This window comes from Pigmentiphaga daeguensis (assembly GCF_039523035.1).
Lineage (GTDB): Bacteria > Pseudomonadota > Gammaproteobacteria > Burkholderiales > Burkholderiaceae_B > Pigmentiphaga > Pigmentiphaga daeguensis.
Genome location: NZ_BAAAEN010000003.1, coordinates 337,628 through 382,923 on the forward strand (window position 1 = coordinate 337,628; position 45,296 = coordinate 382,923).

Here is a 45,296-nt window from a genome sequence, read left to right on the forward strand (position 1 = left end):
CGGTCTCGCGGGTCAGCTCGGACAGGCTCACCGGCCCGTCGTGCTGGCACAGGCGCTCGAACACCTGGAAGGCTTTGATGACTGTCTTATCCATTCGCGGTCTAGATTTTCGTGGGTACCGGCCTTGCGCGGCTGATCATAGCAAAGACACTCCGCTCGACCGCCGGCAGTGCGACAGGAAGTTGGCCACGGCGGCCGATGCTCCGCTACGCGGATGGACGACGTCGATACGCGTTTCCAGCAGCCGGCTGTTCCCCGCGATCGGCACCCGGACCACGCCGCGATGCCCGCTCGCCGCCGCCGACCCCGGAATCAGCGCGACGCCCAGGCGTCCGGCGACCAGCGCCATGATCGTGTAGATGTGCGCCGCCTCCTGGACGATGTTGGGCTGGAAGCCCGCTTCGATGCAGGCCCCGACGATCCGTTGATGGAAAGCGGGGACCCGGTCGGCGGAATAGGAGACGAACCGCTCGCGCGCCAGCGCCGATAACGGAATCGAACGCCGCGACGCGAGGGGATGGTCATCGGGCAGCACGGCGCACAGCCGGTCGACCAGGACGGTTTCGCCGTCCACCCCCGCGGCCAGCTCCACCGGCGGACTCAGCAGGCCGACGTCGGCGCGGCCGCTCGATACCAGGCCGGCCACGTCCACCGACACCCCCTCGACCAGGCGCAACCGGACGTCCGGATACTCCTCGGAAAAGCGGCCCAGCACCTCGGGCAGGAAACTCACCATCGCCGAGGTGATGAAGGCGACCCGTACCTCGCCCAGTTCGCCGCGGGCCGTCGCCTGGGTCAACTCGACGGACCGCCGCGCCTGGGCCAGCAGCAACGTTGCCTCCTTGAGCAGGACCGCTCCCGCCTCCGTCAAGCTGATCCCGACGGGAGAACGCTCGAACAACCGCACGTCCAGCTGGGCCTCCAGCTTGTGCATCGCCACGCTCAGAGGCGGCTGCGACATGTGGAGCATGTCGGCGGCACGCCGGAAGCTTCCGGACTCCGCCACCGCCACGAACTGGCGTAGCACCCGCAGATCGGGCAAGGCCGAGGGTATATCCATCGTGTATCACCATGCAGCTCAAAGATATTGGACGCATTACCCCCGGCATCTTACAGTCAACCCCACGTCACCGCCGTGCAACGAACCCGCCTGGAGAATTCATGGGCTCCCGATCTCTGCCCCCGGCATGGGGCCTGCTCTTGCTGAGCGCCCTTCCCTGCGCCGCCTCCGCGCAGACCTATCCCGACCGGCCCATCCGCCTGGTCGTCGCCACGCCTCCCGGCTCGACGCCGGACATCGGCGCGCGCCTGCTGGGACATTTCCTGGCGGAAGACCTCAAGCAGCCCGTGGTGGTCGAGAACAAACCCGGCGTGAACGGCATCCTGGCCGCGCGGGAAGTACTCAAGGCGCAGGCCGACGGCTACACCTTCCTGATCGCCCCGCAAAGCACCATGTCGGTCAGCCCGCACGTCTATCCCAGGCAGGCCGGCGCGTTTCCGACGTCGTTCGTCGCGGTGGGCCAGATCTATAGAACCGACTTCAGCCTGATCGTCAGCAACGCCTCGGGCCTGCGTTCGGTCAGCGACGTCATCGCCGCGGCCAGAAAGGCGCCCGGCAAGCTGACGGCGGCCTACGCCGCTCCCGGCAGCGCCTCCCATGTGTCGGCCGAACGCTTCAAGCAAGCCGCCGGCGTCGACATCTATACGGTCTCCTTCAACGGCAGCCCCGCCGCCGCACTGGCGGTAGCCTCCGGCGACGCGGACATGCTGTTCGAAACCATTCCATCCACCGAGTCGGTGGTTGCCACGGGCAGGGCGCGCCGAATCGCCATGACGGGACCCGCCAGGTTCGAACTCGCGCCGAACGTCCCCACGGTGGCCGAGTCCGGCCTTCCTGGATTCGTGGTGACGACCTGGGCCGGCCTCTTCGCCGCCAGGGACCTGCCCGCGGACAGGCTGGACCGGATCGCCGCGGCGGTGGCCAAGGCGCTGAAGAACCCCGAACTGGTGCGGAAGATCGCCGCCGCCGGCTTTTTGCCCGGCGAGGCATCGCCCGTGGAGTTCCAGAAATTGTGGATGGCCGAATCGGCCATGTGGAAAAAGACGGTGGATCACGCACCGGCATTGCAATTGGAGCGTTGAGCATGGATCTTGGAATCGCGGACAAAGTCGCTTTGGTCCTGGGTGGCGGAGGCGGCCTGGGAGGCGCCATCGCGCAGGCCTTGAGCCGCGAAGGCTGCCGCGTGGCGGTGGCCGATCTCAATCTGGAGGCGGCGCAGGCGGTGGCATCCGGCATCGCCGAACGAGGTGGAGAAGCCGTCGCGCTGCAATGGGATCTCGGCCGGCTCGACCAGCACGACGAGAAGCTCGCGAGGCTGGAATCGGCCCTCGGTCCCGTCGACATCCTGGTCAACAACTCCGGAGGGCCGAAGCCCTCCTCGACCCTGGAGGTTCCCGACGACGACTGGCGCCGCCATTTCGACGCCATGGTGCTGGCGCTGATGTCGCTGTCCCGGCGCATCGTGCCGGGCATGCGCGAACGCGGATGGGGCCGGGTCATTACCTCCACGTCGTCGGGCGTGGTCGCTCCCATCGCCAATCTGGCCGTCTCGAACGCGCTGCGCCTGAGCCTGGTCGGCTGGTCCAAGTCGCTGGCCAACGAAGTCGCTCGCGACGGCGTGACGGTCAACGTAACCGTCCCCGGACGCATCGCCACTTCTCGCGTGGCCGCCCTCGACCAGGCCCGGGCCGCCGCCTCGGGCCTCTCGACGGACCAGGTGTCGGCGGCCAGCCTCGCCAGCATCCCCGCCGGCCGCTATGGCGACCCTGGCGAATACGCGGACGCGGTCGCCTTCCTGGCCAGCGCGCGGGCCAGCTACATCACCGGCAGCGTCCTGCGCGTGGACGGCGGCCTGATTCCCAGCATCTAGACCAAGGAGCAGATTCATGACCATGATGAAAGAGCAACGCCGCACCCTGCGCGAGCGCTATGCCAAGGTCGACACGGCCAACGTGGCGGACGTGCTCGACGAACTGGGCCTGTTCGATCAGGGCCTGGCGCCGGAATTCCGCCAACTGAGCGGCACCGGCAAGCTGGCCGGCTGGGCCTTCACCATCCGCGGCCAGATGGTGCCCGGCCCCCAGGGGGGCGACGCGCAGAAAATGCGGGCGTGCCAGGAAATCTCGGACGACGAGGTCAGCGTCTGGAGCGGAGACGGCCGCGGCATCTGCTATTTCGGCGAACTCATCGCCATAGGCATGAAGGAACGCGGCTGCGTCGGCGCCCTGATCGACGGCGGCATCCGGGACCTGCACTGGCTCAACGCCATGCAATTCCCCATCTTCGCCACCTACCGCACGCCGGTCCAGTCCATCGGCCGCTGGCGCGTCACAGGCTGGCAGGAGAAGGTCTACCTGGCCGGGGCCACGGGCAACCTGGTCGCCGTGTCCCCCGGCGACTTCATCCTGGCCGATGCCGACGGCGCCATCGTCATCCCCGCGGCCCACGCCGAGAAGGTGCTGGTCGAGGCCGAGCGCCTGACCGAACAGGAGGCCCGCATCCGGCAGGAACTCGCCAACGGCCTGTCGCTGTCCGCCGCCCTGGAGAAGTATGGACACGTCTAGCGCGGACGAGGGCCGCATCCTGCCGGCGGACCGGCAAGCGCCCTTCGCGTTCCGGGTAAAGAAGATCTCCGCCTACGCCTGCCTCGCCCCCACGCCCGCCGTCGTCTCGTCTTTCGGCGCTCGCCGGGAGCGAGGCGCCCTGCTGGTCGCGCTCGAAGACGAGACCGGCCACGTCGGGTGGGGAGAAATCTGGTGCGGGATGCCGGCGGCCGGCGCCCTGCACCGCCTCGCGCTGCTGCGCGAATTCGTCGCCCCCTTTCTGGCGGGGCAGCTCGTGCGCGACATTCCGGCCTGCGTGCGGACACTGGCGACGCGGCTGGCACCCGTGGAAATCCTGGCGGGCGAACGCGGTCCCGTCTCGCAAGTCCTGGCCGGACTGGACAGCGCGCTCTGGGACTTGCGCGCAAGGGTGGCAGGCCTTCCGCTCCATGCGCTGCTGGGGACCGGCAGCCCCACCCTGCGCTGCTACGCCAGCGGCATCGCGCCCGACGCCTCCGAGGCGGTCCTGGACCGCCTGAGGTCCCAGGGGCACCGCGCCTTCAAGTTCAAGGCGGGTTTCGACGATGCCCGTACCCTGCCCCTGCTGGCGGACCAGCGTCGCCGGCTCATGCCGTCCGAGCGCATGATGATCGACGCGAACTGCGGCTGGACCCCGCGGTCCGCCCTCGCCGCCGTGCGCGAACTCCGGGAGGTCGAACTGGAATGGATAGAAGAGCCGATCCGGCCAGACTGCGCCGACGACGACTGGATGCGGCTGCGCGAGGTTGCCGCGACAGCGCTGGCGGGCGGCGAGAACCTGTTCAGCGCAGCGGAGTTCTCGCGCGCGTCCGCCTGGCTCGGCGTGGTCCAGCCCGACGTGGCGAAGTGGGGCGGCGTCTCGCAGGCATTACGCCTCGGGCGGGAGGTGGAACGCCGCGGCGGCCTGTTCTGCCCTCATTCGTTCGGGACCCACATCGCCGCGATGACATCCGCCCACGTATTGGCCGCCGTGGGCGGACGGGGCTACCTGGAACTCGATGTGAACGACAACCCCTTGCGAGCCAGCGCCAGCTACGCGGGCTGGATCGCCCGGGGATCGATCACGCTGCCGGACGCGCCCGGCATAGGCGTCGGCCTGGACGTCGCCGGCATTTCCGCCCATGTCCGGGACAGCTTCAGCATCGCGGCGGCGGGTGTAGCGTTCACCTGAAGCGGTATCGGCCGATCAGGCCGCCTGCACCCGTTGCAGGAACCCCCGTATCAGCGCGACCACTTCGTCCAGATGCGTTTCCAGCAACCAATGGCCGCCGTCCAGCAGGTGGAGTTCGGCATCCGGCAAGTCGCGCAGATAGGCACGGGCGGAGGCTTCAGGCATGTAGTGGTCCTGCGGCCCCCAGACAATCAATGTGGGCGGCTGGTGGTCCGCCAGGTATTGCCGGGCGCCGAACCGATCCCAAATTGGCTGCATTGACGGAGTTGGACTATCTATTGGCGGTCGATGACTTCAGTCGCATCGGCGCGCTGCGCCTGCACGGCCCGGACGGGGCCTGGCATCGAACAGTGCCCGAAGGCCGACGCACTACCCCACCGTTGATCGAGCTCGAACACATCTATCAAGCCAGCCGCGCTGTCGAGCGCGGGCAGGAGACGGCCGAAGACTTGCGATCGTGACGGCGCCGATGGCCGTATTCCATACCAGTCAGCCGCATCGTTGTTGCAGGCTTCGCGTGAGGAAGATCGCAGCTACACGGAAATCGCGGATGCCATCCGTTCCCACGGTCATGAACCTGCCCGGGATTTGCGCCAGCTATGGCGTCGCCTTGTATTCAACTTGTTGATTACGAACGTAGACGACCACTTGCAGAACCATGGTTTCCTTCATGTAGCGCATGGACTGTGGCGTCTTGCGCCCGCCTTCGACGTCAACCCTTTTCCGGACAAGGAACGGGAATCCAAGACCTGGCTGTCTGAAACAGATGGATGCTACGGCTGCGCTGCTGGGGCATTGAAAAGGGAGATTCCTATGTCCTCGGTGCCGCATTGCAATTGCAGGACGATCCGATCCGCATCGACGTGCCCCGTGATCGGAAGGGCAGTGACGGCCTGAAAGACTGGAGCGGGTGAAGGGAACATCATCGCGTTCCCAACTCGTTGATTGATAACGAGTTTTCCGCACTCGGCGAACCGAGATGGACATAATTATGGACTGAAAAACCACGCTTGGTCAACGCGCGCTCCGAGCAAGTCCAGTGCGAGCCATGGACAGCCAGCAGTAGACAATGTACCCGAGCGCTCAACGTCACGAGGCCGGTTCATCTCCCTTTGGCAGGAACTCCTCGCGGGCGCGCTGCAGAAACCGCTTCATGGGCTCAGAGCGTTCGGCGCTGCGGCGCAGCAGGTAGGTGGACAGCATGGGCGGCGTGCCGGCCAAGGGGCGAACGGTTATGTCGGGGCGGTTCAGGGTCTGCACCTGCGAGGCAATGGCGAAACCTAGGCCATAACCGGCACCGACCAGAGTCAGCATCACGCCTAGGCTCGTCACCTGATCTACCAGCTTGAGCGGCTTGGACGCACCTTGAAGCACCGCCTGGATCTGGTGGTGGCAGCCCGATCCCGCGTCCGGATGGCACAGTACCAACGGAAACTTCAAGGCTTCATCCAATGGCACTTCCGCGTGCGCCAACAAGGGGTGGCGCACGGGCACGATCACCGACAGAGGATCGGTCCACACGGGCTCGGCGACAAGGCCTTCGCTCACCGCGTCCGACAGCGCAAAGCCGATGTCCAGCAGATCGTTGTGCGGGCCCTTGAGCTGCTGCGCGAAAGGCAGCTCGAAGACGCGAATCTCCAGTTCGGGCTCTTCCTCGCGGCTGCGCGCCAGCAAGGTGGCAATGTGGGGCTGCGCCAAGCTGTCGCAGATGGCGATGCGCAGATAACCCTGATAGCCCTGCGCCGCCGCCTTTGCGGCACTCACCGCCTGCTCCACGGTGGCCAGCACACGCCGGCACTCACCGAGGAACACTTGACCGGCCCAGGTCAGTCGCGTCTGGTGCGCGCTGCGGTCGAACAACTGCACGCCGAGCGTGGCTTCGAGATTGCGCATTGCGCGCGACACAGGCGATTGTTCTACGCCAAGGCGCTCGGCCGCTCGCGCGAAATGCAGTTCTTCCGCGACCGCAACGAAATAGCGCAGTAGTCTGAGTTCCAATGCGGCCTCCTGTTTGCCTCGTTCCTGGCCTGCGTCCACCTCATGCGGATTGCGCCTCGCTTTCTCCTTCGATGATTGGCAAGAGGTTCCGGCGTCGCATGCTTGCCTATTCGGATAGGCAGATCGCATCCGAAAATTACGGAGGTTGAGGCGGAACGCTACCTGGCCGAAGACCTGAGAACCTCAATCGCCGCGACGCTGCACTACCGCCTGATCCACAGGTTCAGTTCAATCAATTGCCGGGTTGCAGCTCCACACGCACCTCGCGCGATTTGCCGGCCCGTTCCACTGACAAGACCACCACATCGCCGACCTTCCTGTCGTCTAGCCGCGCGAGCAGCTTGGCCACATCGTCCGTCGCCTTGCCATCAACATCGATGATGCGGTCGCCCGGCACGATGCCTTGCGGCGTGACTTCGACACCCACGAGGCCGGCCTTGTGCGCTGCCGAACCAGGGGTAACACGCAACACGAACACGCCCTTGCTTCCAGTCAGCGCCAGCAGGCGCTGATTGAGCTGTTCGTCCACCTCAATGCCCAGCGCCGGACGGATGTACTTACCGGACTTGATGAGTTGCGGCACTACCCGCATGACGGTGTCCACCGGCACGGCAAAACCGATCCCGGCCGAGGCGCCGGAGGGACTGTAGATCGCCGTGTTGATGCCGATAAGCCGCCCTGCCGAATCGAGCAGGGGGCCGCCCGAGTTGCCGGGGTTAATGGCGGCGTCGGTCTGGACCAGGTGATCAATTGTCGGGCCGCCCGCTTCTCCCGGTAACGAGCGGTCGAGCGCGGAGACGATGCCGGTGGTGAGCGTCCAGTCCAGGCCAAAGGGGTTGCCGATAGCAAACACCTTCTGTCCCACCTTGAGGTCGGTGCTGGTGCCGACAGGCACGGCAGGCGGGCGTTTGAAGCCGACGCCGATCTTGAGTACGGCGATGTCGTGCGCTGGGCTCGCCCCCACCAGCGCGGCCTGGTAGTCGCGGCCGTCGGCAAGCTTGACGGTGGCTTCGGACGCGCCCTGGATGACGTGGAAGTTGGTGACGACATGGCCGGCGTCGTCCCAAATGAAGCCCGATCCCGTGCCACGGGGCACGGAGAAGACATTGCGCGTCCAGACGTCGCGCACCAGCTGCGCGGTGGTTATGTAGACCACCGAGGCGCGTGATTTTTCGAACAGTTCGATGGTGGCCTTTTCGTCCGCCGCCAAGTCGCCGCGCGCCGTCACGGTGCGCTCTGCCGCCTCGCGCGGACTGAACCATGCCTCGATGGCGGGCAGGAACTGCCACAGCAGCATGAGCGCAGCAATGCAGGCGGTGATGAAGAGCCAGCGCCGGATGAAGGGATCCGGTGCGGGGCGTGGATACGGGTTAGGGTAGGCCATGAGAAGTCTCCTGTTGATAGGCAATCAGCGCCATAGCCCGCTCGGGCGCCAGCGCGGCGGGCGCGGCGTCACAGCGGATTCCGGCAAGAAATGGGGCGCGTGAAACGGCAAGGCTGTTGCTGGTCCAGGCGCCAACGTCAGCAGGCGTGAGATACGATCTTGCGTTGCCGGATGGGTGCGCAACCAGGAAGGCTCGGGATTGCCCCATCCCGGCCACAGCCAGGCACGCCAGGAGCGGCTGACCCGCTCGATCTTCGCCAGCGCGGACGCCAGCCCTTGCGGGTCGCCGGTCAGTTCCGCCGCGAGGCGGTCGGCGTCGAACTCACGCACGCGAGACAAACCGAGCTGTGCGAGCAGGGCCAGCTGGGGCGAGGCGGCCAGCAGAAGCAGTCCAGGCCAATTGACCGCCACCGCGCCGGCCAGCAGTGCGGGCAAGCTGAACACAATAGCGATCTGTCCGACCATCGCCAGCAGGCTCGTGAGGCGACTGACGGAATCCGCCAGCCCCATGACACGCAGATCCTCATTGGCGATGTGCGCGACCTCGTGCGCGAGCACGCCCGCCAGTTCGCGCGGACTCAGGTTGCGCAGCAGGCCATCGGTGAGGGCGATCGATGCATGCTGCTTCGAGCCGATAGCGAAGGCGTTGACGACGGCACTGGGCACGTAGTGCGGCACCGGCGTGGCGGACAAACCGGCACGGGCGGACAGTTCGCGCAACATGGCCCAAATCTCGGGGGCTTCGTGCGGGTGCAGTGCCCGCGCGCGATACAGGCGCAGGGTCAGCGCCGACGCGGCTGCCGGCTCCAGCAGCAGCGCGCCTGCAACTGCAGACAGCGCGAGCCAAGAGCCGCCTTCGCCGAACAGCAGGCTCCCCGTAGCGGACGCGATCCCGACCAGGGTCAGGGCCAGCAGCCCGGTCTGCAAGCGGTTGAGCCAGCGATGTTGCAACCACGCAGCGCGCAGGTCACTAGGATGATGACGATTCATGCCCAGATGTCTCGGCGACGCGGTCGTCGCGATCGCGCAGCAGCCAGTAAGTGGTACCAAGCGCCAGTGTGGCGCCTGCCAGCGCGGCGATTTTGGCGGGACTCGTGTCGGGGTCAAGGACCACGAACTTGCGTGCCAGCGCGATCAGGCCGATGAGGATCACGGTCTTGACCTGGATGATGCTGTCCCGACGCAGCGCCACGCGCACGATGGAATGCTTGAACTCCATCGCAATCAAAAGCGTCATGATCATGCCGAACACGCTCTGGAACACCTTGTGGTCCAGGGGATTGAAGGCATCGAGGACCAGCAGCGTGAAGACGATAGAGATGAGCTGGAGAAGCGACACCACGATGATGACGGCAATCACCGCCGACAGCACGAGCGCGATGACCCGCTCAAAGCGCTCGTAAAAACTCATGATGGCCCATTGGTCACGCAAGACCTGAAGTGGGTTGAGGCGTGTTGATTTCATGAAGATGGACTCCCTGCGAAATTGCCGCTGTCGGGACGATGGCGCATTGCACTGATGTTTCGTTCGACTATCTCGGCCGGCATGTCCAGCGCCGACATTACCTGTTCCGTCAGCCCAAGGGCTGCGGCAAAGGACTGCTGATAACCCAGCAAGGTGGGTACTCTGAACGCAGCCGTCACCACGGCCGCCACACTGCACCCCACTAGCAATATCAGCGTGACGCTCAGCAGGCTCTGCATCGATCAGCGCCCAACCTGCGCCTTTGCCCAGCGCACGATGTCCTGCGCGCCCATGGCGCCCGCCTGACGCCCGATCTCCCGCCCACCTTGGAACAGGGCCAGCGTCGGAATGCTGCGGATACCGAACTGCGCGGCCAGGTGCGGCTCAGCCTCGGTGTTCACCTTCGCCAGCCTGATCCTGGGTTCGAGCTGGCGCGCCGCTTGCTGAAACTGCGGTGCCATCATCTTGCAAGGCCCGCACCACGGCGCCCAGAAATCGACAAGCAAAGGAAGATCGCTGCGCTCCACGTGGCGCCCGAATGTCGCCGTGGTCAACTCGATGGGCTCGCCCATGAACAAGGGCTGCTGGCAGCGGCCACAGTTAGGTTGATCCGCGAGCTTGGCGGCCGGCACACGGTTGATGGACTGGCAATGCGGGCAGACGATGTGAAGGTGTTCGCTCATGGTGTGGCCCCTTGGGATGTAGAGAGTGAGGTTTCGGACTGGGGGGGCGCCGACTCGCGGGATTCGGACTTCAGCCCCTGGGTCAGCTGACGGATGCCGTTTTCGTCCAGGGTTTCCCGCGCCAGCAGTTCGCGCGCGCAGCGCTCCAGCACCGCGCGGTTGGTATCGAGAATCCGGTAGGCGCGCTCGAACACGCCCATCACGATGTCGCGGATCGCCTGATCGATGCGCGCCTGGGTGGATTCCGCCACCCGGCAACCACCTTGAGCCAGCTCGGGGACGTCGAGAAAACGCGGCCGCTGCGCCTCAAACGCGATGTAGCCGAGCCCCTCGTCCATGCCAAAGCGGGTGATCATGTCGCGCGCGATGTCGGTGGCCCGCGCCAGATCGTCTGCGGCACCGGTCGACAGTTCGCCAAACACCAACTTCTCTGCGGCGCGCCCGCCCAACAGTACGGCGATCTTGTGCTCCAGATCGGCGCGCGTCATCAGGAACCGGTCCTCGGTGGGGCGTTGCAGCGTGTAGCCCAGTGCGCCGATGCCGCGCGGAATGATCGATATCTTGTGTACCGGGTCTGTGCCTGGTAGCGCCAGCGCCACCAAGGCATGGCCCATCTCGTGATAGGCCACCGTCTCGCGCTCCTTCGGGTTGAGGACACGGTTGCGCTTCTCCAAGCCGGCGACGATGCGCTCGATCGCTGCAGTGAAGTCCTGCAGCTCGACCGCACGGGCCTTGCGCCGGGTGGCAGCCAGCGCCGCTTCGTTAACCAGGTTGGCTAGGTCGGCACCAGAAAAGCCGGTCGTCAACGCCGCGACTTGTTCGAGATCGACATCACTGGCCAGGGTAACCTTCTTGACGTGCACCTTCAGGATATCGAGACGGCCTTTCTTATCGGGGCGGTCCACCAGCACCTGGCGGTCGAAGCGACCGGCGCGCAAAAGCGCCTGATCGAGAATTTCAGGCCGGTTGGTGGCGGCGAGAATGATGAGCCCCACTGAACTGTCGAAACCATCCATCTCGGTCAGGAGCTGGTTGAGCGTTTGCTCGCGCTCGTCGTGGCCGCTGATGGGGCCTCCGACGCCGCGCGCACGGCCCAGCGCGTCGAGTTCGTCGATGAAGATGATGGCCGGCGCCTGCGCGCGGGCCTGCTCGAACAGGTCGCGCACGCGCGCCGCCCCCACGCCGACGAACATCTCGACGAACTCCGAGCCGGAGATGGAAAAGAATGGCACCCCGGCTTCGCCCGCGACGGCTTTGGCGAGCAAGGTCTTGCCGGTGCCGGGTGGCCCTACCAGCAGCACACCTTTCGGGATGCGCGCCCCGAGACGACCGTAGTCATGCGGGTTCTTCAGAAAGTCGACGATCTCGACCAGTTCGGCCTTGGCTTCGTCGACGCCCGCGACATCGGCGAAGGTGACGCCCATGTTCTTCTCCATGAACACCTTGGCGCGACTCTTGCCGATGCTCAGGAAACCACCCATGCCCTGCTTCTCGGCGAAGCGGCGGAACAGGAAGAACCAGACGCCGAAGAAGGCCACGGCCGGCAGAATCCAGGAGAGCACATCACGCAGCCAGGTGCTTTCCACCACTCGCGCGTAGGACACATCGTATTTCGACAGCTGCTCGGCCAGGTCGGGTTCGACGCGGGTGGCCACGATGGTGGTCTTGCCCCGGCTGTCCGGCGATTTCAGGCGCCCGGTGACCGTGCGGTCCGACACCAGCACTTCGGCGACGCGCCCCTCGGCCAGCGCCTTCTCGAATTCGCTGTAGGGCACGGGCTCGACGGTCTTGGCCGCCTGCCAGTAGTTCTGCAGCGTCAGCAGCAACAGGCCGGCGACGATCCAGTAGCCAATGTTCCATTGATCTTTCTTTTCCATGGGCAATGTTCCTCGCAAGTCGTGTCGCTAGAGAATGGGGGTGAACAGACGGGCCACCCCGTCGCGCAAGCGGATGGCCAGCGGGCGGGCGCGCAACGCCATCGCCGATATCTCGTCCGCCGCATCACGGGCGGCATCAAAAAGGGATGACAGCCGCGTAGACAACGCGGTGTCGTACACCTCCACATTGAACTCGAAGTTCAGGCGCAAACTGCGCGCATCCCAATTGGCCGAACCCAGGCAGCACCACGCTCCGTCTACCAGCATCAGCTTGCTGTGGTCGAACGGGCCAGGCCGTTCGAAGATGCGCACACCGTGCTCCAGCGCCTGCCAGTAGTGGGCGCGCGCGGCCCATTGCACCGTGGGATGGTCACCGTTCGCAGGCGTCAGCACGTCGACACGCACGCCGCGCAACGCAGCCGTGCTTAGCGCCGCGATCATCGGCTGATCGGGGACGAAGTAAGGTGTCCAGATGCGCACCGAATGCTTCGCCGCGCTCAAAGCGCCCATGAAGGTCCAGCGCATCCGGTCCAGGGCCTCATCGGGACCGGCCTCGATGCCGCGCGCCCAAGAGGTTCCTTGCTCATCAGCCATTGCGGGAGATTCGCGCCAGAAACCCTTGCTGAGCCGCTCGCCCGTGGTATCGCACCAATCATCGGTGAAGCTCCGCATCAGATGCTCTACCACCGGCCCGCGCAGACGAAAGTGTAAATCGTGACAGGCCTGGCCCGGCGCATCGGGCCGCCAATACGGGCTGAAGATGTTCATGCCGCCGGTAAAACCCGTCTTGCCATCGATCACCAGCAGCTTGCGGTGATTGCGCAGATGCGCGCCATGCAGGCGCGCGGGAATCAACGTCGGGTTGAACGTCGCCGCCGGCACGCCGGCGCGCTGCAAGGCGCGGTAGGCGCTGCGGGGCGTCCAGCGGGCATACACGTCGTCGATCAGCACCCGCACTTGCACGCCGCGCGCATGAGCCCGGCTCAGCGCATCGACGAACTGCGCCCCGATGCCTTGGCCGTCGAAGATGTACGAAGCCAGCGCGACGCTGTGCCGCGCCGATTCGATGGCAGCGAGCATGGCCGGGTAGGCCTGCTCGCCATCGATGAGCGGCTCGATGCGGTTGCCGCTGGTCAGCGACTGGCCGGTGGCGCGTCCCACCAGGTGCGCCAGGCCGGCAAGCGGCGGCGATACGGGCTCGGGCACCGTGGGCGAGAGGTCCTGCCGAACAGCAGGATCTGCCCCCGGGAAGAGCCGCCGCGCCCGCCGCTGGTAACGGTTGATGCCGAACAGCCCATACAGCAGCGAACCGCCCAGCGGCAACAGCGCGATCAGCAGCACCCACAGCGTGGCCGATCGAGGGTCACGCTTGTAGATGACCGCGTGCCCCGCTGTGGGGATATCGACCGCGAGCGACACGAGGGTGGCTGCCCATGTCAGCCCGTTGGGGTCGGACACGACAGCCCCCATCGCTCAAGATTCGCCGCCCGCTGACTTCTTCTTGCGCGCAGGCTTGCTCTCGTCGCTCGGCGGCGCCTCGGCCACGTTCGCGGCAACGGGCTTCTCATGCTCGGCCGGCTTCGCGGGCGGCTCCTTGCGCTCGAAGACCACCCGTTCGGCCTTGTCATCCCAACGGGCGCTGGCGTGATCGGCCTTGCCGATGCCACCACCGAGCATCTCGCGTGCCAGCGCGGTTTCCAGCTCGCTGCGGATCAGCCGCTTGAGCTCGCGCGCGCCGAACTCGGGTTTGTAGCCTTCCTCCGCGAAGTGATCGATCAAGGTCTGATCGAAGGTCAGCGTCACGCCCTGGCTGGCGGCGTTGCGGGCCACACGATCGAGTTGCAGGCCGACGATATGGCGGATCTCCTCCCTGCCCAGCGCATGGAAGACGATGATCTCGTCGATGCGGTTGAGGAACTCGGGGCGGAAGTGTCCGCGCAGCACGTCCATCACCTCGGACTTGGTCTTCTCGTATTCCTCGCCGGCGGCGCCACGGGCCTTCAGCCGACGCTGGATGATGTCCGAGCCCAAGTTCGAGGTGGCGATGATGATGGTATTGGTGAAATCCACCACCCGGCCCTTGCCGTCGGTGAGCCGCCCGTCGTCGAACACCTGCAGCAGGATGTTGTAGACGTCGGGGTGAGCCTTCTCGATCTCGTCCAGCAGCAACACGCTGTAGGGTTTGCGCCGCACCTTCTCGGTGAGCTGGCCACCCTCGTCGTAGCCGACGTAACCCGGAGGCGCCCCCACCAGGCGTGCCACGGTATGGCGTTCCCCGTACTCGGACATGTCGATGCGCAGCAGCGCACCTTCATCGCCATAGATGGACTCGGCCAGCGCCTTGGCGAGCTCGGTCTTGCCCACGCCGGTCGGCCCGAGGAACAGAAAAGTCGCCACCGGCTTGCTGCCTTCGCGCAGGCCCGCGCGCGACAACCGCACGGCATCGGCCACCGCGCGCACCGCTTCGTCCTGGCCCACGAGGCGCTCGTGCAGCCGCTGCTCCAGATGCAGCAGCTTCTCGCGTTCTTCCACCGTCAGCTCGTTGACCGGAATGCCGGTCAGGCGCGAGACGATCTGCGCGACATGCTCGGCTTTGACTTCGGCACTGCCCGAGGCGCGCTCGCGTTCCCATTCCTCGACAAGCTTCTTGAGTTCGGCCTCTTTGGCCTCGATGTGCTTGCCCAGCTCGGCGGCCTTGTCGTATTGCTTGCGCGAGGCCACATAGTCCTGCTCACGCCGCAGCTGGTGCAGTTCGGACTCCAGCTCCTGCACCGCCACCGGGCGGGCCGTGGCCGACAGCTTCACGCGTGCGGCAGCCTGGTCGAGCAGGTCGATGGCCTTGTCCGGCAAAAAGCGCGCGGTGATGTAGCGGTCCGACAACTCGGCGGCGGCGATGATCGCATCCTCGGTGATGCTGACCTTGTGGTGCGCCTCGAAGGTGTCGCGCAGGCCGCGCAGGATCATCATGGTCTGCGCCACGGTCGGCTCGGGCACCATCACCGGCTGGAAGCGACGCTCCAGCGCGGCGTCCTTCTCGATGTACTTCTGATACTCGTTGAGCGTGGTGGCGCCGATCAGGTTCAGTTCGCCGCGCGCCATCATCGGCTTGAACACGTTGGCCACGTCCAGCCCGCCTTCGCCGCCACCCTGGCCGGCACCGACGATGGTGTGCACCTCGTCGATGAAGAGAATCAGCTCCCCCTGGTGCTCGGTCACTTCCTTGAGCACCTTCTGCACGCGCTCCTCGAACTCGCCGCGGTACTTGGCGCCGGCCACCATGGCATTGATGTTGAGTTCCACCAGGCGCTTGTCGCGCAGCGTCTCGGGCACTTCGCCGGCGACCATGCGCTGCGCCAGCCCTTCGACGATGGCGGTCTTGCCGACGCCGGGCTCGCCGATCAGCACCGGGTTGTTCTTCTTGCGCCGGGCCAGCACTTCGATGGTCGTCTCGATCTCCTGCGCGCGGCCGATGACCGGATCGAGCTTGCCCTCGCGCGCCATCTTGGTGAGGTCGCGCGAATACTTGTCGAGTTCCGGCGTGTTGGTCGGCGTCTCGGCGCGGCCATCCTCGGCCCCTTTGCCGACCACCTTGCCTACCTGCTGGCGCAGCGCTTGCGGCGTGAGGCCGTAACGGCGCAGCAGGTTGGCCGCCAAACCTTCGCCTTCCTCGGCGAGCCCGATCAGGAAATGCTCCGGCCCGACATAAGAGTGGCCGAGCTCGTTGGAGGCCACGAAAGCACGGCTGAGCGCGTCCTTGACCCGGGGCGACACGCCGATCTCGCCCTCGAACGGCTTATCGCCGCGCTTGGCTTCGGATTCGATCTGGCGCTTGAGGTCATCGACCTTGATCTTGAACTGCCCCAGGATGGTCTTGACCACGTCGCTGTCGGATAGCGCCAGCAGCAGGTGTTCGGTATCGACTTCGGCGCGCCCGAACTCTGCAGCGTGTCGGGCGGCCTCCTGCAATAGGGCCTCGGACTGTTCGCTGATACGGCTGGCGAGCCCACTGCCGCGACGGCGCGCGGTGCCCGTACCGGCCGGGGCGGGTTCGCCGAACGAGGCATCGACGACCTCGTCGGTATCGGCCGCCATGGGCGGTGCGTCGTCACCGATGCGGAAGAAGTCGCTGCCAAGGAAGTCTTCGAACAGCCCGCTGCGCGAGCCGAACAAGGCTTCCAGCGGTGAGACGGTGCGCTTTTGCTGGCGCACCAGTTGGCGATAGTGATCGTCACACAACAGCATGGTGCTGTGGCGACCATTGAGATTGGCTTCCACCCGCACCGTGGCGGGCTGGCCGCAGACTTGGCATTGTTTTCTGGCCATGCTGATGCTCCTGTAAAGATTGATCTGACGAGGCACCGCCGATCACGGTGCCTCATCTCTTTGTGGTTTTTGAGAAAAACGCGCTGCCCCGCGTCAGCCGTTGATCGGGATCGAGCGCCCCTGCTTGGGCGTACTGGCCTCGCGCTTGTCCATCGTGATCGTGAGCACGCCGTTCTTGAATGCGGCCTTGATCGATTCCTGGTTGGCGTTGTCAGGCAGGTTCAGGACACGCTGGAAACTGCCGTAGGAGCGTTCGACGCGATGGAAGCCACCCTCCTTCTTTTCCTGCTCCTGGCGCTTCTCGCCCCGTACCATCAGCACGTCGTTGTCGAGCGTGATCTGGATGTCTTTTTCCTCGACGCCGGGAACCTCCAAAGAAATCTTGTACTGCTTGTCGGTTTCCTGGATGTCAAGTGCCGGCTTCAGCAGGCCCGGCCAGTCCGACGGCCATCGCGGCATGGCCAGCGCAGGAAAGCCGAAGCCTCGAAATGCATCGTCAAAGAGGCGGTCGATCTCGCGATGCAATTGCAGGATGGGACTGACGGGCCCACCCGCCACCGGCAGGTCATTGCGCTGCACCGGCAGCGAGGCAGTGCTCTGTTGTTCTTCCTGCTCCTTCTTGAACCAGTTCCAGGGAGCCAATTTCTTGAAATCAATGTCCATGTCACACCTCCAGAAGAAAAATTGAAGACTCTCGCTCACTCCGTTTGCCTGCGGCGACGGACAGCGCGCCCAGACGACACGGAGTGTTCCGCTGACTTTGGCTGCTCATCTGTGCGTATCACCTCCTTCTTTCTGCCTGCTTGGATCTGATCATTGATCCATCGATCGATTTCACTTTGACGAAACCGCCACGTCCCGCCGACCTTGAAGGCCGGAATCTCCCCGTGCGAGGCGAGCCGGTAAAGCGTCCGCTTGCCGACTTTCAAGTAGGCAGTCAACTCGTCGAGTGTGAAGATCGCCTGCTGGCGCGCTGTCATACCACCCCCACAAGTTCCGTCGTCACGCGGCCTCGCCTGAGGAAATTCTTGCAAGACTTTGCAAGATATTGCGCCTAACATGCCGAAAGTCAAGAGTCACAATCCAGCGACCTGCTGGCCGATTGATGTGACTCAATCGTAAGCAGCCAGGAAACAAATGTTGGCTGCCACCGCGATGGTGCTCCCCAAGTCATCAATCTGCAGCCATGTGAAAGGGGAATGCCCAGGCACAGCATGCGCAGGCTCTCGAAATCCAGACGCAAGCCGCACTCGACGACATGTTGCTGCAATCTCTTGAGGGCTGGCGCGCCGAAGTCCTGGGCGACCACCAGCTCACGGTGGAATCCTGCGACAACCGCGAACAGGACGTGCGCAATGGCTTGCAGGCGCGCATCGATGCCGAAGACAAGCGTCTCTCACGCCTGACCGAACGCATCATCAACGCCATGCGCGGTTTTAAGGAGGCCTTCAAGGCAGAGACCGCCGAGATCGACATCAGCCTGGCCGCGCTGCCCGAGTTCGAGCGCTTGATGAAGGATTTGCAGCACGACGACCTGCCGCGCTTCGAAGCGCGTTTCAAGGAACTGCTCAACGTCAATACCATCAACGAGATCGCCAATTTCAACGCCCAGCTCGCGCGCGAGCGTGAAACGATCAAGGAGCGGGTCGATGTCATCAACCAATCCTTGCAGGTGATCGACTACAACCCCGGACGCTACATCCGGTTGCTGGCGCAACCCAGCCCCGATGCGGAGATCCGCGACTTCCTGCAGGATCTGCGTGCCTGCACCGAAGGAGCGCTGAGCGGCTCGGAAGACGAACAGTATTCCGAGACCAAATTTCTGCAGGTCAAAGCCATCATCGACCGCTTCCGGGGGCGCGAGGGACTGGCCGAGATCGACCGGCGCTGGATGCAGAAGGTGACCGACGTGCGCAACGGCTTCCTGTTTTCCGCCAGCGAGCGCTGGCGCGAGGACGATGCCGAGCACGAACACTACTCCGACTCCGGCGGCAAATCCGGCGGGCAGAAGGAGAAGCTGGCCTATACCGTGCTGGCCGCCAGCCTGGCCTACCAGTTCGGCCTGGAATGGGGGGCGGTGCGCTCGCGCTCGTTCCGTTTTGTCGTGATCGACGAAGCCTTCGGGCACGGCTCGGATGAATCGGCCCAGTATGGGCTGGAACTGTTCCGCCAGCTCAACCTGCAACTGCTGATCATTACGCCGCTGCAAAAGATCCACATCATCGAGCCCTACGTGTCCAGCGTCGGCTTCGTGCACAACGAAGGCGGCCGCGAGTCGCGGCTGCGCAACCTGAGCATTGAAGAGTATCGTGCGCAGAAGGCTGCTGCCACGGGAGCCGCCCCATGACCTGGAGCCAGCCCACCGATCTGCGCACGCAGGTCGAACGGCTGTGGCAGCGCGGCGAACTGCTGCGTACCGTGGTCGGCGGTGACACACTGAATTGGCCATTGCGGCTGTCGCTGAAGTCGCCGTCCGCCGCCGATCTCAGCAACCGTTTCGATGCCGTGCGCGGCTGGGTGCGGGAGATCAGCGCCATGCCGCGCGTGCGCATCGAATGGCGCGAGTGGATGCACCGGGTGCAGGGCCGGCAGCGCCTGCCGGACACGCTGTGGATCGATACGTTGGACGATGCACTGGCGATGATCGGCAAGACCGGCGATGCCCGCCGGTTCCAGGCGCTCTGGCAGCAAACTGCCGAAGCGCAACCCACACTGCTGGCATGGCTGCAAAGATCGCCGTTGCAGACTTTGGCGCTGGCCGAACACTGGCCACGCCTGCTGGCCGTGGTGGCCTGGGTGCAAGCCCATCCGCGCCCAGGCGTCTATCTTCGGCAGGTTGACGCGCCGGGCGTGGACAGCAAATTCATCGAAGCCCATCGCGGTACGCTGGCTCAGTGGCTGGATCTGGCTTTGCCGACGGAAGCCATCGACCACGCTGCTACCGGGATGGCCGGGTTTGCCCGTCGCTACGGTTTTCTGGAGAAGCCCGTTCGCATCCGCCTGCGCTTGCTCGATCCGCAACTGCCCCAGCTTCCCGGCTGCACCGGACTGACCGACATCACCCTGGATGAGGATAGCTTCGCCACGCTCACCTTGCCTGCGCAGCGTGTGTTCATCACCGAAAACGAGGTGAACTTCCTAGCGTTCCCACCGGTCTCCAGTGCCATCGTCGTGTTCGGTGCCGGCTATGGCTGGGGAGCGCTCGCCCGAGCCAACTGGCTGCATCGCGCCTCTCTGCACTACTGGGGAGACATCGATACCCATGGCTTTGCCATTCTGGACAGCCTGCGCAAGTATTTCCCGCTAGCCGCTTCGTTCCTCATGGACCGCTCCACCCTGATGGCCCACGCACTTCAATGGGGTGACGAGCCCCTCGACAAACGCCATACGTTGCCCTTGTCCCGACTGGTCGATGAGGAGGCCGCTCTCTACGACGACTTGCGTCATGACCGAATCCGGCCACAGCTGCGGCTGGAACAGGAACGCATCAGCTATCGCTGGCTATGCGCGGCGTTGGCGACAACAGTCCAGGACGATTCTCGGCCGTAGCGGTATGTCCTGCCGATGTCGTCAGGGCGTGGTCGATTCGACGAACGCCGGCTCGAAATCCAGCAGGTCGGTACCGCGCATGCCCAATCCCCGGGCCACTGCACGCCAGCCCGCCACGGCCTGGGCCACTTCGTTCCAGATCGCCTGCGCTTGCGCAGCATCCAGCCTGAAATACGACGCGGCGGCCATCAGCATGTCACGGCTGTCGATGACGCCGGTGTCCTCGGTCAGCCAGGTCTTGCTCTCGCGACGGTCGCCCGGCATCGGGTTCAGGTCGAAGGCCGGCGACAGGCGCCAGCCGCGCCGGCGCGCGTCGTAGAGGAAGCCGGTGTTGCGCAGGTGGTCGTCGGTATTGCAGATCAGGAAATTGAGGACCAGCCGCCGCCACAGCTCATGGATGTCGGCGATCGGATCGGCGCCCGACTGAAGCAGCACATCCACCAGTTCGGTGTAGGCATGCGTCGCATCGCGGCCATCGGACTGGAGCATCGTCGCGGCCGACACGTAGGGGATGCGAGCGCCGTCGTCGGTGCGGTCGAAACGCCGGATGACGGCGACCGCCGTGCCGCCGATCATTTCCACGCGGGCCGGCGCCGCGCGGATGCCGGCCCTGGCCGCCAGTTGCATGGCCAGCACTTCGCCCCGGATCACGTCGCGCCGGTCCGCCTGGCTGGGAAACTTGCCGACCGCCAGGCGTCCGTCAGCGTCCCGCACCGTGGACTTCGGCCGGGCACCACCCAGCGACGTGCCTTGCCCCAGCAGGTAGCGCAGGTCCTGCGCACTTTCCGTTCCGTCTTCCAGGGCGCGGGCCGCGTGGAGCACCTTCTCCAGTTCCACCAGTGGCGGTACGTGCCGGTTCGCTCCTCCGGCGCGCAGGTAGGCGCCAGAGTGCGGATCGAACAGGCGCAGCGCGCCGATGCGCGCCTCGTCGTCCACCCACATCACGAAGTCCACCGGGTCCAATGCAGGCGTGTCGCGGTCCTCCTGCCGCAGCTTCGCATGGGCGCGCCGGATCACGCGCTCGCCCCAGGCGTCGGGCGCGGTGTCCTCCAGCGCGAGGAAGAACACCTGCCGGGGATGTTGCACGCCGGCCACCGGCTGGAGGTCGGGCGACAGCGTGAAGAACCGGGCATCCCGCAGCCAGCCTTCGTCATAGCTGAACGCGCTGCGCCGGCCGCTGCCAAGATGCAGGCGCCCCACGACCAAGCCGCTCGCCCCCAGGTGGACTTCGAGGTCCGGACGTCGTGCGGGCCGAGGCGTTGCCATCAGAAGCCCTCCAGGTCATCGGCAGGCGCGGGCGCATCGCCCTTGTCGACGACGGGCGCTGCCTGCCGCTTCCTGCCGGCAGAGGTGCGTACCCGCTGCGGCAACTGCGCCCGCACCAGTTCCATGCCGAGCGCATCGTTCTCCAGGGTCATCGCCTGGGCCAGGTCATCGAGCCGGCCCAGCACGTGCAGCGCGCGCAGGAAGGTGTGCAGCGCGGTGCCGGGATAGCCATCTTCCATGCGCCGGACGGTGCTCAGGGACGTGCCGATGCGCTGAGCAAGGTCTTCCTGGCTGAGGCGGCGCATGCGCCGCGCCGCCGAGATGTCCTGCCCCAGGCGGCGCAGCGCGCGCGCGACAGGCTGCGGCATCGCCACCTGCGCACCGGAGCGCTTTTGCTCGGAAGAAGACATCTTTTAGGGCCTCAAATATGAAGTTATTTTCGAAATAAGCATTCATATTTGAATGCAAAAATGGGGGTCAGTCAACCCAGTCCATGTCTGCCCTTGCAGTTCTGGTGACCGCGCTGCGCCATTGCCAGCCGTCCTGTTCGTGAGAGGTATCACCGGGCTGCCAACTCCCGATGAAATCCGGCAGGTGATCTCACCTCGTCACCGCTCGCACTGCGTCTGCTGATAGACCGTCGCTGTCTTGCACGCCGGTATCGCCCTGGCTCGAACGCGAGAAGACCGAATCCGTCTTTCGCCGCGATGGCGTCTGTAGCAAAACCTCGTTATCGAGCCATCCTGCCATGTGCAGTCAACCGCTTGAAGCATACCGCCACGCAGAGGCTCGGTGCTGGTGGACAAGCGCCATATCGACAGGCGGCTGCTCTGGTGAACATCCGTCATTCCGGCCTTTCCCACAAGCCAAGCCGCCACCGTCTCGCGCCGTGAAGGCGCGTCCCGGCAGCGATTCCAATCAACGAGAGGAAACAGATGTCCTGAATCCTGTTACCAGGGAGCAGCCATGCGAAAGCCTTCATCCGGCCCCCAAGCCAAGGTCTTCTACCGTCCGATCGAGGCAGCCATCCAGTGGGCGGGGCTGTCGCGTTTCGAACGCCGCATCCTCGATGTCGCCAAGGGGATGAACCGCTTGCCCGAGCACCCCGAACTGGCGCGCTGGCCACAGCTTCGCCTGAACGCGGAACGGATCTACGACGCACTGGTGCATCTCGACCTTCCCTACGGCAAGGATGGCCTCACGAGCAACGATCCCGCCTTGCTCGATGACCCTGGCCTCACGATCCGCCACGTCGATCTGAAGGCATGGATGATCCGTTTCTATCCCGACCAGCGACCGGCCTTCCTGTTCGATGCCTTCGAGCGTCACCTGCACCCGGCCGTCAGTGTCGATGCGGTGCAGGCACTGGTCATGGATCGCGAGGCGTTGAAGCTCCAGTTTGCCGACAGGGTGCAAGCCTGGGATGCGCTCTATGCCCAGTTCCAGGCGCTCAGCCAGGAGCACCAGGCGCGCACGGAGCGCGAGAAGCGTTCCGGGGTGCCGGGCGCCCGCAGTGAGTCCACCTACCTGAACATCGTTGGCGGTCTTCTGACCCTGCTGCTGGGCAAGTCGCCCAATGGCGTTCCCTATTCGTCCTTCGAGACGCTGGAATCGGTCATCAGTGCGCTGGTTGCCCATTACGGCGACAAGTCCGGGATCAGCGAGCGAACGCTGTGGGCGAAGTTTTCGGCAGCCAGGCGTCATCTCGCCACCCAGGACCGCTGACTGCAAGTGCAGACGCCGAGCCTGCACTTGCGGTGACTGCGCGGGAACCGCGCTATTGAATACGGGGCACGTCCATCACCGCCGCTACACAGCGCCAAGGAGTGCCCCTCGTGACTGCCCAGACCATCGCCACCGCGACGCCGAACGAACACCGCATCCTGCGCCGCGCGGAAGTCGAGGCCAAGACCGGCTTCAAGCGCGCCCACATTTACAACCTGATCAAGGAGGGCAAGTTTCCCAAGCCCCTGCGCCTCGGGGTACGCGCCATCGGCTGGGATTCGGTGGAGATCGATCAGTGGATCACCGATCGACTCAGGGAACGGGCGTGAGCCCGCGCTCCGTCGGAATCCCTTCCACGAGGAGTCGCGCCATGCAGGTGGTATCCATCATTTCGACCAAGGGTGGCGTCGGCAAGACGACCACCGCGGCGAACCTGGGCGGCTTCATCGCCGATGCAGGGCTGCGCGTGCTGCTGCTGGACCTGGACGTACAGCCCACCTTGTCGAGCTACTTCACGCTCGGCACGCATGCGCCTGCCGGTATCTACGAGATGCTGGCCTTCAACGAGCAGCGTATCGAGCAATTGGCTTCGCAGACCGCTGTGGCAGGTCTCGACCTGGTGGTGTCGAACGACCACCGCGGCGAACTGAACACACTGCTGCTGCATGCACCCGACGGGCGCCTGCGCCTGCGTCACCTGCTTCCCTCGCTGGCGTCGCACTACGACCTGCTGCTGATCGATACCCAGGGAGCGCGCAGTGTGCTGCTGGAGATGGCGGTACTGGCCTCCAGCCTGGCGCTGTCGCCGGTGACACCGGAAATCCTGGCGGCGCGTGAGCTGAGGCGCGGCACGCTGCAACTGATCGAGGACATCGCTCCGTATCGGCACCTCGGCATCGAGCCACCGCCGCTGCCAGACCGCTTCCAGCGTTTGAAGCACGAGCAGCAGTCCGGCGCGCTGGTGGCCTTGCGGCAGGTGGACGAAGCCCAGCGGCAGGCGGTGCTGGACGAATGGGAGGCGCGCTGCTGCAACAGCTCGGTGCGCAACCCGGCTGGCTACCTGTTCGGCATCATCCAGAAGGCGATCCGTGGGGAGTTCAAGGCCTGGGCGGGCGACAGCGCCACGGTGCCGCCTGCTTCCCGTCCACCCGCGCCGGCACCGGCGCCATCGGCACCGCCGGTATCCCCCGAAGTGGCGCGCGCCCACCTGGCGCGGCTGCGGGCGGCCCTGCGCGACCCGTGACCGGCCGAGCTATCCCCAGGGGATAGCTGGGACAGGGAGCCTTCTGGCGGGCAGTCGGCCCGGCCCTGGCTCTTGCGCGAGTCTCAATTGAGATACAAAATACAGCCTGATGCACAAACAGGAGAGCCGAGATGGCCGCACAGACTTCGATGCTGCACATCCGTGTGGACGATAAGCTCAAGGCCGATGCCGCCGAGAAGCTCGCCGGGGTCGGCCTCACCGTTTCGGACGCCGTGCGCATCCTGCTGACCCGTGTGGTCAAGGAAGGCGCGCTGCCGGCTGGCCTCACGGCCGACCCGGAGGCCTACGATGCCTGGTTCCGGGCGAAGGTTCAGGAGGCGCTGGCCGACACACGGCCGCCGGTGCCGCACCAGCAGGTCATGGACGAGGCGCAGGCCCTGATCGACAGGAAGCGGCGTGCGCGTACTTGAGTGGCGGCAAGCTGCCCGCGCCGACCTGCTGGCGATTGTTGACTACATCTCGGACGACAACCCCGATGCCGCGCAGCGGTTGAAGGACGACATCGAGGCCAAGGCCGCGAAGCTGCCGGAGCGCCCGAAGCTCTACCGGCCTGGCCGCGTGGCCGGCACGCGGGAGATGGTCGTGCGTGCGAACTACGTCGTGGTCTACATGGAGGACACCCGCGCGGTGTCCATCCTGCGCGTGTTGCACGCCGCGCAGCAGTGGCCGCCGGCACGGGAGTGAAGGCGGTTTTCCTCACTGGCTGTTACGCTCGAAGAGCCGGACGCCAAGATCATCCTCCAATTGGCGGATGGATCGCGACAGAGGCGACTGTTCGATGTGAAGTCGCTCCGCAGCACGGGTAAAGCTGAGTTCCTCCGCCACGGCGATGAAATACCGGATATGGCGCATCAGCATCGTTACGCTCCGGAAACTCGCCCCGCGTCCTGCTGGCCCATGCCGGCAGACAGGTTCGCCACGTCCGGGGACATGAAGGACTCTCCGCTATCGTGCTAGACCGGCTTCACAAATGCCAACACAGCTATGGTTAGCATCGCAATCACGATGCCTAGATCAGCACCGGGAATTCTTCTTATAGCTGCTCCAGTTCGAATGCAATGACGTATTCGCCCGGAACGGAATCCATGCAAGGCGGAGAGCGCGACGACGAAAGCCAGCTTGACCAGCAACCATCGTGATGACAGCCATCCTGCGCTGAGCGCCAGTGATAACCCGAAGATCCAGGTCAACAACAATGCAGGTGTCGTGACAAGGAGATCAAAGCGCTGCAATGCAGCGAGCATCCCTGCTTGTTCTTCCGGTGGGGACTGCGAAATGACATTTACTATCCTTTCTTGCGCAAGCAAGCCGCCTACCAGAAACACCACCGCTGTCACGTGCGTCGCCACCAAATAGGGATAGAGCGCCGCAATCATCATCAGGCCTGTCCGATCTCGTTGAATATTCTCGCCCGTTCACGTAGCCACCGGATATTGAGATAGCCGCCGAATGGCAGGAACGCAACTGCGAACAATCGAAGCATTTCACGTTTATGCCAGCCGCCGCCGGCTACAGTTTGCAAGGCAGTCCATAGGTACGCCAAGAATGCGATCCCATGTATTGGCCCAAGTAGCTTCGAGCCATACGGCCAATCCCCGAAATGCCTGAGAGGTGCCGCAACGAACACTAGCAGGATCAGAGTTGTCGCCTCGACGATCGACGCCTTCTCCAGGCGCCTCAGTTGTTTGGATTCAATACTTCTGATTTGATCGAGTGAGTTCTTTTCTGCCTGTGCGCTTGTGGTCATGACTCATCCGCTGGGTGGCTCAATATGTCAGAACAATCCAGGCGCCTGATTGATGCAGGCATGCCTCGACCTTGTTCAATGGTTATGTTTTCAGCGACTTTCCTCTCGCCGGAAGCGCAAGTATGTCGACATGTCGGAAGTTCGCCAATTGGCTAGAATGCCTTCTATCGAAGGATTCTCGCCAATCAAGGGAGCGAGTTCTGTGAAGCAAAGTGCAGTACACAGGGTAGCCATCCTGGCGTTTGATGGCGTTGTGCCGTTTGACCTGACGATGGCCTGCGAGATGTTCGGGCGCGCGCCCCTCCCGCCGGGGAAGATCCCATACGAGGTTCTCGTATGCGCCCAGTCGAATCGTATTCGAACAAAGTTGTTCGACATGCGTATCCGCTGGGGCTTGAGCCATGCCGTGAATGCCCAGACTGTCATCATTCCGGGGCTCGACAATGCCCTTTCCCCTATCCCCAACACCCTGCTGGAAGCCATCCGAGCAGCGGAAAAGAATGGTGCGAGGATCGCATCGTTGTGCAGTGGCGCCTTCATCCTGGCACGCACGGGGCTGCTAGATGGCATGCGTGCCACCACCCACTGGCGTGGTGTACAACTTCTGGCAGATCTCTTCCCACAGGTCACAGTCGACCCCAATGTTCTTTTCGTGGACAACGGTCGGATACTCACCTCGGCAGGCGCGTGCGCCGGAATGGATCTGTGCCTACACATGATTCGACAAGACTGCGGCAATGCCGTTGCAGCAGACACAGCACGATGTGCCGTCATGCCTCTTGCACGAGAAGGCGGGCAGGCGCAGTTCATCGCCTACGATCCCCCTGGCGCACCTTCCAATCTCAGCCCATTGCTGCAATGGATCGAAGAGCGGCTAGATCAAGATTTAACCCTGAAGGACATGGCTGGGCGGGCTGCGATGAGTAGCCGCACCTTGAATCGACGGTTTCAGGAACAACTGAACACTAGCCCTCTCCAGTGGCTTCTAAGGGCGCGTGTCAGGCGTGCGCAGACTTTGCTAGAAACGACAAACCTACCCGTTGAGCACATCGCTAGTGCAGTGGGCTTTGGAAGCCCCACCTCCCTGCGGGAACATTTCGGCCGGATCGTGGGAGTCAGCCCAACGGCCTATCGAAAATCCTTTAATCCTGTGCGCTGAACTGCCTGGACGAGTTCTCACTTGAACTCCGCACTGAACTTCCTTCGCTTCGACATGAACACTCCTCAGGGCCTTCATCGGCCTCCTTGTAAGTGTCCGTGATATCGGGGGTGAACCCGATCGGACGCGTCTTCGGACACGTCGAGCAGTTGGCCGATCACTCGGAAAGCGGCAGCCAACCGCAGGAACTTGGGCGGTCGCGCTATCGCCAGCTCATCAAGCCGCCTTGCTGTGTCCTCTATCGCTTCGATGGGTACGCAGTCCGGTGAAAATGGTCAGCGCGGCCACCAGCAGCCCGTCCGCCAGCGGCGCCTGGCCTAGGGCGACGAAGGCCAGCCCCATCAGCCCCATTGCCAATGGCATCAGCAGCAGGGTCAGCCGCAGGTTCCGCTGCAGCAGTGCGCCGGCCAGCGATGTGCCCGCGAAGTTGGCCACGCCGAAGCCCAGCAGGATCGCCGACAACCCGTTCACGCCCACTCCGGCCACGTGCTCGAGGAACGGCCGCAGGTAGGTGAAGAAGGTGAAGTGGCCGACGAACACCAGCAGCACCGCCATCATGCCGCGCGCCATCTGCGGCCGCCGCATCACTTCCAGTAGCGTGCCCAGGCTGGCCGAGCCGCTGGGCGCCATTCTGGGCAGGGTACGCCACTGCCAGGCCAGGGCCAGCACGCCGATCGCCGCCGCCATCAGGAACACGTTGCGCCATCCCACGGCATCGCCCAGGTAGCTGCCCAGCGGCGCCGCCGCGATGGTGGCGACGGAGACACCGCTGAACACGATCGACAGCGCTCGCGGCACGTCCTGCTCCGGCACCAGGCGCATCGCCGTGGCCGCGGCCATGGTCCAGAAGCCGCCCAGGGCGATGCCCAGCAGCCCACGTCCCAGCAACACGGCACCGAGGCCGGGGGCGAAGGCAACTAGCAGGCTCGAGCCGATCAACATCACCGAGAAGGCCAGCAGCACCCAGCGCCGGTCGATGCCGCGGGTCGCCGCCGCGATCACCAGGCTGGTGGCCAGGGCCAGCGCCGCGGTGGTGGTCACGGCCTGGCCGGCCATGCCCTCGGTCACGCCGAGGCTGGCGGCCATCGGGGTCAGCAGGCTGGCCGGTAGGAACTCCGCTGTGACCAGGCCGAACACGCCCAGGGCCAGGGCGAATACGGCACCCCAGGCCGCCTTCTGCGGGGGCGCGGGCGTGGCGTGGCCTGGCTGCGCGGGATGGCTGGACTCGATCATGTCGTCGTTCTCTGCAAGGGGAGGTCAGCGTCTCGGCAACGGAATGTTCCGGAATGAGGGGGGCATGCTGCTTCGCAACAAGCCTGATCGGACCGGAGGGCCGCCACAGCCCCGACGCAGATGGCCGGACCGTGGAGCGACTCCGCTGGCTACATGCCGATAGTCTCGACCCTCACACCAATGTGAGAGTCAAGCGGGTGAAACGGCGTATCCATGCCCCATGAACCGGGCCCCCACGCGCTCCTCTCCATCGGCGAACTGGCGTGCTGCAGCGACGCCAGCGTCGCGCTCAATCCACCACTACGAGAGCACGTCCTGTTGCCCTCCGCGCGTGCCGGCAACGGTTACTGCACGTTCCCCGGGGCCACGGTGTCCCAGGCGCGTGAGCCGGAATGGATCTGTGCCTACACATGATTCGACACGACTGCGATCAACGGCCTGTACAAGGCCGAGGTCATCCACCGGCGGTCCTGGCGGAACCTGTATAACGTCGAGTTGCCCCCCCTGGAGTGGGTAGCCTGGTTCAACCACAAGCGGCTGCTTGGGCCGATCGACGACATCCCGCCGGCCGCCGCCGAAGCAAACTACTATCAACAGACGCGTGAGATCGCCATGGCGGCGTGACTCACACCAACAAGTCTCCGGAAATCTCGGGACGGTTCACTGACGTCGGTCGACTATCGAGGATAGGGGTACTTCAGAAGCCTGCTAGGCCTCTTCTACCAGCATCTGGCGCAGCCGTGCGCGTCGCTGTTCAAGGTCCGCGATCTGCCGCTCTATGGAAGCGAGTCTCCGGCGTTGCACTTCACTCGTTTCAGGACACGCTGCAGCGCCTTCGATCATGCGCATGCAATCGGGAAATCCGCGGATTTCCGCCAAGCTGAAGCCTGTGGCGATCAACCTCTGGATCTGACGGACCTGAGTGACGGCGACTGGGAGAAACATCCGATAGCCGTTTTCCGCGCGTACGGAAGCTAGCAGTCCGTTGTCGTCGTAATGCCGGATCGAGCGCCGGCTTGCTCCTGTCTTGTGGGCGAGCTCGCCAATGGTCATGGGGCTTTGAGGCTTGGACATGGGCCCACTGTACCATTTCCCCGCTTGACACTCACATCAATGTGAGGCTTGAGACTAGGCGTGTTCTAGGAACCGAGGAGTACGTGTCTATGTCTTTGTCGAAGCTTCGTGGTGCACTCGGCGCACTGATAGCGACATTCGCGCTACTAGCCGCCGCACCGGCTACGTTCGCCGCAACCCGGGATTACACCGTCACTGCCCCCGATGGAGTGGTGCTGGCCGTCCAGGAAGCTGGTGATCCCGAGGGTTCTCCCATCATTTTCATTCATGGCCTGCTGGGTAGCCGGCTGAACTGGACTAAGCAATTACAGGACCCTCGACTCCAGCATTACCGATTGATCACTTACGACCTGCGCGGGCACGGCCTGTCGGGCAAGCCGGCCGAGGCCAGCTCCTACACCGACGGACGCCGCTGGGCCGATGACCTGGCCGCGATCATCGAATCGACACACGCGCACAAGCCGGTGCTCGTGGGATGGTCGCTGGGCGGTGCCGTGATATCGAACTACCTGGCGGCCTATGGCGACAAAGGTATCGCCGGCGCCGTCTATGTCAACGGAGTGATCGAACTGAAGCCCGACCAGATCGTGGCGCACCCAGAAGTCTATCGCGACATGATCGCTTCGGACTTGCAAACCCACTTGGACGGCGAGCGCGCTTTCCTGAGGCTGTGCTTCCACCGCCAGCCCGACGCGACCACGTTCTCCTTGCTGCTGGCCAACGCCGCGCTGGCATCGTGGGACATGCAACGTGCCGTGCAGTCGATGACGGTCGAGGCAGCCAAAGGATTGAGCAAGGCCGAGGTTCCGCTCCTGCTGCTCTACGGCGCCCAGGACGCGCTCGTGAAGGCCAAGCCCAGTATCGCCAGGGCCAAGAGCCTCAACCCACGAATCCGCAGCGAGCTGTATGCCGATTCGGGACACGCGCCATTCCTCGAAGAACCGGAGCGCTTCAACCGGGACCTGTCGGATTTCGTTCGCATGGCTCTTTCACGCTAGCGATCCATACCGTACGGAGTTGATGATGTCGGGTATCGACGGCATTGCATCGTGGAACTCATTTGCTGGATTCTCAGAGTTGCACATCGAGGCGGGCGGCGTGGCGTTCCGCGGCGTCACTGGCGGCTCCGGAGGACCGCCCGTGCTGCTGCTACACGGCTACCCACAAACCCATCTTGCATGGCGTCATGTCGCGCCACGGCTGGCACAGTCGTTTACGGTCGTGGCGCCGGACCTGCCCGGCTACGGTAGCAGTCGGGCTGACTCGGATCGGCCGCGCTGGACCAAGCGCCGCGTGGCCAACGCCTTGATTGCCTTGATGGCCAAACTTGGACACCGCCGGTTTGCCGTTGTGGGACACGGGGGCACGCGCCGGATACCGCCTTGCGCTCGATTACCCGGGGCATGTGACGCACTTCGCCTCGCTGGCCGTGATTCCGACCCTGGATGCATGGGATCTGGTGGACGAACGATTTGGACGCACCAATTTCCATTGGTTCTTCCTGGCCCAGCCATTCGGGCTCCCGGAAAGGCTGCTGTCCGCCGACCCGCAGGCATTCATCGATGCTGCGCTGGCCCGTATGGCGGGCGGGCTGGGCAATGTCGAGCCGTTCGCTCTCGAGGCCTATCGGCGTGCGTTCCAAGATCCCGATGTTCGGCACGCCATCTGCGAGGACTATCGGGCAGCAGCGCAGGAGGACCGCGCCTGCGATGCGGCCGACCGTGCCGTAGGCAGGAAGCTGTCCTGCCCCGTGCTTGTGCTTTGGCCACAAGGGTGGGAAGGCCCGTCCCCCATCGACATCTGGTGCCGATGGGCCAACAACGTCCAAGGCGTACCCATCCGGGGCGGCCACCTTCAACCGGAGGAGTCGCCAGAAGAGGTATTGGCAGCGATGCTTCCATTTCTTATGGGCACAGGGGCTTCCGGCATGCCGATCGCAGACTCGTCAGCCTAAGAATTCGACTAACTTGCACGCGACTGCCTCCGGCTATTATTCCGGCAAGAATTGACTGCGGTGGACGTAGTTGCGCCCATGAGAAGCATCCGCTCCAGCCAATGGGACGATGCCCTGCATGGAACTCAACAGCCCTCCGTTGGAACGGCTCGATCACACTCGCCAGCAGCTTCCACGGCACAACTTCCTGCATACGCCCCAGGAATGCTTTCCATCGGGTCACGGTTTCCTGCCTGCAAACTCGGCCGATGCGAAACTCAACTACCCGTGGGCTTCGAGCCCCTTGAGTACCCGTCATTTCATGCGTTAGAAGGGCCTCACCGCAATCAGCTGTTCACGCAGCCACTGATGTCCTAAATCTTCGTCAAAGCGCGGATGCCAACCGACCTGCAGCTGGAACGGATCGAATGCGAATGGGAGGTCGAAGCGGTCGATCATGTGATCAAAGCGGTGTAGGAAGCGCTCAGGCAACGTCGCCAGGCAGTTCGTGCGCTCAAGTATCGGTGGCACCGCTGTGTAGTACTGCACGGATACCGTGGTGTGTCGATAATGCCCCAGCTCTGCAAGAAAATCATCGATCCCACTGTGATAACTGCCATTGGTAGACACCAGCACATGCTCATAAGCGCAGTATTGCTCCAGCGTCATTGCAGCCGTGCCGCGAGGATGCCCTTTGCGTTGGGCCACCTGAAACCTGTCGTCGACCAGATCATGGGTGCGCAAACCAGGGGGCATGAAGGCTCGGGTGCCGATCACCAGGTCGATGCGGCCGCGAGCTGCAAGATCCAGGACCTCATCCCGGGGTATCTGGAGCATGGCCAATCTAATGCCTGCATACGACTGCTTCCGAATGCACTCGATGAGATCCAGTCCAATCGTCATCGCGGCATTGTCATTGAGGGCGATCGTGAAATCGCGCTTGGCCGTGCTGGGATCGAAAGCGTAGGGCGCCTCGACAAGATCCTCAAGCCGTGTCAGCAACTCATGCAGGGGTGATTTCAGCTGCGCTGCACGTGGCGTCAACCGCATACCTCGGCCGCGCTCGGCCGGCACCAGCAAAGGATCATCAAGCACCTGCCGCAAGCGGGCCAATTGGGCTGAGAGTGCAGGCTGGCTGATGGCTAAGCGTCGTGCTGCACGAGTGACGTTGGCCTCTTCAAGCAGAACATCCAACGACACCAGTAGACCCATGTCGTGCTTCTTCATAACTTTAATCTATTGCTAGCTACTATCAAATATCAATTTTACAGATCCATTCCTGGCGCTGTCTAATCTCGCTGTACACCCTGCTACAGGAGAATAGTCATGCATACCTACGAAACAAAGCTTGCTTTGGCCAAGCAGTTTCATGCCGCACTGACCCGCCGCGACTGGCAGGCGATCCGTAAGCTTCTTACCGACGATGCCACCTGGGTTCTGCCCGGAGACAATCAGATCTCTGGTCCAGCGGTCGGTGCGGAAGCAGTCGTTGCCAGAGCTGAGCTAATTGCCAGCTTCGGCCTGAATTTCGAGCTCAAGCACATTCTGGTAAGCCGGGATAATGTCGCGCTCTCGCTGCATAACACTGCACGCCGGAATGACCTCGTACTGGACGAGCATCTGGCTACGGTCTGCACCTTGCGCGATGGCAAGATCTCTGCTATCGAGACCTACCTGTCCGACCTGCCGGGCATGAATGCCTTTTTTGCCAGGGACTGAAGGTTCGAGGTCAAGGCGACGCCCTCGGTCGAGAGTGGAGCTTGGCCGAGCTTGCCGATGCCCATGCCGTCATAGCCCGATCGGCGAACTCGGCCCGCCATTGCTATCGCGCCGAGTCAGGCCTGCGCTACCGGCTCCTAGGAAACCATCATGGCGTCGACTTGGTCACGTCAGCGCAGTTCACTTGCGCTACGGCCATGACGCCTATATGATTCGTATACGTTTCATATACAACTAGACACATGGGTATCGTGAACATCGACGACGATCTGCATGACCAACTGCGCAAGGCCAGCGCAGTATCGTGCCGGTCGATCAACGCACAGGCAGCCTTCTGGATCAGGATCGGCATGCTGTGCGAAATGAATCCAACGCAAAGCTTCAACGATATCGTTGCCCGTGAACTGCGGGCCGCGGGCGTTGTGGCACAACCCATCAAGATGGGGGCGGCATGACCAAGCGGCCAGAAGAAATCGCGCTGATGGCGGAGTCAGGCCAGCTTTTGGCACAGGTGTTCAGCCATCTTGATCGGCTGAATCTGATTGGCATGTCCACGATGCAGGTCAATGATCTGGTCGATGACCTCATCGTCCATGAATTCAACGCACGCCCGGCCAGCAAAGGGCAATACGGTTACGCCTACGCGCTAAACGCCTCCCGCAACCATGTGGTCTGCCACGGCGTTCCTTCCGCCGAGGACATCCTGCAGGACGGGGACATCGTCAATTTCGACATCACGCTGGAGAAGAATGGCTACATCGCCGATTCCAGCAAGACCTATCTGGTGGGCCAGGTGTCGCAGCCGGCACGGCGGCTCGTGCAAGTGGCTTATGAAGCGATGTGGAAAGGCATCCAGGCTGTCCGCCCAGGTGCCACGCTCGGTGACGTGGGCCACGCCATCGAGCGGCATGCCCGCAGGAATGGTTATTCGATCGTCCGGGAATACTGTGGGCACGGTATCGGTCGTGAAATGCACGAGGACCCCCAGGTTTTGCACTGGGGCAAGCCGCGAACGGGGCTAGTACTGCGCGAAGGCATGGTTTTCACCATAGAGCCGATGGTGAACCAAGGACGACGTGCCATTCGAACTGAGGACGACGGCTGGACGGTGGTTACGCGCGATGGGCAATTGTCGGCTCAGTTCGAGCATACCGTTGCTGTCACCGGGAACGGTGTGCGTGTCTTGACGCTGCGCCCGGGCGAAAAGGCGTTGCACTGATCCAGTGTGGTAGCGATACGGACTTTCGCTCAGGATCTGACTTTGACTTCGGGTAAGAACACGCCGTTGCCGGCGTGCTCTCCTCATAGAACAGTGCATGAGATTCCACCCCGTTAACACGGACACTTCCGAGCAAGCCCATATCGAGCAAAAGAAGTGTCCATGAAACGAAAGAAATACAGCCCCTAATTCAAGCGGATGGGCATTGAACTGGCTCGCCGTTCAGAGGCCAGTCGCTGCAGATTACCCAGGAAATTGGAATAGCCCCGAGGTGTGTCGATCAGGCGCTTGCGCTTCTTCCTGGTGAGCAGCTTGCGCTGCTTGAGCCTGGCCACCGGGATGATCCACAGGCCCCGGTCGAGGTCGAACTGATCGGGCGTGGCGAAGCGCAACTCGCCAGTGCGCACACCGGTGAGCATCAACAGCCGCAAGCCCAACTGCGTGTTCAGGCGACCGCGGTACTTGCGCAGCGTCTGCAGCATGACTGGCAGCTCGTGCATGCGCAGGAACGGGTTGTGTTCGACCGGCGGCAATGGCAGCGCGACCACTTCCAGGTCCCTGGACGGGCTCTCGCCCATGTTGGGAATCGCCACCGTGGCGTAGGTGAACAACTGGGTAAACCAGGTCCGCAGCTTCTCGGCCACGGACAGCGAGCCGCGCTTTTCCACCTTGCCGATGATGTCCAGCAGGTGTGCGCGGGTGATCTCGTAGATGGTCAGGTGCCGCAGCGAGGGGAACACGTCTTTCTTGAAGACGCGCCCGATCTGTTCCAGGCTGGTCTGCCGTCCTTCCTCCAGCGAGAGCCGGCGATGGGCCAGCCATTGCTCGTAGACGGCCATGAAGGTGTGCTCGCCGGCCAGGACGATCGCGTGCCGCTTGCGCTTGCGTTCGCTGTGGGGATTGACGCCCTTGGCGAGCAGCGAGCGGGCTTCATCGCGCAGCGCGCGGGCGTCCTTCAGGGAAAGCGCCGGGTAGTTACCGAGGGTGATGCGCTCGCGCTTGCCAAACCACGAATAGCGGAAGTGCCAGGCCTTGGTGCCGATGGCGGAAACGTAGAGATAGAGGCCGTCGAAGTCGGCCAGCGCGTATGGCTTGCCGGTGCACTTGGCCTGCCGTGCCGTGAGGTCCGAAAGCATGATCCCAACTCCTTGAAAGCGAGTTGAGTGCCATGTTTCCCGTCGGGCCCCGGCTCCCCCAGCAACAATGCGGAACTGGGAAGCTCCGCATTGCGATGTACCACCTGATGTACCGGTTTTGACCGGCTGTCAGTGGATTTCGCTGGACGTCACTGGAACGGGTTTTCCGAAAAAACCGAACCGTGACAATGACTTGCAACACTCCATGGACGTCCTTGGAAAACCCTGGAAAGTCGAAGTGGAGCGGGTGAAGGGAATCGATCCAATCATTCAACCCATTGATTAATAACGGGTTTCCCAAGTTCGGATGTCCGGTTTGGGCCGTAAATGATACCAGTTTTGCCCTCCTGATGGATAGATGCATCCACTGCGGTCTTAGGGCAGCCACTGACAGCCACTGACAGCCACTGAGTTGTGTGCCCAGCGGCCTGCTCCTAAGCGAAGCGACATCAGGCGCCCTGAGCTTGTGCTACATGCAGAGCTCTGCTCTCGAATCGCACGGAAACAGAGTTCGCTTGCCCCTGGGGCCTATGCAGGTGCGTCACGATCTCGTAGGGGCCGTCGTCCAGCGGGCGCATGCTGATTCCCCATCCATGGGCGCGCTTGATGCGCGATTGCGCGGATACCCCGACACCGTAGCCGGCAGAAACCCATAGCGCCATCATCTCGAAAGACGTGACGTACTGAAGATTCTGCTGGTCAGCAGGCGGGTGCGAGAGCAGCCGATGATCCAGCAGAGAACACGTCTCAGCCCGCCAGCGAAAGATCGGGTAGTCCTGTAGATCGGCGACGGTGAGCGATGCCTGATCCAGCAATGGAAACCGCAGCGGCATCGCAACGGCCATGCTCTCAACCCACAAGGGCTGGGTTTGGATGACCGGATCGCTCGATCCTTGAAGCGACACCCCTACGTCGTAGCAGCCTTCACGAAGTCCATCAAGCAACTCGTCACCTGCAACCTCAAAGAACCCGATGCTGACCTCTGGTTCTTGCGCACGTTGCAGCTCGAGCAGCGCCGAAAGCCGACATGACGATACGCCTGGCGCTATCGCAAACCTGAGGTGGGCGGGCTGGCTGGTGATGTTGTTCATGGAGAACCCACAGAAGCGACAAAGCAGGTCAAGGGCAAACCAGCATCATAGTAAAGAGAGAACTTTAACGTCTATATGTTTAACGTGGTTAATTTAAGAGGATTGTTTGACGCTTCTGCCGATGCAGAAGCTTACTATTCAGCCAGGTCGTCCACCTGGAACACCCACCTATGAATCCGAACCAGCATTAGCTTTCGGGCGGGCCGTGCGCGCGGCCCGCGTCGCGCACGGCGTCGCTCAAGACGACTTTGCATTTCAGGCTGGAATATCGCGTTCACACATGGGCAAGATCGAACGCGGGGAGCATGTGCCGACGCTTCCCCTGATACTGAAAATTGCCGCCGCGCTCGGGATCAGCGCCAGCGAGTTGATGGCGGCGACTGAAAAAAACCTCAACTCTGGCAGTGAGCCGCAAGACTCGCCATAAACAGCCGCGAACTTCAGTTACAGCTCGTGCCGCCGCATCAATCGCCCGAGTGCTCGCGCAGGCGCGCAATGAACCGCTCCACCGATACCGGCATGCTCTCGCTGGTAGGTCGCAGCAAGTAGGTCGTGATGATCGCGGAATCCATAGCCAGGGGGCGGATCACCACATCGGGGCGCGGGCTCGCCGCGACCCTGGTTGCCGTGATGAAGCCAACGCCGTAGCCAGCACCGACCAGGGTGAGCATCATATCCAGCGAGGACACATGCTCGACAACGTCGGGCTCACGCTCCAACGGCCGCAGCAGCCGCGTCAGTTCGCGGTAGCAGCCTTCGCATGTCTGCGGGTCGCATAAGACCAGTGGGTAGCTCGCAAGCTGGTGCAGCGGAACGGCCTTGTGTGAAAGCAAAGGGTGCCGGGCAGGTACGGCGACCACCAGCGAGTCGTGCCAGAGCGGCTCGGTCACGATGTCATCGCCAACCTCCGCCGTGTGCGCGAACCCGATCGAGAAGTCGCCCGAGCGTAGCCCGCGCAACTGCTCGGCCAACGGCACTTCGGACAGACGAATCTCGATCTCCGGCTCTTCCTCGCGGCAACGGGCCAGGAGGGCTGACAGCCGGGGATCGATGGCGCCGTCGGACACTGCAATGCGAAGGCTTCCGCTCAGGCCCGAGGCGACCGCCTGGACGTTCTCCTGAGCCTGCTTCAGCGCGGCGAACACCCTGCGCACGTCTTGCAGGAAAGTCGCGCCCGCCTCGGTAAGCACCGTACCTCGGCGGTTGCGCACGAAGAGCACCGCGCCCAAGTCGTCCTCAAGCTCCTTGATGGCGCGGGACAATGGTGGCTGTTCGATATGAAGGCGCTCGGCGGCCCGTGTGAAGTGCAGCTCCTCTGCGAGAGCCACAAAGCAGCGAAGGTGTCGCAGTTCCATGGGCCGTGCTCCTGTTCCCTATCAAGGATCTATTCGCACCAGTTTTCGTCCGCAGGAGCCTGCTGGATGCACGCTATTCCACGGCGTTTCTGGTGCGATCCGATGGACTCATCACCTACTCGTCCATGCCAGATCACTGCATTTACGCCTCGAAAATGGTTATCATAATGCAGCACATTAGCAAATCAACTTAGATTTCTAGACGTCTTTCTACACAGACCATATACTTTCGGCAGAAATCTGCATAAGCATTCGCTAACCCGAACGAGCCAACCAGAATGCCCCATCAACAGCTTGCCGATCTAACCCAGCCACAGCGCGACCGGCTCGCGTTCGTGGAGTTGCGCGTGCGCTTCATTGGGGAGATGCGTCGACAGGACTTGGTCGCGCGCTTTGGTATCCAGTCCGCTGCTGCGTCCAGGGACCTGGCGCTGTACAAGGACTTGGCTCCAGGCAATATCGACTACGACGGTAAAGGCAAGTTCTACGTCCTCGGCCCGAGCTTCCAGCCGATCTTCGATTTCCCGCCCGGGCGGGTGTTGTCGTGGCTGACACAGGGGTTTGGCGACGGTGAGCCGATGCACATCAAGGCCTGGGTGGCCAGCGAGAGCCCGTCCCGGCTCACCCACCCTGACCTGGACATCCTGGCGAGCGTGACCCGTGCCATCCACTATGAATGCCCGATGGGGATCGAGTACCACTCCATCTCCAGTGGCCGCACCGTGCGGGAGATCGTCCCGTTCGCGTTGATTGACAACGGCCTGCGCTGGCACGTCCGTGCCTTCGACCGCAAATCGCAGGAATTCCGGGATTTCGTCATCACCCGGATCAAGCGTCCTGTGGTGCGCAAGGGGCAGCCCGTGGCGCCCCACGAGATGAGCGATCAGGACATTCAATGGACACGGATCGTCGAGCTGGAGCTGGTTCCTCACCCGGATCAGCCCCGGCCAGAAATCACTGAAATGGACTACGGCATGCGAGGCGGCGTGCTGCACATGAAGCTGCGCGCCGCCACCGCTGGCTACATCCTGCGCAAATGGAGTGTGGACTGCTCCCCCGACCATAGCCTGCGCGGCCCTGAGTACCGGCTTTGGTTGAAGGACCACCTCGCCATCTACGGCGTGCGCAATGCAGTGCTGGCGCCGGGGTATGCATCGCCGAGTGCAGAAACGTCGATTGCTGACTGAACGGAAACGACCATGAAGCTGATCCAAAACACCGGAACACAGCGCGTCATCGACTTGATGCAGCCCCACCTCAAGCACGGCAACCGACTCGACTGTGTAACGCCTTCGTTCTCTCTCTACGCCTTTGCAGAAATCCGGGAGGCGTTGTCTGCTCTGGATCGAGTTCAATTGATCGTGCCTCCTGACAACGAGGCACTTGAACTCTTGGGTACGGAGAGCGACCGCGCTGCACGCAATCGTCTGCAGGCACGCTGGTTGGCCAATCAATGCGCGAAATGGATCACAGAGAAAGTGGCGCTTCGGCGGGCATCAAAAGGGGTGCCACAGGGAGCTGCCGTTATGCGCGGGCCGGACGGGGCTCCTGCGCAAGTGATTCTGGGTTCTTTTGCCTTCAACACGTCTGGCCTTGGCCTGACGCCGGGCAACCCTCTGAACCTGATTCAGGCATCAGAAACGGTCGACGAAGCCGCGCAGCTCGCCCAATGGTTTGATCACCAGTGGGCAGGCTTGCATGGTGCTGATGCCACCGACTCCAAAGGCCAGCGCAACGAGAGCGAGTCCATCCTTGAAGCACTGCAGGCGCTGGGCGAGCACCGTGACCCCTTCACCATCTACACCTTGATGCTGCACCGCCTGTTTCAGGACAGCGGTGACGAGATGGACGAGGAGCGCATCGTCAAGTCCGCCACCGGCATCCGCAATACCGTGGTGTGGAAAAAGCTCTTCAAGTTCCAGCGCGACGGTGTGGTGGGTGCCATCGACAAGCTGAACCGCTTTGGCGGCTGCATCATCGCCGATAGCGTGGGTCTGGGCAAAACCTTCGAAGCCCTGGCCATCATCAAGTATCACGAACTGCGCAACGACCGCGTGCTGGTGCTGGCGCCCAAGCGCCTGCGCGACAACTGGACGCTCTACAAGGCCAACGACAAGCGCAACATCCTTGCGGCTGATCGGTTCAACTACGACGTGCTCAACCACACCGACCTGTCGCGCGATGGCGGGGTGTCTGGTGACATCGACCTGTCACATGTGAACTGGGGCAACTACGACCTGGTAGTGATCGACGAGTCGCACAACTTCCGCAACAAGGCCACACACAAGGGCAAGGAATCGCGCTACGACCGCCTGATGCGACGCATCATCCGCGAAGGCGTCAAGACCCGCGTGCTCATGCTCTCGGCCACGCCGGTCAACAACCGTCTGGCCGACCTGCGCAACCAGATTGCCTTTGCCACCGAAGGCGATGACGCCGCTCTGCTGGAGCATGGCATCGCCAGTATCGAGGCCACGACCCGCAAGGCGCAGGCGCAATTCAATCGCTGGCTGGCGTTGGACGAAGCTGAAAAGACCCCCACCCGGTTGGTTGAAATGCTGGGGTTTGACTACTTCACCCTGTTGGATCATCTCACCATTGCCCGCTCCAGGCGGCATGTGGAGAAGTACTACGGCACCAGCGAGACCGGCCGCTTCCCCGACCGACTGCCGCCCATCAACATCAAGGCCGACGTGGACCTTGCGGGCGAATTCCGTGCCATCCGCGACATCAACCAGGAAATCCGCCGACTCACGCTCGCCAGCTACGCGCCGCTGCGCTATGTGCTGCCCCACAAGCAGGCGGCCTACGACGCCAAGTACAGCACCCAGGTGCGTGGCGGCGAAAGTTTCTTCCGTCAGGCGGATCGCGAAGAAAGCCTGATCCACCTGCTGCGTGTGAACGTGCTCAAACGCATGGAAAGCTGCGTTTCGTCCTTCACCCTGACCGTGCAGCGCCAACTCAAGGATGTAGAGAACACGCTGGCGCGCATCGAATCCCATGCCGAGGCGCTGGAGGAAATCGACATTGCCGACGTCGATATCGACGACCCGGCGTTCGAGACCTTGTTGGTCGGGCGCAAGGTCAAGGTGCTGCTGGGCGATGTGGATCTGATTCGCTGGAAGCAGGATCTGCTGGAAGACCGCAACCGCCTGGCGACCTTGCTGGCGGCAGCCCGCCAAGTGGATGCCGCGCGTGATGCCAAGCTGGCAGCCTTGCGCGACATGATTGCCCGCAAATGCCTTGAGCCCATCAACACGCACGATGGCAAAGCCAACCGCAAGATCATCGTGTTCACCGCCTTCTCGGACACGGCGCACTACCTCTACGCCCAGCTTGCCCCATGGGCCAGGGATACGCTGGGCATGCATGCGGCGGTCGTCACCGGCAGCGCCGGCATCCAGGTCACGTTGCCGGGCCTGCGCAAAAGCATGGGCGATGTGCTTTCGGCCTTCGCGCCGCGCGCCAAGGAGCGCCCGCAAGACATGGCGGGTGAAGGCGAGATCGACTTGCTGATCGCCACCGATTGCATCTCCGAAGGGCAGAACCTGCAAGACTGCGACTGGCTGATCAACTACGACATCCACTGGAACCCGGTGCGCATCATCCAGCGCTTCGGGCGCATCGACCGCATCGGCTCGCCCAACCAGCGCATCCAGCTCGTGAACTTCTGGCCCAACATGGAGCTGGAGGAATACATCAACCTGGAGCAGCGCGTCAGCGGTCGCATGGTACTGCTCGATGTCTCGGCCACGGGCGAAGAAAACCTGATCGAGCAGCAGTCCGGCAACGCCATGAACGACCTGGAGTACCGGCGCAAGCAGCTGCTCAAATTGCAGGACACGGTCATCGACATGGAAGACCTGTCCACTGGCGTGGCGATTACCGACCTCACCCTGACCGACTTCCGCATCGACCTGGCGCAGTTCCTTAAAAGCCACCCCGGCAAGCTGGACACCCAGCCGCTGGGTGCTTATGCGGTCACCACCACGCTGGATGCCGACATTCCGCCCGGCGTGATCTTCTGCCTGCAAGCCTGCGGTGGGGCGACAAAGACCGCCACATCGTCCGACTACCCGCTCGCGCCGCACTACCTGGTGCATGTCGGCGATGACGGTACCGTGTTGCTGCCGTTCCCGCAGGCCAAGCGCATCCTGGATCGCCTCAAGCGCTTGGCGCTGGGGCGCGAACGGCCGGATGACAGTGCCTGTGCGCGCTTCGACAAGGCAAGCAAAGGCGGCGAAGACATGCGCCACGCCCAGAAGCTGCTCGCAGCGGCTGTGGCATCCGTCGCCGGCAAGCAAGAGGAACGGGCCGTGGCCAGCCTGTTCACGCCCGGCGGCACACACGCCATGAAAGGCGAGTTCGCCGGCAGTGGCGACTTTGAGGTGGTGGCATTTCTCGTCGTGCTGCCCGATGAACAAAGTATTTGATTACAAGGACCCGCATGAGCTTTCGCACCGCCGAACCCGCATTGAAAGATGTCCTCGATGGAATTGCATCGGGGCAAATCCAGCTTCCTGACTTCCAACGCGGTTGGGTGTGGGATGACAACCATATTCGGTCATTGATTGCGAGCCTCTCGCTGTCCTACCCGATTGGCGCAGTGATGTTTCTGGAAGCAGGCGGTGTGCCGTTCAAACCTCGCCTGTTTGCCGGCGTCAACCTGCAGCCTGCGCCTGCTCCAAAAACCCTCGTACTTGATGGTCAGCAACGCTTGACCTCCATGTACCTGGCGCTGCGCAGCGGCCAGCCCGTGCCGACACGCACGGAGAAAGGCGCGAATATTCGCCGCCTGTACTTCCTTGACATGACCCAATGCCTGGATCAGTCGGCAGACCGGGAAGACGCAGTTCTCTCGCTGCCGGAGACACTGCAAGTCACGTCCGACTTCGGCCGTAAAGTCGATCTGGATGTCCGCACACCTGATTTGCAGTACGACCAGCGGCTCTTCCCGGTGGCATTACTCTTCGATATTCAAGGTTTTATGGCCTGGGAAAGTGGCTTCAGCGCGCACCATCAGTTCGCAGCGGAAGCCATGCAGTTCATGCAGCGGTTTCGCAACGAAATCTGGCTGCGCTTCCAACAGTTCAAGGTGCCCGCCATCGAACTGACCCAGGACACGCCACGCGAAGCCGTGTGCCAAGTCTTCGAGAAGGTCAATACCGGTGGTGTCACGCTGACCGTGTTCGAGTTGATGACCGCCACCTTCGCAGCGGATGAATTCAACCTGCGCGATGACTGGGATGCGCGGCAGGAGCGACTGACCGCCAAGCACGATGTGCTCACGGCGGTGGATGGCACCAGCTTTCTCACCGCAGTCACGCTGCTGGCCAGCTATCGGCGGCACAAAGCGCTTGGCACATCCGTCAGTTGCAAGCGTGCCGACGTGCTGAAGTTGCCGCTGGCGGACTTCAAGGCGCTGGAATCCGATTTGGAGAAAGGCTTCAAGCGGGCTGCCGAGTTGCTGGCAGAGGAAAAAATCTTCGATGATCGAAGCCTGCCGTATGCCACGCAGCTTGTCCCGTTGTCTGCCATCTGCGCGCACCTGGCAGACCGCACGACGCAACATGGCGTCAAGCAAAAGCTGCTGCGCTGGTACTGGAGCGGCGTTCTGGGCGAGCTGTACGGCGGCGCCAACGAAACCCGTTTCGGCATGGACATCCAGGATGTGGTCGCCTGGGTCGAAGGCGGCAGCGAACCGCGCACGGTGCGCGACGCCAACTTTGCGCCGACGCGCCTGCTGTCTCTGCAAAGCCGCCTCGCAGCCGCCTACAAGGGGCTGGCCGCCTTGCTCATGAAACACGGTGGTCGGGATTTCGTCAGCGGTACGCCGATCGACCTCAACACCTACTTCAACAACGCCATCGACATTCACCATGTGTTCCCCCGTGCATGGTGCGAAAAGCAGAAATTGCCCAAGGAGAAATGGAACAGCGTGGTCAACAAGGCACCTCTGGCCGCTGGCACCAATCGTTTCATCAGCGGGGATGCGCCCAGCGTGTACCTCGCCCGCATCCAGAAAGCCAAGCAGGTGGCCCCCGATAGCCTGGACGAGTTTCTGCTCTCTCACGTGATTCCGGTGCCTGCGCTGCGCTCGGATGACTTTGATGCGTTTGTCCGCCAACGCGCCACCGCACTGTTGAAGCTGATCGAGCAGGCCATGGGCAAAGCCATTGCCGGGCGCGACAGCGAAGAAACGGTCAAAGCATTTGGAGCGGCACTGTCGTCATGAGCAGGTCGGATGTCGTCAGTGCCCTGTGTCTCCCGGATAGCGCGCGGGTGGATCAGCGCGTGCCCAAGAAGCTGTTGCTGGAGAACGGTGCGCCCACCGCGTCTGACAAGCGCTTGATCACCGATGCGATTGAAGACATTCAGTGGCTGGCCGCCCTGAAGCCCAACACCATCGGCGTGCCCGAGTACCGCGATACGCAGCGCGAATACCTGGAGGTCGCGGTGCTGGCCGTCACCTTGCGAGGGGCCATCACGCACGCCAGCCTTTCACGCTTTGCAGAGCTGGTGCACCGGGCCGTGCCTTACCCGGTGCTGTTGCTGCTGGATGAAAAGCGGGCTGAAGGGCCAACACTGACCCTCTCGCTGGCGCATAAGCGCTGGGCGCATAACGAGGCGGGCAAGATCGTGCTCGACGGCGATCTGGTGTCGGCCTCGCTGTTTCAAGCAGCCGATGGCTCACCTGGAGCTGATGCGAAGGCGGCGTCCCACATTGAGCAGGATTTCATGCAGTCGCTTGCGCTTGCGCGTCAGCCCCAGGCTTCGCTACATGCCCTCTATGAAGGCTGGATCGTATGCGTGCAGGCCCTGCACGCAGCGCGAAGGACGGGAATCTATCAAACCGCTGCAACACCCGAACAGACCGCGGCGCGACGACAGGCATTGATCGATTGCCAGCGGCTGGAAGGCGAAATCAGTCGCCTGCGGGCCGAGGCGGCCAAAGAAAAACAACTGGCGCGCCAGGTGGAACTGAACCTGACGCTCAAGCGCATCCAGTCCGAACTGGCCGCTGCACAACAACAGCTTTGAAGATTGAACGAATGACGGAGAAGACCATGGAAAAACTCAAGGCAGCCAGCCCGGAAGCCCAATCCGCCGACCTGGTGGCTGGCAATATCGAACAACTCAAGGCGCTGTTTCCGGAACTGCTCACGGAAGGCAAAGACGGCGTGGCTGAATCGCACCGGGGATCGCGGAGGCTTTTTGGTTAAAGTAAAACAGGTTCCACAGTCGGCGCTGCAAGTTGCCGATAGTATCGCGCTTCGGCCTCA

Annotated in this window: 45 protein-coding genes and 7 pseudogenes (1 of these 52 cut by a window edge); 27 read left to right on the forward strand and 25 right to left on the reverse strand. The window is 63.2% G+C overall.

The window, feature by feature from the left end:
- Together ABD104_RS06490 and ABD104_RS06495 are read right to left on the reverse strand one after the other, a co-directional pair.
- Nucleotides 1-94: the 5' portion of an IclR family transcriptional regulator gene (locus tag ABD104_RS06490; RefSeq protein WP_087837833.1), read on the reverse strand. The gene continues 650 nt to the left of window position 1, outside the view; only the first 94 of its 744 coding nucleotides appear in the window; it begins with the start codon at nucleotides 92-94; its stop codon lies beyond the left edge, outside the window.
- 42 nt (nucleotides 95-136) lie between these two features.
- Nucleotides 137-1,060 carry a LysR family transcriptional regulator gene (locus ABD104_RS06495; RefSeq protein ID WP_132979873.1) on the reverse strand — a complete coding sequence of 308 codons (924 nt, stop codon included), beginning with the start codon at nucleotides 1,058-1,060 and terminating at the stop codon, nucleotides 137-139.
- Nucleotides 1,061-1,161: 101 nt separating this feature from the next.
- Here ABD104_RS06495 and ABD104_RS06500 point away from each other — a divergent pair, with 101 nt between their 5' ends.
- From ABD104_RS06500 to ABD104_RS06515, 4 genes are read left to right on the forward strand one after another with little or no spacing between them, the layout of a single operon-like run.
- A complete protein-coding gene (locus ABD104_RS06500) occupies nucleotides 1,162-2,142 on the forward strand; it encodes a Bug family tripartite tricarboxylate transporter substrate binding protein (protein ID WP_165963172.1) in 981 nt (326 codons plus the stop codon).
- A 2-nt stretch (nucleotides 2,143-2,144) separates the two neighbouring features.
- Nucleotides 2,145-2,930 carry an SDR family oxidoreductase gene (locus ABD104_RS06505; protein ID WP_087837836.1) on the forward strand — a complete coding sequence of 262 codons (786 nt, stop codon included), beginning with the start codon at nucleotides 2,145-2,147 and terminating at the stop codon, nucleotides 2,928-2,930.
- 16 nt (nucleotides 2,931-2,946) lie between these two features.
- Nucleotides 2,947-3,624: an RraA family protein gene (locus tag ABD104_RS06510; protein WP_132979871.1), complete on the forward strand. Its 678-nt coding sequence runs from the start codon at nucleotides 2,947-2,949 to the stop codon at nucleotides 3,622-3,624.
- Nucleotides 3,611-4,813 (forward strand): mandelate racemase/muconate lactonizing enzyme family protein, encoded by a 1,203-nt coding sequence (locus ABD104_RS06515; RefSeq protein ID WP_343927287.1) that lies wholly within the window; start codon nucleotides 3,611-3,613, stop codon nucleotides 4,811-4,813. The genes ABD104_RS06510 and ABD104_RS06515 overlap by 14 nt, the downstream gene beginning before the upstream one ends.
- 15 nt (nucleotides 4,814-4,828) lie before the next feature.
- Here ABD104_RS06515 and ABD104_RS06520 read toward each other — a convergent pair.
- Nucleotides 4,829-5,035: pseudogene (locus tag ABD104_RS06520) on the reverse strand (alpha/beta fold hydrolase); the annotation flags it as partial.
- Between the two features lie 26 nt (nucleotides 5,036-5,061).
- Between ABD104_RS06520 and ABD104_RS30305 the strand changes: the two are divergent.
- The 3 genes and pseudogenes from ABD104_RS30305 (at nucleotide 5,062) to ABD104_RS06530 (ending at nucleotide 5,727) form a co-directional block, all read left to right on the forward strand.
- Nucleotides 5,062-5,274 carry a hypothetical protein gene (locus ABD104_RS30305; RefSeq protein WP_425543315.1) on the forward strand — a complete coding sequence of 71 codons (213 nt, stop codon included), beginning with the start codon at nucleotides 5,062-5,064 and terminating at the stop codon, nucleotides 5,272-5,274.
- Nucleotides 5,275-5,317: 43 nt separating this feature from the next.
- A pseudogene (locus ABD104_RS30310) lies at nucleotides 5,318-5,509 on the forward strand (HipA domain-containing protein); the annotation flags it as partial.
- A gap of 74 nt (nucleotides 5,510-5,583) precedes the next feature.
- A complete protein-coding gene (locus ABD104_RS06530) occupies nucleotides 5,584-5,727 on the forward strand; it encodes a hypothetical protein (RefSeq protein ID WP_243724544.1) in 144 nt (47 codons plus the stop codon).
- Nucleotides 5,728-5,902: 175 nt separating this feature from the next.
- On the opposite strand, the gene ABD104_RS06535 is transcribed toward ABD104_RS06530, so the two are convergent.
- The 11 genes from ABD104_RS06535 to ABD104_RS06585 all read right to left on the reverse strand — a co-directional run bounded on the left by ABD104_RS06535 (nucleotide 5,903) and on the right by ABD104_RS06585 (nucleotide 17,523).
- On the reverse strand, nucleotides 5,903-6,811 hold the full coding sequence (locus ABD104_RS06535; protein WP_132979869.1) for a LysR family transcriptional regulator: 909 nt from the start codon (nucleotides 6,809-6,811) through the stop codon (nucleotides 5,903-5,905).
- 232 nt (nucleotides 6,812-7,043) lie between these two features.
- Entirely contained in the window at nucleotides 7,044-8,195 is a 1,152-nt protein-coding gene (locus ABD104_RS06540) for a S1C family serine protease (RefSeq protein WP_132979868.1), read from the reverse strand.
- A gap of 24 nt (nucleotides 8,196-8,219) precedes the next feature.
- Nucleotides 8,220-9,185, reverse strand: a complete 966-nt coding sequence (locus tag ABD104_RS06545; RefSeq protein ID WP_132979867.1) for a zinc metalloprotease HtpX — start codon at nucleotides 9,183-9,185, stop codon at nucleotides 8,220-8,222.
- A complete protein-coding gene (locus ABD104_RS06550; RefSeq protein ID WP_132979866.1) occupies nucleotides 9,166-9,660 on the reverse strand; it encodes a phosphate-starvation-inducible PsiE family protein in 495 nt (164 codons plus the stop codon). The genes ABD104_RS06545 and ABD104_RS06550 overlap by 20 nt, the downstream gene beginning before the upstream one ends.
- Complete coding sequence (locus ABD104_RS06555) at nucleotides 9,657-9,899, reverse strand: hypothetical protein (RefSeq protein WP_207958649.1); 243 nt, start codon at nucleotides 9,897-9,899, stop codon at nucleotides 9,657-9,659. Before ABD104_RS06555 ends, ABD104_RS06550 begins: the two co-directional genes overlap by 4 nt.
- Before the next feature lie 3 nt (nucleotides 9,900-9,902).
- Nucleotides 9,903-10,343 (reverse strand): heat resistance system thioredoxin Trx-GI, encoded by a 441-nt coding sequence (gene trx-GI, locus ABD104_RS06560; protein ID WP_132979865.1) that lies wholly within the window; start codon nucleotides 10,341-10,343, stop codon nucleotides 9,903-9,905.
- Nucleotides 10,340-12,220 carry an ATP-dependent zinc metalloprotease FtsH gene (gene ftsH, locus ABD104_RS06565; protein WP_343927288.1) on the reverse strand — a complete coding sequence of 627 codons (1,881 nt, stop codon included), beginning with the start codon at nucleotides 12,218-12,220 and terminating at the stop codon, nucleotides 10,340-10,342. Before ftsH ends, trx-GI begins: the two co-directional genes overlap by 4 nt.
- 27 nt (nucleotides 12,221-12,247) lie before the next feature.
- Entirely contained in the window at nucleotides 12,248-13,678 is a 1,431-nt protein-coding gene (gene cls, locus ABD104_RS06570; protein WP_343927289.1) for a cardiolipin synthase, read from the reverse strand.
- Between the two features lie 15 nt (nucleotides 13,679-13,693).
- Nucleotides 13,694-16,543, reverse strand: a complete 2,850-nt coding sequence (gene clpK / locus ABD104_RS06575) for a heat shock survival AAA family ATPase ClpK (RefSeq protein ID WP_132979862.1) — start codon at nucleotides 16,541-16,543, stop codon at nucleotides 13,694-13,696.
- A gap of 93 nt (nucleotides 16,544-16,636) precedes the next feature.
- On the reverse strand, nucleotides 16,637-17,206 hold the full coding sequence (locus ABD104_RS06580) for an Hsp20/alpha crystallin family protein (RefSeq protein WP_343927303.1): 570 nt from the start codon (nucleotides 17,204-17,206) through the stop codon (nucleotides 16,637-16,639).
- A gap of 35 nt (nucleotides 17,207-17,241) precedes the next feature.
- Nucleotides 17,242-17,523, reverse strand: a complete 282-nt coding sequence (locus ABD104_RS06585) for a helix-turn-helix domain-containing protein (protein WP_132979860.1) — start codon at nucleotides 17,521-17,523, stop codon at nucleotides 17,242-17,244.
- A gap of 221 nt (nucleotides 17,524-17,744) precedes the next feature.
- On the opposite strand from ABD104_RS06585, the pseudogene ABD104_RS06590 reads away from it, so the two are divergent.
- Nucleotides 17,745-18,890 (forward strand): annotated as a pseudogene (locus ABD104_RS06590) (SbcC/MukB-like Walker B domain-containing protein); the annotation flags it as partial.
- The gene (locus tag ABD104_RS06595) at nucleotides 18,887-20,092 is read left to right on the forward strand and encodes a DUF3322 domain-containing protein (RefSeq protein ID WP_043223293.1); all 1,206 of its coding nucleotides are present in this window, start codon (nucleotides 18,887-18,889) and stop codon (nucleotides 20,090-20,092) included. The pseudogene ABD104_RS06590 and the gene ABD104_RS06595, both read left to right, overlap by 4 nt.
- A gap of 21 nt (nucleotides 20,093-20,113) precedes the next feature.
- On the opposite strand, the gene ABD104_RS06600 is transcribed toward ABD104_RS06595, so the two are convergent.
- Both ABD104_RS06600 and ABD104_RS06605 read right to left on the reverse strand, forming a co-directional pair.
- Nucleotides 20,114-21,358: a type II toxin-antitoxin system HipA family toxin gene (locus ABD104_RS06600; protein WP_087837839.1), complete on the reverse strand. Its 1,245-nt coding sequence runs from the start codon at nucleotides 21,356-21,358 to the stop codon at nucleotides 20,114-20,116.
- Complete coding sequence (locus ABD104_RS06605) at nucleotides 21,358-21,768, reverse strand: helix-turn-helix domain-containing protein (RefSeq protein ID WP_027350494.1); 411 nt, start codon at nucleotides 21,766-21,768, stop codon at nucleotides 21,358-21,360. Before ABD104_RS06605 ends, ABD104_RS06600 begins: the two co-directional genes overlap by 1 nt.
- 556 nt (nucleotides 21,769-22,324) lie before the next feature.
- Here ABD104_RS06605 and ABD104_RS06610 point away from each other — a divergent pair.
- The 5 genes from ABD104_RS06610 to ABD104_RS06630 all read left to right on the forward strand — a co-directional run bounded on the left by ABD104_RS06610 (nucleotide 22,325) and on the right by ABD104_RS06630 (nucleotide 25,031).
- Nucleotides 22,325-23,083, forward strand: coding sequence for a hypothetical protein (locus tag ABD104_RS06610; RefSeq protein ID WP_343927290.1), 759 nt, complete (start codon nucleotides 22,325-22,327; stop codon nucleotides 23,081-23,083).
- Between the two features lie 110 nt (nucleotides 23,084-23,193).
- Nucleotides 23,194-23,412 carry an AlpA family transcriptional regulator gene (locus ABD104_RS06615; RefSeq protein WP_009461157.1) on the forward strand — a complete coding sequence of 73 codons (219 nt, stop codon included), beginning with the start codon at nucleotides 23,194-23,196 and terminating at the stop codon, nucleotides 23,410-23,412.
- Nucleotides 23,413-23,453: 41 nt separating this feature from the next.
- On the forward strand, nucleotides 23,454-24,326 hold the full coding sequence (locus ABD104_RS06620) for an AAA family ATPase (protein WP_343927291.1): 873 nt from the start codon (nucleotides 23,454-23,456) through the stop codon (nucleotides 24,324-24,326).
- Nucleotides 24,327-24,457: 131 nt separating this feature from the next.
- Nucleotides 24,458-24,757 carry a type II toxin-antitoxin system RelB family antitoxin gene (relB, locus tag ABD104_RS06625; RefSeq protein ID WP_009618210.1) on the forward strand — a complete coding sequence of 100 codons (300 nt, stop codon included), beginning with the start codon at nucleotides 24,458-24,460 and terminating at the stop codon, nucleotides 24,755-24,757.
- On the forward strand, nucleotides 24,744-25,031 hold the full coding sequence (locus ABD104_RS06630) for a type II toxin-antitoxin system RelE/ParE family toxin (RefSeq protein ID WP_020651212.1): 288 nt from the start codon (nucleotides 24,744-24,746) through the stop codon (nucleotides 25,029-25,031). Before relB ends, ABD104_RS06630 begins: the two co-directional genes overlap by 14 nt.
- 15 nt (nucleotides 25,032-25,046) lie before the next feature.
- Here the strand turns inward: ABD104_RS06630 and ABD104_RS06635 are convergent.
- The 3 genes and pseudogenes from ABD104_RS06635 to ABD104_RS06645 all read right to left on the reverse strand — a co-directional run.
- Nucleotides 25,047-25,205 (reverse strand): annotated as a pseudogene (locus tag ABD104_RS06635) (LysR family transcriptional regulator); the annotation flags it as partial.
- A 95-nt stretch (nucleotides 25,206-25,300) separates the two neighbouring features.
- Nucleotides 25,301-25,726 carry a CopD family protein gene (locus ABD104_RS06640; RefSeq protein ID WP_202883187.1) on the reverse strand — a complete coding sequence of 142 codons (426 nt, stop codon included), beginning with the start codon at nucleotides 25,724-25,726 and terminating at the stop codon, nucleotides 25,301-25,303.
- A complete protein-coding gene (locus tag ABD104_RS06645) occupies nucleotides 25,726-26,094 on the reverse strand; it encodes a DUF3817 domain-containing protein (RefSeq protein ID WP_044061248.1) in 369 nt (122 codons plus the stop codon). Before ABD104_RS06645 ends, ABD104_RS06640 begins: the two co-directional genes overlap by 1 nt.
- A gap of 157 nt (nucleotides 26,095-26,251) precedes the next feature.
- Between ABD104_RS06645 and ABD104_RS06650 the strand changes: the two genes are divergently transcribed.
- Nucleotides 26,252-27,253: a GlxA family transcriptional regulator gene (locus tag ABD104_RS06650; RefSeq protein ID WP_343927304.1), complete on the forward strand. Its 1,002-nt coding sequence runs from the start codon at nucleotides 26,252-26,254 to the stop codon at nucleotides 27,251-27,253.
- Nucleotides 27,254-27,469: 216 nt separating this feature from the next.
- Here ABD104_RS06650 and ABD104_RS06655 read toward each other — a convergent pair whose 3' ends face one another.
- Complete coding sequence (locus ABD104_RS06655) at nucleotides 27,470-28,486, reverse strand: MFS transporter (protein ID WP_343927292.1); 1,017 nt, start codon at nucleotides 28,484-28,486, stop codon at nucleotides 27,470-27,472.
- Between the two features lie 429 nt (nucleotides 28,487-28,915).
- Here ABD104_RS06655 and ABD104_RS06660 point away from each other — a divergent pair.
- Nucleotides 28,916-29,110, forward strand: a pseudogene (locus ABD104_RS06660) (IS3 family transposase); the annotation flags it as partial.
- An 84-nt stretch (nucleotides 29,111-29,194) separates the two neighbouring features.
- On the opposite strand, the gene ABD104_RS06665 reads toward ABD104_RS06660, so the two are convergent.
- Nucleotides 29,195-29,560: a MerR family transcriptional regulator gene (locus tag ABD104_RS06665; protein ID WP_012492788.1), complete on the reverse strand. Its 366-nt coding sequence runs from the start codon at nucleotides 29,558-29,560 to the stop codon at nucleotides 29,195-29,197.
- Nucleotides 29,561-29,649: 89 nt separating this feature from the next.
- Between ABD104_RS06665 and ABD104_RS06670 the strand changes: the two genes are divergently transcribed.
- Complete coding sequence (locus tag ABD104_RS06670) at nucleotides 29,650-30,558, forward strand: alpha/beta fold hydrolase (protein ID WP_343927293.1); 909 nt, start codon at nucleotides 29,650-29,652, stop codon at nucleotides 30,556-30,558.
- 22 nt (nucleotides 30,559-30,580) lie between these two features.
- A pseudogene (locus tag ABD104_RS06675) lies at nucleotides 30,581-31,514 on the forward strand (alpha/beta fold hydrolase).
- A 306-nt stretch (nucleotides 31,515-31,820) separates the two neighbouring features.
- Here the strand turns inward: ABD104_RS06675 and ABD104_RS06680 are convergent.
- A complete protein-coding gene (locus ABD104_RS06680; protein WP_230589615.1) occupies nucleotides 31,821-32,720 on the reverse strand; it encodes a LysR family transcriptional regulator in 900 nt (299 codons plus the stop codon).
- Between the two features lie 99 nt (nucleotides 32,721-32,819).
- Here ABD104_RS06680 and ABD104_RS06685 point away from each other — a divergent pair, with 99 nt between their 5' ends.
- The 3 genes from ABD104_RS06685 to map all read left to right on the forward strand — a co-directional run bounded on the left by ABD104_RS06685 (nucleotide 32,820) and on the right by map (nucleotide 34,431).
- Nucleotides 32,820-33,212: a nuclear transport factor 2 family protein gene (locus ABD104_RS06685; RefSeq protein ID WP_343927294.1), complete on the forward strand. Its 393-nt coding sequence runs from the start codon at nucleotides 32,820-32,822 to the stop codon at nucleotides 33,210-33,212.
- Nucleotides 33,213-33,454: 242 nt separating this feature from the next.
- The gene (locus ABD104_RS06690; protein WP_009618131.1) at nucleotides 33,455-33,667 is read left to right on the forward strand and encodes a ParD-like family protein; all 213 of its coding nucleotides are present in this window, start codon (nucleotides 33,455-33,457) and stop codon (nucleotides 33,665-33,667) included.
- A complete protein-coding gene (gene map, locus ABD104_RS06695; RefSeq protein ID WP_001554377.1) occupies nucleotides 33,664-34,431 on the forward strand; it encodes a type I methionyl aminopeptidase in 768 nt (255 codons plus the stop codon). The genes ABD104_RS06690 and map overlap by 4 nt, the downstream gene beginning before the upstream one ends.
- Before the next feature lie 269 nt (nucleotides 34,432-34,700).
- Here the strand turns inward: map and ABD104_RS06700 are convergent.
- A pseudogene (locus tag ABD104_RS06700) lies at nucleotides 34,701-35,567 on the reverse strand (tyrosine-type recombinase/integrase); the annotation flags it as partial.
- A gap of 449 nt (nucleotides 35,568-36,016) precedes the next feature.
- Nucleotides 36,017-36,658, reverse strand: a complete 642-nt coding sequence (locus tag ABD104_RS06705) for a substrate-binding domain-containing protein (protein WP_343927295.1) — start codon at nucleotides 36,656-36,658, stop codon at nucleotides 36,017-36,019.
- Between the two features lie 121 nt (nucleotides 36,659-36,779).
- On the opposite strand from ABD104_RS06705, the gene ABD104_RS06710 reads away from it, so the two are divergent.
- Entirely contained in the window at nucleotides 36,780-37,085 is a 306-nt protein-coding gene (locus ABD104_RS06710; protein WP_071037998.1) for a helix-turn-helix domain-containing protein, read from the forward strand.
- A 37-nt stretch (nucleotides 37,086-37,122) separates the two neighbouring features.
- On the opposite strand, the gene ABD104_RS06715 is transcribed toward ABD104_RS06710, so the two are convergent.
- Nucleotides 37,123-38,013, reverse strand: a complete 891-nt coding sequence (locus ABD104_RS06715) for a LysR family transcriptional regulator (protein ID WP_125277468.1) — start codon at nucleotides 38,011-38,013, stop codon at nucleotides 37,123-37,125.
- A 278-nt stretch (nucleotides 38,014-38,291) separates the two neighbouring features.
- Between ABD104_RS06715 and ABD104_RS06720 the strand changes: the two genes are divergently transcribed.
- Genes ABD104_RS06720 through ABD104_RS06740 form a run of 5 tightly spaced genes read left to right on the forward strand, consistent with a single transcriptional unit; the run spans nucleotide 38,292 to nucleotide 45,236 of the window.
- Nucleotides 38,292-39,200: a BrxR family transcriptional regulator gene (locus ABD104_RS06720; protein ID WP_343927296.1), complete on the forward strand. Its 909-nt coding sequence runs from the start codon at nucleotides 38,292-38,294 to the stop codon at nucleotides 39,198-39,200.
- Nucleotides 39,201-39,212: 12 nt separating this feature from the next.
- Complete coding sequence (locus ABD104_RS06725; protein WP_343927297.1) at nucleotides 39,213-42,446, forward strand: helicase-related protein; 3,234 nt, start codon at nucleotides 39,213-39,215, stop codon at nucleotides 42,444-42,446.
- Between the two features lie 14 nt (nucleotides 42,447-42,460).
- Nucleotides 42,461-44,248 carry a GmrSD restriction endonuclease domain-containing protein gene (locus ABD104_RS06730; RefSeq protein ID WP_343927298.1) on the forward strand — a complete coding sequence of 596 codons (1,788 nt, stop codon included), beginning with the start codon at nucleotides 42,461-42,463 and terminating at the stop codon, nucleotides 44,246-44,248.
- The gene (locus ABD104_RS06735; RefSeq protein ID WP_343927299.1) at nucleotides 44,245-45,054 is read left to right on the forward strand and encodes a DUF4391 domain-containing protein; all 810 of its coding nucleotides are present in this window, start codon (nucleotides 44,245-44,247) and stop codon (nucleotides 45,052-45,054) included. Before ABD104_RS06730 ends, ABD104_RS06735 begins: the two co-directional genes overlap by 4 nt.
- Before the next feature lie 26 nt (nucleotides 45,055-45,080).
- Nucleotides 45,081-45,236 (forward strand): hypothetical protein, encoded by a 156-nt coding sequence (locus ABD104_RS06740; RefSeq protein WP_343927305.1) that lies wholly within the window; start codon nucleotides 45,081-45,083, stop codon nucleotides 45,234-45,236.
- The last annotated feature ends 60 nt before the right edge of the window (nucleotides 45,237-45,296 follow it).

Excerpts from the sequence above, each read along its gene's own strand:
- ABD104_RS06500 (WP_165963172.1), top strand. The coding sequence starts at position 1,162 with ATGGGCTCCCGATCTCTGCCCCCGGCATGGGGCCTGCTCTTGCTGAGC.
- clpK (WP_132979862.1), bottom strand. The coding sequence starts at position 16,543 with ATGGCCAGAAAACAATGCCAAGTCTGCGGCCAGCCCGCCACGGTGCGG.
- ABD104_RS06510 (WP_132979871.1), top strand. The coding sequence starts at position 2,947 with ATGACCATGATGAAAGAGCAACGCCGCACCCTGCGCGAGCGCTATGCC.
- ABD104_RS06710 (WP_071037998.1), top strand. The coding sequence starts at position 36,780 with ATGCAGAAGCTTACTATTCAGCCAGGTCGTCCACCTGGAACACCCACC.
- ABD104_RS06515 (WP_343927287.1), top strand. The coding sequence starts at position 3,611 with ATGGACACGTCTAGCGCGGACGAGGGCCGCATCCTGCCGGCGGACCGG.
- ABD104_RS06655 (WP_343927292.1), bottom strand. The coding sequence starts at position 28,486 with ATGATCGAGTCCAGCCATCCCGCGCAGCCAGGCCACGCCACGCCCGCG.
- ABD104_RS06685 (WP_343927294.1), top strand. The coding sequence starts at position 32,820 with ATGCATACCTACGAAACAAAGCTTGCTTTGGCCAAGCAGTTTCATGCC.
- ABD104_RS06740 (WP_343927305.1), top strand. The coding sequence starts at position 45,081 with ATGGAAAAACTCAAGGCAGCCAGCCCGGAAGCCCAATCCGCCGACCTG.
- ABD104_RS06705 (WP_343927295.1), bottom strand. The coding sequence starts at position 36,658 with ATGAACAACATCACCAGCCAGCCCGCCCACCTCAGGTTTGCGATAGCG.
- ABD104_RS06650 (WP_343927304.1), top strand. The coding sequence starts at position 26,252 with ATGCCTTCTATCGAAGGATTCTCGCCAATCAAGGGAGCGAGTTCTGTG.
- ABD104_RS06585 (WP_132979860.1), bottom strand. The coding sequence starts at position 17,523 with ATGACAGCGCGCCAGCAGGCGATCTTCACACTCGACGAGTTGACTGCC.
- ABD104_RS06640 (WP_202883187.1), bottom strand. The coding sequence starts at position 25,726 with ATGATGATTGCGGCGCTCTATCCCTATTTGGTGGCGACGCACGTGACA.
- ABD104_RS06730 (WP_343927298.1), top strand. The coding sequence starts at position 42,461 with ATGAGCTTTCGCACCGCCGAACCCGCATTGAAAGATGTCCTCGATGGA.
- ABD104_RS06495 (WP_132979873.1), bottom strand. The coding sequence starts at position 1,060 with ATGGATATACCCTCGGCCTTGCCCGATCTGCGGGTGCTACGCCAGTTC.
- ABD104_RS06670 (WP_343927293.1), top strand. The coding sequence starts at position 29,650 with ATGTCTTTGTCGAAGCTTCGTGGTGCACTCGGCGCACTGATAGCGACA.
- ABD104_RS06725 (WP_343927297.1), top strand. The coding sequence starts at position 39,213 with ATGAAGCTGATCCAAAACACCGGAACACAGCGCGTCATCGACTTGATG.
- ABD104_RS06715 (WP_125277468.1), bottom strand. The coding sequence starts at position 38,013 with ATGGAACTGCGACACCTTCGCTGCTTTGTGGCTCTCGCAGAGGAGCTG.
- ABD104_RS06680 (WP_230589615.1), bottom strand. The coding sequence starts at position 32,720 with ATGAAGAAGCACGACATGGGTCTACTGGTGTCGTTGGATGTTCTGCTT.
- ABD104_RS06645 (WP_044061248.1), bottom strand. The coding sequence starts at position 26,094 with ATGACCACAAGCGCACAGGCAGAAAAGAACTCACTCGATCAAATCAGA.
- ABD104_RS06580 (WP_343927303.1), bottom strand. The coding sequence starts at position 17,206 with ATGGACATTGATTTCAAGAAATTGGCTCCCTGGAACTGGTTCAAGAAG.
- ABD104_RS06550 (WP_132979866.1), bottom strand. The coding sequence starts at position 9,660 with ATGAAATCAACACGCCTCAACCCACTTCAGGTCTTGCGTGACCAATGG.
- ABD104_RS06690 (WP_009618131.1), top strand. The coding sequence starts at position 33,455 with ATGGGTATCGTGAACATCGACGACGATCTGCATGACCAACTGCGCAAG.
- ABD104_RS06600 (WP_087837839.1), bottom strand. The coding sequence starts at position 21,358 with ATGGCAACGCCTCGGCCCGCACGACGTCCGGACCTCGAAGTCCACCTG.
- ABD104_RS06555 (WP_207958649.1), bottom strand. The coding sequence starts at position 9,899 with ATGCAGAGCCTGCTGAGCGTCACGCTGATATTGCTAGTGGGGTGCAGT.
- ABD104_RS06605 (WP_027350494.1), bottom strand. The coding sequence starts at position 21,768 with ATGTCTTCTTCCGAGCAAAAGCGCTCCGGTGCGCAGGTGGCGATGCCG.
- ABD104_RS06545 (WP_132979867.1), bottom strand. The coding sequence starts at position 9,185 with ATGAATCGTCATCATCCTAGTGACCTGCGCGCTGCGTGGTTGCAACAT.
- relB (WP_009618210.1), top strand. The coding sequence starts at position 24,458 with ATGGCCGCACAGACTTCGATGCTGCACATCCGTGTGGACGATAAGCTC.
- ABD104_RS06735 (WP_343927299.1), top strand. The coding sequence starts at position 44,245 with ATGAGCAGGTCGGATGTCGTCAGTGCCCTGTGTCTCCCGGATAGCGCG.
- map (WP_001554377.1), top strand. The coding sequence starts at position 33,664 with ATGACCAAGCGGCCAGAAGAAATCGCGCTGATGGCGGAGTCAGGCCAG.
- ABD104_RS06720 (WP_343927296.1), top strand. The coding sequence starts at position 38,292 with ATGCCCCATCAACAGCTTGCCGATCTAACCCAGCCACAGCGCGACCGG.
- ABD104_RS06620 (WP_343927291.1), top strand. The coding sequence starts at position 23,454 with ATGCAGGTGGTATCCATCATTTCGACCAAGGGTGGCGTCGGCAAGACG.
- trx-GI (WP_132979865.1), bottom strand. The coding sequence starts at position 10,343 with ATGAGCGAACACCTTCACATCGTCTGCCCGCATTGCCAGTCCATCAAC.
- ABD104_RS06665 (WP_012492788.1), bottom strand. The coding sequence starts at position 29,560 with ATGTCCAAGCCTCAAAGCCCCATGACCATTGGCGAGCTCGCCCACAAG.
- ABD104_RS06610 (WP_343927290.1), top strand. The coding sequence starts at position 22,325 with ATGCGAAAGCCTTCATCCGGCCCCCAAGCCAAGGTCTTCTACCGTCCG.
- ABD104_RS06595 (WP_043223293.1), top strand. The coding sequence starts at position 18,887 with ATGACCTGGAGCCAGCCCACCGATCTGCGCACGCAGGTCGAACGGCTG.
- ftsH (WP_343927288.1), bottom strand. The coding sequence starts at position 12,220 with ATGGAAAAGAAAGATCAATGGAACATTGGCTACTGGATCGTCGCCGGC.
- ABD104_RS06540 (WP_132979868.1), bottom strand. The coding sequence starts at position 8,195 with ATGGCCTACCCTAACCCGTATCCACGCCCCGCACCGGATCCCTTCATC.
- ABD104_RS06530 (WP_243724544.1), top strand. The coding sequence starts at position 5,584 with ATGCTACGGCTGCGCTGCTGGGGCATTGAAAAGGGAGATTCCTATGTC.
- ABD104_RS06505 (WP_087837836.1), top strand. The coding sequence starts at position 2,145 with ATGGATCTTGGAATCGCGGACAAAGTCGCTTTGGTCCTGGGTGGCGGA.